We start from the raw sequence: 57,671 nt of genomic DNA, 5'->3' as shown, positions 1-57,671 counted from the left end.
TCGCCCTTGGAACATCCTTACCTGAACTGATAACCGCAGTATCAGCTACCCTTAAAGGACATCAGGATATATCCATAGGGAATATACTTGGAGCAAACACCATGGATATTGCACTAATTCTTGGTGCATCCTCACAGATAAGACCTCTTACAATACTCCCACAATCCCTGGAATATGATTTTCCATTCATGATCGCTTTGATGATAATTCTGATAATATTCGGAATTACCGGAAAGAAGCTTGAAAGATGGGAAGGAGGACTAATACTTGGAGTTTATGTAGGATATGTAGCTGGCCTGTTCACACTTTTCAACTGATAAAAAATGTAATGACAAATCGATACATTTAATAATGACACTTTGCTAAATTCTATGAAAAAAGTGGTATATTATGAAAATCAAATTTCTAGTATTCATTTCGTTGTTAGTACTGGCTCTGGCAGTATCAGGATGCAGTGAAAAAGAAGAAGCAATCACCGTTCAGGGTGATGATGGTGAAGAAGTAGACATCACCTACACAGAAGGAGCAGAAGATAAAGTCTGTCCGGTAGGTTCTACTATCACAATGACAGATCCTAACTCAGGCGAGAGCATGGTTATGGAAGTTATCGGTACAGAGGTTGTTGAAGGAGTAGAAATGTGCCATACAGTAGCTGAAATGAATGTAGCTGCTGATGATGAAGTGGCAAGAATGGAAATGTACACTCCAATTGATGAGAATGATGACAGTTTCATCATGACCTATTACGATAAGGATGGCAATGTTCTGTCTGAAATGAAACTCATGGACGGCAAAATGACCATGACAGACGAGAACGGTGAAACTTTCGAAATGAGTATGGGAATGGAAGAATAAGTTCCTTACCTCATTTATTCTATTTTCTAGCTTTTTTAGTCCCTATATTCGGAACTTTTCCTGAACTGGTTTTAAATAGGATAATTACCATCAGTAATAACCATGCAACTACCATCTCCAGATGAACTGAAGCAAAAAAGGAATGACCTGGGCCTTACTCAAAGTGATCTTGCCAAACGCGCAGGTGTCAGTCAGCCACTAATTGCAAGAATCGAAGCAGGGGATGTAGACCCCCGATTATCAACACTCAAGAAAATAATCGATGTATTCGATGATATTGAAAAGGAAGATATCTATCTACGGGATATCATGAACAGAGAACTTATTTCTGTTGACCCAAAAGAAAGTATTGATAAAGCAGTTAACATCATGGAAAAGTACAACATATCCCAGATACCAGTTATAAATGAAGGAATATCAGTTGGCAGCATATCTGAGAATATGATCGTCAGGTCCATGTCTAATAAAAAAGCTTCAGAAGTCTCACACATGAAGATTGGAGATGTAATGGGAGATTCTTTCCCAACTCTATCTCCAGGCACGGATATCAAAACAGCATCCTATATGCTTGAGAAACATCCTGCTGTTCTGGTGCTGGAAAAGGGACAGGTTGCAGGTGTTGTCACCAAATATGACATATTAAAATTACTGAGCGAATGATTTTGCTTAATAAAATTAGCAATTTTTAGATCAATTAGCTATTTTATCTTTATTTCAATTAAGGGAGTTACATACAGAAATTCAATAGTCACCTACTTATAAATGATTCTTGCATAAATACCACACATGCATGAGGGGATAAAAAAATGAACAACGCTTACAGGATAGGAACAATAATTGGCATACCCATAAAAGTAGATATTTCGTTTCTGATCGTACTACCTTTATTTGCGTGGTTCTTTTCCTCACAGGCAGAACCCTTTGGATTCGCAGGTACCCAGTCTGAAACAATGAAATATATTCTTTCATTGTTAACTGCAATCCTGCTCTTTGCATCTGTATTGATACACGAACTTGCCCATTCATATTTCACCCTGAGATATGGAGGAAGTATCAAAGAGATCAGGCTCCATCTGCTTGGAGGAGTCGCTGCTATGAAAGAGGAAGTACATGAACCGCTAAAAGTAATGACAATTGTAGCTGCAGGTCCCCTTTCAAGCATCATTATGGGTGTGTTACTTCTTATTTTTAATTACTCATTTAATCCGGTATCTGTAAGTGAAGGAAATGCTTTGTTCCTGATAGCGTTCATTCTTGGATATATCAATATCTTTCTGGGATTTTTCAACCTTGTTCCTGCATTTCCCATGGATGGAGGACGTATACTCCGTGCGTTTCTGTCAACACGTATGGATTTTGTAAAAGCGACCGAAAAAGCTGTTTTGGTTGGAAAGATATTTGCTGTTTTAATGGGAATTTTAGGTCTGTTCACTGATTTCTGGTTACTTCTGATAGCATTCTACATATACGGTAATGCAAGCAGAGAAGAACAGCTGGTTAAAAGTAGATATACCAGATATTAATAAGTGCAGATAATAAATATTATATTTATTGCATTAATACTAATAGATGTAAGTACCAGTTATTACTTCCAGGATAATCCTAATAAGTTTAAATATAAAGAAGTTAATAAGAAACAAGACTGATTTTATAAAAATGTGAAAATATTAGGCTGGATGGTATAATGAAATCAAAATTAGTAGCATTAGTAGCAATGCTCACAATATGCATTGTAGCACTTTCAGGATGTACTGATATAAGTGATTCCTACAAACCCGGAAGCTTTGGAGCAACCGAAGAAGAACAACAGATAGTAGATGCAGTTACCGAAAAATATGGAGATATGACAGCCAGTGGTGAACCAAGACTACTTGAAGTGATGATGACCTCATCAACAGAGAACTTCATACCTGTTGATAAAGTACTCAAATACTCAAAGGATTCTGAAAAACTGTATGCATGGTTCATATATGACAATTTTAACAACGATATAATTAGTGTAGAATGGATATACCTTGATAATGATTATTCCATCTATACCTTCGAATCTGAAACCGGAGAGGACTTTGGACGCGGAACATTCATACTCGAACAACCAGATGATGGCTGGCCGCTTGGAGAATACAGAGTAATAATAAGCGGTGCAGGTGTGGAAGAATCAGTTGACTTTGAAATAATAGACGGAGATACCGTTTCAGTACCGCTTGATCTGCTTGAAGGTACAACAATAGGCAGCCATACAGCGGATTTCGGAAACACAGAAACAACTGACGAAACACCAGTTCCACAAAGCGGATTCACAGCCGAGAGCACATCACACAGCTTCGTAGGTGAATGGTCCTCAAACTGGGGCGACATGACATTCCGGGAATCAGGCGGTAAACTATATGGTGAATACACACACGACCAGGGCAGAGTTGAAGGTGTTGTTAATGGTGACGTATTCATAGGAACCTGGTCTGAAAGCCCTTCATATGCACCACCTAACGATGCAGGGGATGTAGAACTTAAACTAAGCAGCGACGGAAATTCCTTTGAAGGAAACTGGAGATACGGATCAGACAGTTCGGCATGGAGCGGTGGCTGGACAGGAACAAGAATAGGACAAGCCACAACATCAACAAGTGCAGCTTCATCAGGTACAACACCTGGATGGTATCTCGTTAAAGTTGAAGACTACGGAGACAAGGTAGAAAGCACAAATGATTACTACACATACGATGTTGACTACGAAAGAGGCAATGTCTGGACAAGTAACACCGGAGATAAAGGAGAAACAGTACAGATCAGGACCATCAGTGAAGAACCAAAAGATTTCTACGCTGCTGAAGAAGAAATAGTGATCAATGTCAGAAAAGAAGGTGAAGTTATAGCACCAGATAATCTTGGACTTTATGATACAAGTGCTATTGGCATAGACTATGCTGATGTAGCTGTTGACAGAGGAACCTCAAGCTCATATTCCCTGGAAGATGAAACATACGGAGCATATTTTAAGATGGGGTGGGGCGATTCAACAGGCACCATTAAAGAAGGTACTTTCAAAGCAAATGCACCGGAAGCAAATTCGTTTGGCGGCTCATTCAGAATACTTTACTACTACTCCAATGGTGCATCCTACAGGACAAATTACATCTACGAATGGAGAGAGTAATTCTTCTCCATTCTCTTTTTTGTGTGAACCTTTACAACATTTAGTAATTCAATCTCTGAGTTTCTTCTTTTTTTCAGCCTCATTGCGATTGGTAGCAAAGCGAATGTTTCTTATAAATTCAAAGATTCTATGATGTTATTTGCTGAATGAAATTGACTGAATTTTGTACATCCATGATATGTCATAGAATAAAACCAGGCATTCATAATAGGTTTATATAATAGGCTTGCATATCAGGCAAAAGTTACCGCATGGACAACGTACCATGGACAAACAAATAATTACAACTTTCAATTGCACTAATAATAATCAGGAGATTAATATGGATCTTGAAGATACACTTCTTATGATGCCAGGGCCGGTTCCTGTTGCACCTCGCGTTCTCAGGGCAATGTCAAAGCCCATGATAAATCACAGGGGAGCAGAGTTCTCAGCAATGTTTGATGATTGCCGCGAAGTTCTTGCTGACGTTTTCCAGACAAAGAATGACATTTTCATTTTAAGCGGCTCAGGTACTGCTGCTATGGAAGCTGCTGTGGGATGCACAGTAGGAAAGGATGATGTCGTAGTTGCCCTTGAAAACGGTAAGTTCGGTGAAAGGTTCAAGGATATCGCTGCAAGATACGGAAAAGTAAACGCCCTTGAAAACGAGTGGGGACACTCTTTTAACCTTGAGGAAGTTGAAAAGAAACTTGAGGAAGGCGCAAAGGCAATCACTCTTGTCCATAACGAAACATCTTCAGGTATACAGAACCCTGCACAGGAAATCGGAAAACTTGCAAAGAAATACGATGCACTCTTCATAATGGATGGTGTCACAACCCTCGGCGGAGACACTGTTAAGACCGATGAATGGGGTGTTGATATTGCTGTTGTAGGTTCCCAGAAATGTCTTGCTGCACCCCCTGGACTGTCAATGATATCTGTCAGTGAAAAAGCACTCGATGCAATGAACGAGAAGGATGCACTTCCATATTACCTTGATCTTAAAGCACACAAGAAGAGTGGTGACAAATCACAGACACCTTATACACCAGCTGTTCCATTATTCTTCGGACTTCAGGAAGCACTTCACATTGTAAAGGAAGAAGGTATGGAAGCAAGGATCAACCGTCATGCAACCGGTGCAAAAGCAATACGTGCAGCTGCAGCTGCAATGGGACTTGAAATGTTCCCACAGCTTCATGATGATCACAGTCACTATTCCAACACAGTCTCAGCCATGAAAGCTCCTGAAGGAGTTAGCGGCAATGATATTAAGAAAGATCTGATGGCAAAGGGAATCACCATTGCAGGTGGTCAGGCACACCTCAGTGGCAAGATCTTCAGAATCGGAAGCATGGGTAATGTGCAGCCAAAGGACATCATGCTCACAATACAGGAACTTGAAATGACCCTGATGAAGAGAGGTGTTGTTTCTGAATTCGGAGCTGGTGTTGAAGCAGCATCTGAAGTATTGAACACACTTTAATTCTCAAAACAATATCCAAACAATCAGGTGATTACGGCAGGTTAATATGGCAACAATAGGGGTCGTTGACACAACTTTCGCACGCTTTAATATGGGAAAGGCAGCTATCGATGAGATTCAGAAGAACATTTCTGCAAAGATAATACGCAGGACTGTTCCGGGTGTAAAGGATCTTCCGGTTGCAGCCAAGAAACTCATAGATGAAGAAGGGTGCGAAATTGTCATGGCTCTGGGTATGCCGGGCAGCAAAGAACAGGATAAGATCTGTGCCCATGAAGCATCCACCGGGATAATTCAGGCACAGCTTATGACTAACACACATATAATAGAAGTCTTTGTTCATGAGGATGAAGCAAAGGATGAGAATGAACTTGCGTTCCTCATGGACAAAAGATCAAGAGAACACGCACTCAATGTTGTGAAAATGCTGTGCAGACCTGAGAAGATGATAAAAGAAGCAGGCACAGGTCAGAGACAGGGATTTGAAGACGTGGGTCCTGCACGAATATAGACCGGAATTGAATCATCAGAAGATTAATAATTTATCCAGATCAATTTAAACTTATAGTGATATTATGACCATAAAATTGGGATTTGTAATAGCTGAATTTAACAGGGATCTTACTTTCCAGATGGAAATGCTTGGTGAAGAGCATGCTAAGTTCCTCGGAGCAGAGGTTGTAGAAAAGATCCTGGTTCCAGGAGTATATGATATGCCACTGGCTATCAAGAAGCTCTGCGAACGAGAAGACATCGACGCTGTGATTACCATTGGAATTGTAATAGAAGGTGCAACCCAGCATGATGAGATTGTTGTACAGCATGCAGCAAGAAAGATCACAGATCTCTCACTTGAATATAACAAACCTGTAACACTGGGAATTGCAGGTCCTGGTATGACCAGAATGGAAGCCCACCAGCGTGTGGACTATGCAAAGCGTGCTGTTGAAGCAGCAGTAAAGCTGGTACAGCGCTTGTAATATTAAACATAATAAATTAAAATCAAGGATTTCAAAGTGCAAAACTGAAAAATGGTTGTGTTAATTGCATGGCATCATCAAGGTTAAAGAGGGTAGAAGAGTCAGCAACTATGAAAGCTGCTAATACTGCCAACAAAATGCGTGAGGATGGTATCGATATAATCGGTTTCACTTTAGGTGAACCGGACTTTGATACACCTAAACACATTTGTGATGCAGCAGCAGATGCGATGTACAGGGGGGAGACACACTATGCACCCGGAGCAGGGATATCAGAGCTCAAGAAAACTATTTCAAACAAGCTCTGCACAGAGAATAAACTTGATGCAAAGACTTCGGAAATAATTGTCACACCAGGTGCAAAGCAGGCCATCTTTGAAGTCATGATGTCAGTTCTTGACGATAATGATGAGGCAATACTATTTGATCCTGCGTGGGTTTCATATGACCCTGCCATTAAATTTGCAGGCGCAAATACAACCTGGGTTCCAACTGATCCTGAAAATGGTTTTAAACCTGTTGATATTGAAGAATATATCAATGAGAAGACAAAACTCATTGTTGTCAACAGCCCCGGAAATCCGACTGGTGCTGTTTACGATAAACATACCCTTGAAAATATAGCTGATATTGCCATTGATAATGATATCATGGTACTTTCAGATGAGATATATGAGAAAATAATCTATGACCAGGAACACATCAGTATTGGTTCATTCGAGGGAATGCAGGACAGAACCATCACTGTAAACGGTTTTTCAAAAGCCTATGCAATGACAGGCTGGAGACTTGGTTATGTCCATGCAAGGTCAAATGTCATTAAACCTATGCTTAAGATACAATCACACTCTGTCAGCAGTGCAACAAGTTTTGTGCAGTACGGTGGCATTGCGGCAATAGAAGGACCACAGGAACCTGTAGCTGAAATGGTTGAAAAGTTCAGAGCCAGAAGAGATGTTCTTGTTGACGGTTTGAATGCAATTGGAATCAAATGCCAGAAACCTGGCGGTGCTTTCTATGCATTTGCAGATGTCAGCGAGTATGGAGATGGAAATACGATTGCTGAAAAACTCCTGATGGATGCACACGTTGCAGTAACCCCTGGATCCGCTTTTGGAGAAAGTGGCAGGAACTTCATCAGAATTTCCTACGCAACATCAATTGATAGAATACAGGAAGGACTGGAAAGAATAAAGACAGCACTCTTCTGATCTTGTTCTTTTATTTTAATTTATTCAGGAATAGCAGATTATTCCTTATATCTTTCAAGCACTTTTTTTACTATTTTTCCACTACCACATAAGGAACAGTCAAGTGAACTATCTATTCTGACAACCTTGCAATCAAAACCTCTGAAATGCAGTTCTTTTTCAAGTTGAACTGCATCAAAGCCCTGATCATATCCAAGTGTAATAATATCAGGTTTTATCTGCATTATAGGGTCAAAAATATCAGATTCACTTCCAAGAAGAGCAGTATCTACTATTTTCAGAGAATTGACCATTTTAACTCTTTGCTCATCCGTTATTATTGGTTTTGGTTTGTGTCTTATCATGGATTCTCTGGCAACGATGACATAAAGTTCATCACCGAGTTTCTTTGCTTCGCTCAGATAGTGGATATGGCCCGGATGAAGCAGATCGAATGTTCCTGTTGCAAGTATTCTTACCAAAACATCACCTATGTGCTGCCACCTATAAAGCAGCATCTTTTATAAAGATAGCTCAAGCTTTACAGTTAAAAAAAGACATTTAACTAAAAATATAATGATAATTAAAATTAATATTATATGTAAATATATATAGTATATACACATAATTAAGTTGATTAAAAGTTACACACTCAATATCCTATGTACCATAAAATCTATAAGTTGAATGCTAAAGGCATTTTAGATCACTCTGGTTCCTCGTAATAGAATAAGATGGTGAATGCATGAGAATTTATAATAAAACAATAACAATTCTGGGAATTATTTTTATTTTCCTTTTTTTGCTCACTGCATCAGTCACCAACCATGTATTTTTAACGCATACAGAAGAAATCGAAAGTGAAGTTTTGCAGGACAATGCTCTAAGAGTCCAGCGAGCTTTTGAAAATGAAATAAAGCACATCGACAAGAATACTTATGATTGGGCTGCATGGGATGATACTTATGAATTTATACAGGATAGGAACACTGGATATATCAAATCCAACATTGATGATATCGAAACACTCTTAACACTCGATATAAATTTTATGCTTTTCTACAACAAAGATGGAGAATTTGTTTATGGACTGGTCTGCGATCTTGAGAATGAAGAGGAAATATCCCTGTCACCGGAAATTCTCAGAGAGATTGAAAATAATAGTGTACTTTTTGATCATAGTTCTACAGAATCATCGTATTCAGGAATTATCGATCTCTCAAATTCAACTCTAATAGTTGCATCAAGACCCATTATAAAGAGTACTTATGAAGGACCTATAGAAGGAACAGTCATCACTGGACGTTTCCTTGACGAATCATTTATAGAACCAATGGAAGAACAGACACTTCTACCAATAGAGTTTCAGAAACTTGACAAAAGGAACCTGCCTGCAGATTACGCAGCAATAAATGATCAGGTACTGGATAATGGATACGCAACACTGGTTGACGATGAGAGTGACTATTTAAATGCCTATTTCCTTATAAATGACATAAATGATGAACCTGCTCTCATATTCAAAACAGAAATGGAAAGAGTAATCTATAAAGAAGGTCTGGCAACAATATCTACCACATTTTATCTTTCACTCATTATATCAATAACATTTGCATTTTTACTGCTTGCACTTCTAAATAAAAACCTGATTTCACGAATAACATCCCTGAGAAATGGAATTAAGGAAATTGACTTCAATGCAGACATAAAATCTCGTCTGAAAAAGGAAGGAAATGATGAACTTTCCGAACTTGCAGACAATATTAATTCAATGCTGGATTCCCTGCAGGAAAAAGGTATAATATTCCAGTCAACAATTGAATCTGTATCCTACGGCCTTATTGCATTTGATAGAAATGCAAAGGTCCTTTTTATGAATCCTGAATATAAGCGCATGTTTAATCTCCCATCTGAGATAGGACCAGAAACTGACGGAGACACTATACTGAGTGAAATCCTGAAGTTGGCTGAAAATCCTGAAGATGTTGAAAAAGAAGTTAATAGAAGAAAATATTCAACAAATTCTAACAGATCATTATTGAAACTCAAAGATGGAAGAACAATTCAGACATATTCAATTCCACTTGTAATTAACAACGAAATATACGGCAGAATTTATGCCCATAATGACATTACGGAAATACTCCTTCATGAGAATAAACTTCTAAATGAAATTACCAGAAGAGAAGATGCTGAAGAAAAACTACGGCTAAGTGAGGAGAAATTTGCAAAAATAGCCACATCTGCCAATGATGCAATAATAATGCTCAATAATGAAGGAAAAACGATATTCTGGAATGAAGCAGCCACCAGAATGTTCGGATATTCTGAAAATGAGATTATTGATAAGGAAGTGCATAACTTCATCGCACCTGGAAAATATATCGATGGGTACAAAGCAGGTTTTAAAAATTTCACAGAAACCGGACATGGAGATGTCATCGGTAATACTATTGAACTTGAAGGAAAACGCAAGGATGGAACAGAGTTCCCTATTGAACTTTCCCTGTCTTCAATGCAGCTTTCGGATAGGTCGTGGAACGCAGTAGCCATTATCCGTGATGTTACTGAAAGAAAAAAAATTGATGAAATGGAACATGAGCTTCTTGAAAGGCTGACAACCATCATTAATAATATCAATAGCGGAATACTTCTTATTGACAAAGAGAACAAAACCATTGCAGATGTAAATCCTGTTGCTGCTAAAATGATAGGATTACCCAGAGAAAAAATAATTGGCAATGTCTGTCACAAATTCGTTTGTACTGCACTTGAAGATCAGTGTCCTATTATTGATCTGTACCAAAAGGTAGACAAATCAGAGAGAATCCTTCTGGACAAAGACGGAAATGAAATACCTGTCATAAAATCCGTGGTTTGTGTCAAACTCAAAGGAAAAGAATACCTTGTTGAGAGCTTCTACGACATTTCCGGAAGAAAGAAAGTTGAAGAAGCACTCATTGGGGCGAAACTTGCAGCAGAAGCATCTGACACAGCTAAAAGCGAGTTCCTGACAAATATGAGTCACGAACTTCGCACACCTTTAAACTCCATCATAGGTTTTTCAGATATGTTGATTTACAGCGAACAACATGAAATGGATGAAAAACAAATAAGATACCTGAACAATATATCCAACAGTGGTAAACATCTTCTTGAGGTAATTAATGATATTCTGGATATTTCAAAGATCGAAGCAGGCAGGATGGACCTGTCGATAGAAGAAACAAACGTTGTTGAGATCATGGAAGAAGTCATTAAAAATGTGTCTTCACTTGTTGATCAGAAAAGTCTCACCCTTGAATATGATATTGCAGATGAGGTTACCGTAATAGATACTGACAAACTGAAATTCAAACAGATATTGTATAATCTGATAGGCAATGCAATTAAGTTCACAATGGAAGGTGGAAGTATCACAGTTACAGCTAAAAGAGTACTTAATATGATAGAGATTGAGGTAAAAGATACAGGTATTGGTATATCAGAAAAAGATCAGAAAGACCTGTTTTATCCTTTCAGACAGGTTGAGTCTGCACTGAGCCGAAATTATCAGGGTTCAGGACTGGGACTTGCAATTGTAAAAAAATATGTTGAAATGCAAAATGGATCCATAAGGGTCGAAAGTGAACCTGAAATCGGTTCAGCATTCATATTTGAACTGCCCTTCTAGATCTTTATTAAAACAAATGAAATCTGGTTGAAAATCACTGTTTGATCTTTCCGACAACCGGGTAGTTCTCCAGAGCATCTACTTCATGAGGAGCTTCCATATCCAGAGCCTCGGTTAAATCAGTTCCTGCTTCATGCAAGCCCATATGTTCACCGTTGTCCCAGAAGTCGCTGTCAGTTACATCGTAGACCTGACCTGCATAAACAACATAAACTTTCTCATCGTCAGTGCCATTATACCTGGCTACTTCTTCAAGTGTAAATTCCTGCATATCCTCACCACTCTAGATTCATCTTTCAAATTTATAGACTTTTGGGTCCGGATTACATTTACAACGCTGGGGAATTAAAGTGGAATAAATAAAGAATCGTTACTTAAAAAAACAACCGCCATGTGTGCCTGTCTTTTCAAAATACTGCTGATGATATTCCTCTGCCCGATAAAAAGGACCTGCGGGTACTATCTGAGTTACAATAGGTTTATTGAACCTGCCTGTTTGCTCAAGTTGTCTTTTTGAAGCCGCAGCTTTATCCTCTTGTTCTTCACTATGATAAAATATAGCTGAACGATACTGACTTCCTATATCAGGACCCTGACGATCAGGAGTTGTAGGATCATGCATTTCCCAGAAAAGTTCCAGCAATTTCTCATAAGGAACTATAGATGGATTAAAGAAAAGCTCCACAGCTTCTGCATGTCCTGTGTCACCCATACAGACTTCTTTGTAAGTTGGGTTTTCTTTATCCCCGCCTGTATAACCGACCTGTGTGAAGTCAACACCCTTCACTTTCCTGAATACAGCCTCCACACCCCAGAAGCAGCCAGCAGCAAAAGTTGCCTTTTCATAACCCTTGCCAAGTAATTCTTCTTGTGATAACATTCCATCACCTATGGAAAAGTGAGCAGCAATGAGCCATAAATGTTTCTGTTATTGGGCTTTACCAAGAACCTCTTCTTTAATGTCAGAATAACATTTCTCAAAAAGGTTCTGTCCGCCTTCTATCTCAAGAACTTCAAAATCGAATAATTCTGCGAATTCATCAACTTTTTCATCGAAATTCTCAGTATATGTGAGTCCTGTCTGGACCTTTGCAACTCTCTTGTAGCCTGTGACCTCATTGACCTTCTTAAGCATCTTTATAGTCTTGTCAGGTTTCTCAGGATCAACCCTCATGATCTCACGCCATGCATGAGCGAACATTGGTGTGAAAAGGAATGTTCCATGTTCACTGAACTTTTTCAGAGCTGCCAGATATTCTTCACAACCTCCAAGGGTTGCACCTACACAATCATCAACTGTACGTATATCATCCCTCAATATTCTGACAGGGCATGTTCCTTCAAGATGTTTAAAATCAGATTCTATTTTATCAAAGACATTACCACAAAGGCCGTAGAACATCAGGATACCATTTGAACATTTACTTAACTCATCTATCAACTTATATATCTCAGTTCTTAGTATTTTTGGGAACTCGTGAAGTGCAAGCTCGACCATGTAGATCATTACTGTGTACTTTTCAGGATCATTTCTGTAACTCTCAGTATCAATGCGGAGTTTTGCAGGCGACAGTAAACGAAAGTCAAGATCTGCTTTTCTGAGCTTTGAGACAAAGTCATCCTCCTGACCGTTACCAACTATAAGAATCTCATCTACAGAACTATCATTTTCAAGTATATGCACGATCTCATCCTGAAGTATCTTGCAAGAAAGTATTGTCAGTAATGGCATATTATTCACTACATGTTATTGATTATTCACTCTTTTGCCTGTACATATATACAAAGCTCAGTACAAAAGCCACTATTCCGGATGGTATTCCTACAAACAGTGAGAAAAATATCCTGTCCTGTAATGCCTGAGTAATCAGCACTGTGACTAGCACAAAAATAACAAGACTGATTAGCACCATTTTTGCAACATTCATATTTATTCCTTGTCTCTGATATTTTCATGGCTTTTTACAATAAGATTGTGGCTTGACCGGTTTAGTAAAAATACTAGTAACCTGATAGAATGAGAAGTTAATGCTTCTCAATATCATAAAATTCTATGCCAGCAACACAATCAGAGGAAATATGAGTATGCAACCCGAAAAGAAGAATTCTATAAGCGTGAGAACAACAACAATAGATGATATACCTCTTATTATGGAACTTGTAAAAGCACTGGCTGAATTTGAAGGACTAGCAGACCATGTGCTTGCAGCTGAAGAAAGCCTCAAAGAAGGTCTGTTTGGAAGGAAGAAATATGCGGAAGCAATTGTTGCTGAGATCGATGAAGAAGCTGCTGGATTTATTGTTTTCTTCCATAATTTCTCCACATTTGTAGGAAAGCCAGGACTTTACATCGAAGACATATTCGTCTATCCAGAGCATCGTGGAAAAGGTGTAGGCAAGGCACTAATGTCCCATTGCGGAAAAATAGCAAGAGAAAGGAACTGCGGAAGAATAGAGTGGAGCGTGCTTGACTGGAATCCTGCCAGAAAATTCTATGAACATATGGGAGGAGAACATCAGAAAGAGTGGCTCATGTACAGATTGGATGAAAAAGGCATAGAAGAAATTGCCGGAAAAAAATAAAAATTGAAAAAAGACAAATGATGATTTAAAGATCATCAATTTAAATTTTTTAAAGTACTTTACTCAGGAAGGATTTGGTTCTTTCGTGCTGTGCATTTGAGAATATATCAGATGGAGTGCCCTGCTCCATTATGGTACCCTCGTCCATGAAAAGAACGCGGTCAGCAACTTCCCTTGCAAATCCCATTTCGTGGGTGACAACTATCATTGTCATGCCTGCCTGGGCAAGGTCTTTCATAACTCCAAGTACCTCACCTACCATTTCAGGATCAAGTGCAGATGTTGGTTCATCAAAAAGCATAACCTTCGGGCGCATTGCAAGAGCCCTTGCAATTGCAACCCTTTGTTTTTGTCCACCTGAAAGAGCTGATGGATAGACATTTGCCTTATCTGCAAGTCCCACCTTGTTCAGAAGGTCAAGAGCACGCTTTTCAGCTTCTTCTTTTGGAAGTTTGCGGACTTTTATTGGTGCCAGCGCAACATTCTCCATTGTGGTTTTGTGAGGAAAGAGATTGAAATGCTGAAAAACCATCCCTGCTTCCTCACGTATCCTGTTTATATTAATATCCTTATCAGTTATTTTCTGACCATCAATGATAATATCGCCTGAACTTGGCATTTCCAGAAGATTGATACATCTGAGGAAAGTACTTTTTCCTGAGCCAGAAGGACCTATGACGCAGACTACCTCGTTCTCTTTGATGTCAACAGATATACCTTTCAGTACTTCAAGGTCCCCGAATCTCTTGTAAAGACCTTTAATTTCTATCACTTACACCAAGCCTCCTTTCTGAATATGTCACAAGACGTGAGATAACTATTGTCAATAGCAGATACATCAGTGCAACTGCGATATATACCGGAAAAGCCGCAAATGTTCTGGAAATGTAGAGTTGTCCTGTTTTAAGAAGTTCATGAACTCCTATAACAGCAAGAAGTGAAGAGTCCTTTAGAAGAGCTATGAACTCATTACCAAGTGGCGGAATAATACGCCTGAATGCCTGCGGAAGAATAATCTCTTTCATTGCCATCTTTTCATTCATGCCAAGGGAACGTGCAGCTTCCATCTGCCCCTTATCGATAGATTGTATTCCCGCACGAACGATCTCTGCAATATATGCACCACTGTTTATACTGCAAACAATAACACCGGCAAGTATTGGATCAAAATTAAGTGAATTGCCAGTTGCATTGGAATATAGTCCCGGAATACCATAGTAGAAAAGTAATATCTGGACAAGAAGAGGAGTTCCCCGGATAAAGTCAACGTAAACGATAGTAGGATAACGGAATAATTTCTTTTTGGATAGTTTCCCAAGTCCGGCCAATGTTCCCAGTATCATTCCGAAGAAAAGTGCAAAGGATGTTATTTCTATTGTTATCAGTGACCCTGTTACCAGGTCAGGCAAGACTTTTACAATGTGTTCCAGATATGTAGATAAAAGGGACAAGAGGATTACCTCGTTTTATTGTGAAAATGAAATGATGTTTTTGTTAGAAATAGCCACACATGAACTGCATATAAATATATCGATTAATATCCTGTCTGCATTTAAGAAAAATGAAAATATTGAATATACGGTCTTTAGCCGTATATTCTGATATCAAATTCAGAAGTATTTTTCCATGATCTCGTCGTATGTACCATCAGCTTTTACATTCTCAAGACCTGCATTAAGCTTTTCAAGAAGCTCTGTGTTGCCAGTCTTAACAGCAAATCCGTATGATTCACTCTGCATCTGGTCATCGACTATCTTTATTACATCCGGGTTCTGTGAAATGAATGATTTTGTGACCGGAAGGTCATTGATCATGAAGTCGCCACGTCCGTTCTGAAGACTCATTACAATATCACTGACATGTGCAAGATAGACAACTTCCTCGATTAGTCCTTCTTCTTTAAGCTCATCAGCCTTTGCAGCACCGGTAGAACCCTGCTGGACAACAGCTACTTTGCCCTGAATATCATCGACATCCTGTATCTCATCGTTGTCTGCAGCAACTGCAAGAGCGAGGCCTGCATTGATGTATGGGTCACTGAAGTCAACGGATTCTTCCCTTTCTGCTGTGATTGTCATTCCGGAAACGATCATGTCAATCTGACCTGACTGTAGTGCAGGAATAAGTGCATCAAATTCAAGGTCTTTCCATTCGATATTAAAACCCTGGTCTTCTGCAATAGCATTAATAAGGTCTACATCAAAACCGATTATTTCATTGCTGTTGTTCTCATCAGCATACTCAAATGGTGGGAAATAAGGTTCTGTACCAACAATGTAGGTAGGTACTTCTTCCAATTCTTCTGCGCCTTCATCAGTTGCACCTTCTGTGCTATCAGCACATCCGGATACTGCTACGAGACCTACCATTAAGATTCCTATCAATAAAAGATTTAATATTTTTTTCATATTGGATCTTCCCTGAAATATACTCTATATAGACTATAGATTTATATTGATAATTTGACAATTGACTTAAGGTTTTCTATTCTTAAATTTAGAGATAGCAGCAAAAAACAAATTACTGCAAGGGTTTTAGAGAAAAAAGAATTATATCTATTAAGTGATAAAGAAAACAAAAATAATTATAATAAATTCAGCCAGAATGAGAACAAAAATCTCGGTTTGAAAGAGATCACATACTCTGGTATTTTAAGCTATTTAAAGTAATACCAGATGTGATCTAAATAAATGAAATTATTCAGTTGCTGTGTCGTTTGTAGCTTCTTCTGTTTCTTCAGTGACATTCTCTGCTACATCTTCAACTTCTTCAGTAACGTTCTCTGCTACCATTTCTACATCTTCTGTGACATTTTCTGCTACATCTTCAACTTCTTCAGTAACGTTCTCTGCTGCATGTTCTGTATCTTCAGCGACCTCTTCTGCGCCTTCTGCAGCTTCTTCTGTTGTGTCTGCACATCCTGACACGGCTACGAGTCCGATCATCAGGAAAACCATAAGTATGCTTAAAAATTTCTTCATGTTAAGTCTCCGATCACTAATAATCTATATATTATATAGACGTCTACGGATAAACCATATATTACTTAAGTTTTGCGATTAATTGTGTTTCCTGATATCATATTTTAGATAGAAAAAATATAGAGACATATATCTGACATGAAATAGACCCATATGCAGATCTAAATTGGAACAAATACGAAAAATGAATATGAAAATCAAGTTTTTGAAAGGGATAGAAAACTTTGAAGATGCGTATAGTGTGCGTAAAGCTGTCTTTGTAATAGAACAGGATATCGACGAAGAACTTGAGATCGACATAAATGACGAAAGATCAAATCATCTTGTGATCTATGATAATGAAATGCCCATAGCAACAGGAAGATTATTTTTAGACAAAGACGGGTTTCATATTGGAAGACTATGTGTTCTGAAAAAATATCGAAGTAGACAACTTGGTAAAAAAGTAATGGAAATCCTTATTGAAAAAGCAATTTTAGAAGGAGCAGAAAAAATATATCTTTCATCACAGTTATACGCAACTGGTTTTTACAGAAAATTCGGTTTCAGGGAATATGGAGACACATATAATGATGCAGGCATAGAGCATATTTCAATGGTACTCAGAACCTGCGATATTAAATAAACAGTAAAAAACAATAATAAATAAAAAATGAATCCTGTTACTCGATAAACACCATGGCAGCGATGACAGTTGTCCACTTTCCATCTTTATCACCATATGCAGTCTGACAATAATGGGTGGTATCTATTATATGGCCACTTGCTTTATAGACCCTTTCTCTTTCATACCACGCACAGTCAGAATCAAATTCAATTCCAAGAGTTGTTGCGAGCATTGTTGCTGCAATATCTTCAGCATATTCACCAGCTACTTCTTCATCTTCCCCAAAGGAATGATGTTCTGATATGTATCCATAATTATTCTCATTAACAGGAACAGCGGTTCCAACTGCTGCTGCTACAAGTCTTTGGGGCTCATTTGTTGCATTACGTGCAAGAACACAATGTACAATCTCACCGGCAGGTAGTCCTTTTATTCCTTCTTCCCTGGACACCAGTTTGCAATTCGGAGGAAGTATACTGGAAACGGTAACGAGATTATATTTCTCAATAAGCGCATCGCGCAGTGCTAATTCAAAAGATGCTAATTTATCTTTGTGAACACCAACACCTTTAGTCAAAAAGCATTTTTTTGGAACCATTTCAATCATCACTTTATACATAACGTTAAATCTGAACCTACAATAAATTTATCATTTCAATGTTGCAGGAATAAATCCGAAACCAACATTAAATCCAAAATCATCTGTTGACGGTTATATCTGAAATATAATCCTAGTATAAGAAGATTATGAGTATCCTAAATCTGAATAAAATAAGATATTTAAATGTATTTTCAACTGCAACACATACTTTAAAGGATTAATAACTTAATAAACCCCGGAGCAGGCTAAAAATGGAAATTTCCCGGTTAATAGATAAATTGAAATCTTCGAGAAGATACGAAGGACAGATCACGCATATCGAAGATGTTCCCAAAAGAGAAGCATCTTATAAAGACCTGGAAATGAATCCACTTATAAGATACGCCTTAGATAAAAACGGAGTAAAGAAGTTATACACACATCAGGCTGAAGCGGTTGAAAGAACAAGAAACAGAGAGAATATAGTTCTTTCCACGAGCACATCCAGCGGAAAATCATTATGTTATATGCTTCCTGTTTTTGAAAGTCTCCTGCAGGAACCGCATGCAACCGCATTATATATCTCACCTTTGAACGCACTTGTAAACGATCAGCTTGATACGTTCAGGAAATTAAGCAAGACCATGGGACTGAATGTGAGAATTGATCGTTTTGTAGGTTCCATGACCAAAGCCGAAAAAGATGCTGTCAAATACGGAAATACAAAGATCATATTCACAAATCCTGAAATGCTCCATTTGAGTTTTCTGCAATGGAAACATCAATGGAAACAGTTCCTTTCCAATGTGAACTATATCATTCTCGATGAAAGTCATTCATACAGCGGCGTCATGGGAAGCCATATGGCAAATCTCCTGAGAAGGCTGAACCGTATTTGTGAGAACTATGGCGCGAGTCCTCAGTACATCTGCTGTACTGCCACAATCGGAAATCCGGTTGAACACAGTTCAGCCCTGACCGGAAAGAAAATGACACTTATAGACAATGACAGCTCAGGTCAGGGAGCCCGTAAATTTGTATTCTGGAATCCGCCCCTGTATTCAAATTCACGTAATTTTACCCGGAGAAAATCCAGTTTTGGAGAAACGGTTAACCTTTTTACAAACTTTGTGCAAAGCGATCTCCAGACCATCGTCTTTGCAAGGTCCAGACAGAAAGTTGAAAGAATGTATGTACAGGCCAAAAACAACCTTGCTGACCGAGGAGTAAATAAAACTATCAGTCCCTATCGAGGAGGTTATCATGGTGATGAGCGTGAAGAGATCGAAAAAGGTCTTGCTTCCGGTGAAATTGAAGGTGTGATATCCACCAACGCCCTTGAACTTGGAATTGATATCGGAGGACTGGATGCCTGCATAATGGACGGTTTTCCCGGAACTATTATGAGTGCAAGGCAGCAGGCAGGAAGAGCAGGACGAGGAAACAAGGAAAGCATTGTCACACTTGTTGCAGATTCCAATGCACTTGACCAGTATTACATGAGAAATCCGGAAGATTTCTTCAGGCGTGATTGTGAGGAAGCTGTTATAAATGTCTCAAATAGATACATTCAGGCGGGTCACCTTCTCTGTGCTGCAAGGGAACTGCCACTTAAGCCCGAAGATAAAGAATATTTCGGGCCTGAATTTGACACTATAGTGCAGGTCCTTGAAGAGGAAGGGTTATTGGAAGGAGATTACCAGAAAAGATCAACCGACCCTGCACCGCACATGAAGATATCCATCAGGAACATTGAAAATGACAGTTACACCATAATTGATAAGACTAACAGAAGAGCCCTGGAAAAAGATATCGAAAGACTGAGGGCTTACAGGGAAGCATTTGAAGGTGCTGTTTACATCAATAAGGGCAAACCATATTGCGTTACAAAACTGGATCATGACGGAAAAGAGATACATGTAGAGGAAGCAAATGATGGTTACTATACCAGAGCCATTGTCGATTCAGATATTGTAGTCAGAGAAGTAGTAGACACAAAAGCTCTGTCTACATGTCCTGAAATTAAAGTTGGTTTTGGTGATGTTGATGTCACACAGCAAGTTAAAGGATACAGAAAGATACAGCAGCGTTCAGAAACTGAACTCGGACAGAGAGCACTGAACATGCCGGAATTTCGGCTTGAGACCGAAGCTCTGTGGCTTGAATTACCTTATTCCTTTACTGAACTTGTAAATGAGCATGAACGTGACCTTGCTGGCGGAATACATGCAATCGAACATGCCATGATCGCAATGTACCCGTTACATCTGTTAGCTGACAGGAATGACGTTGGCGGAGTTTCGACACCATCACACCCGGATATTTCAGGAAACAGCGGTATTTTTATTTATGACGGACATCCCGGAGGTGTAGGCTATGCCGAAAGCGGCTACGGAAGAATCTCGGAAATGCTTGAGGTTACGCTGAGATCCATAGAAAGCTGTCCATGCAATGACGGATGTCCTTCCTGTATCCAGTCACCGAAGTGCGGTAACAACAATAATCCGCTGGATAAGGATGCTGCAATAATGATCCTGAGGAAGATGCTTGGAAAACAAGCATATATCCCTTTGAAGAAAAAAGTGATAAAAAAGGTTGAAAGACCCGCAAAGAACGAAACCTACGTACCTGTGCAAAGAGATCCGAAGGACAAACCATTCGATCATAATTCAGCACTAAAAAGAGCAAGGAGAAAACTCAGACAACGTGACCGTAAAAGCGCTGATGAGTGGATAAAGGAAGGGATCAAAGCAGGCAGGGAAAAGGATCATGAACTGGCCTTTGAGTGTTTTTCCGCTGCACTTCAACTTCAGCCATCTAACGCCACAGCACTTATGAACAAAGGTATGACATGCCTGCGTCTTGGTCAGAACCAGATGGCTTTGACCATTTTTAATAAACTTATAAGCAGGGGTTATGGAAAAAGCGTTGTATGGAAGCACAAAGGAATAGCTCTGCATAGACTTGGTGATTTTACAGGTGCTGTTGAGATGTTCGATGAAGCACTCAAGGAAAAACCTGATGATATGAAACTGAAGAATTTGAGAGACAGATCAGCCAGCAAAATTACGAAATAATATTAAGAAGAAAAAGAAGAATTATAGTAAAATCAAATTAAAAAAGAAGTTGAACCCAGAGATGAGTTCAATTTTCAGAAAAATCGAATTAAACTTATGCTTCAACAACTTTAATGTTGAAGGTAAGAGCCTTTCCTGCAAGAGGATGGTTCATGTCGAGTGTAAGTGACTCATCTGTCACTTCAGTTATTTTTGCAGGCATCTGCTGACCATCAGCAGTACTTACCATTATCATCATACCTTCTGTGATCTCGGTGTCACACTGAAGCATGTTTTTTGGAACTGTCTGTGTCATAGCAGGATTTGGTTCACCGTATGCATCTGCAGCTTCGATCCTGAATTTCTTTTCTTCCCCAACTTCCATTCCCTTTACAGCCTCATCAAATCCTGAAATAACCTGACCTGCTCCTACTGTGAACTCAAGAGGTGCGTCATGATTTTCAGAACTATCGAATACAGTACCGTCATCGAGTGTGCCGGTATAATCTATTTTAATTGTATCTCCGTCTTTTATTGCCAAAAATATCAACTCAGTTTAAACAAAACAAGTTCTCACTTATTTAAGTCCAAGGAGGTGGGGACTTTACTTAGGTGTTTTGGTGAAAAAATGAATGCAGTTGTCATTGTCAATTCCAAGTTTTAAAGTAGGATTGATAACAATACTATGCAAACAACGGACTCAAAGTCCGAAATTTATCCTGACACCCGGGGAACAAAAATATGACAGATAATACTCTGACAAAAACATTAGAAGAAACTGCTTTTGAAATGAATGCTGACATCATTGGGTTTGCAGATCCGGCATGTTTTTTGGATCCAGAATACACAGGAAATAAACCACAGGATGTTATGGCTGATGTCAGATCAGTTATTGTTCTTGGAGTCAGTGTTCCACGAGGTTCTTTTGAAACATTACCGTCAGGAAGAGCAGAATACACAAATACGCTCATGGCAGGCACTGCAACGCTGAGAGTAATAGCATTCCAGCTTGCAAAGCTCATTGATAAGAAAGGGTTCAAAGCAACCATACTGCCATCCGAGGGAAGCGAGTTCGGATACTGGTATGCCAATAAAGAGACACTGAAAGCCAACATGTCAATCAAATATGCTGCATACCATGCAGGTATCAGTAATTTCGGCATGAACCATTTGCTCATAAGCAAAGAATTCGGTCCAAAGGTCCGCATGACTGCAATATTAACAGATGCCGAACTTGATAATGAGACTGAAATAACATTGCCATTTGTCCATGAACATTGCAGCAGTTGTCTGAAATGCATCGAAATATGTCCTGTCGGAGCACTGTCAGAAGACGGAACAATTGACAGACATAAATGTGCTGATTACATGTTCAACACACTTGGAGGACTCAGGTGCGGAATGTGCATAAAGGTCTGTCCGTTGTGATAAGCAATGTAGCATATTTCCAGTAGCTTTTTATTAACTATTTTTAAAACATCAACTGAAATTAAAGATTACTTTATAAATTTAGAACATCAATGGATTAGCATAAAAGAGGGAATTTGATGAAAAGAATATACAAATATTATCCTGAGGATTTTGGCGAACTGAATGTAAAAGTCGTTCATATGGACCTTGTTTTTGATGTATTTGATGATCACACAAAAGTTACATCCGACCTGAACTTACAAAGCATCGGTAAACCCATTGATGAACTTGAACTGAACTGCAAAAAACTGGAGATATTATCAGTAAGCTGTAAAGAATTTGATATCGATCACGAATACAAAAATAAAGACGATATCCTTCTGATCAAATTCAAGCAAACAGTACCTCAAGACACTGAAATTATCCTTCACACTGAAACTATCTGCAGACCAACAGACAATATATTGGAAGGTCTCTATTACGATGAAACACCCACAGGTGCTCCACCACAGCAGATAACCCAGTGTCAGCAGTGGGGATTCCAGAGAATAGTGCCATGTATCGATGACATGACCGCAAAGTGCACATATACCACCACCATCATCGCAGATGAAAGATACACAAACCTCATTACCAACGGCGATATTATGGAGGAAAGACATTCTGTTGGAAATGGCAGGGACAAGATTGTTTATGACAATTCTGTAACCCCGATGGCAACCTATCTTTTCTTCCTTGGCGTGGGCACTTATGATACGTTTAAAAAGGAGTTTGAATACCCTGATGGCTATAAATTTGATCTGGAATTACTGGTTCCACCAGAATCTGATTCTACAATTGCCGAGAAATCTCTTGATATTCTTTACGATTCAATAATGTGGATATACCTGTTTACTGGTCCTGAACAATATAACCAGATTGAAAAGCGCACCAATATAATGAATATGGTTAAAGAAAGAGACCTTCTCAAAAATGAAGAACGGGGTGCAAGCGAGAAACTGGAGAAGATCAGGGAAGAACTGAAAAAAACTATAACATCAATCAAACCTGGATACAAATACACAGGTACTGTTTACAGGGAGATAGGAATGCAAAATTCCAATTTCGGTGGAATGGAGAATGTCGGAAATACTACCATCAGCACCAACCGTATTATGCCATTCCCTGAGATGACAGATAATGCTTTTGAGTACCTGATGCGAGTGAAGGTACATGAGTTCTACCACAACCTGAACGGTTCAGAGGTAACAGGATGGAGTCCTTTTGAAATATGGCTTAACGAAGCTGTTACCGTTCATATCGAAAGGATGTATCATGCATATCATTTTGGAGAGGAATACAGTCGTCTCGGAGAGGTACTTACTCTTCTTGCACCTGGAGCAGGAACATTTGCCCTCGACAGGGGAGCAGCCTCTATGCCGATCATCCCTGACGGATTCAATGACCCTGACGACCTCATTAGTGCAGTGACCTATGTCAAAGCTCCTGAATTTGTGAATATGCTAGAAACAATGATGGGAAAAGAGACTTTTGTAAAAGCTCTGGATGCCTATCATAGTAAATATAAGCATTCTAACGCTTCAAGCTGGGAATGGATAGAAGTTATGGAAGAAGTTTCAGGCCTGGATTATAAAGACATGGCAAATATATGGCTGAAACAAACACAATTCCCGGTGATCCATGTTGAATCGTCATACAATGAAAATGAAAGGAAATGCACTTTGTCTTTCAAGCAGGAAGTTCCTGAAGGAAAATCATTATGGGAATTGCCACTTCGTGCAGCTTTAGTTGATGAAAACGGAAACGACCTTGCTGAAGTCATGGAACGCATGACAGCCAGAGAGCAAGAAATAGTGATTGACAATGTGGATAAGCCTGCATTTTTATCCCTGAACAGAAATAATTCATTCTTTGGAAAAGTGATTCATGATACAGCTATCGATAAACTGATCCTGCAGGCTAAAACAGACTCAGACCTGATCAACAGATTCCTTGCATTCTACAGGATACTGGATTCCGAGAAGATGAAACTGATTCAGGATAACGAAGCAGTACCATCAGATGAATTCATTGAACTTTTCCATGAACTCATAATGGATTTAGATCTGATGGAACAGGCAGGTGCACAGTTTTTAACTCTCTTTGAATCAGTAGAAGATGAGAAGTTTGCACATAGTTACCAGCTATTGTACGAAGTAAAACAAAAACTGCTCAAAGCAATAGCAAGCAGACATGAAGAAAGTCTCATATCAATTTATGAGGCTTGCAATGCAAAGATCATTGATAGTTCAGATTACCTTGAAGAGCAGGTCCATGAGATCAAGTGCAGACAGGTGAAGAACAAATGTCTGTCTGTTCTCTCAACCCTTGATACTCCGGTAGTCCATGATATTATCAAAAAACAATTTGAAACTGCAGACAATGCTACGGATAAGTTGGCTGCGTTCAGCCTTTATCTTGACAGTTCCGCATCTGATAAGATTGAACTCATGCAGAACTATCAGAAGGAAGCGGAAAAGAATCCGGTTAGCTGGGAAACATTTCTGAGAGTGATTGGAAGCAGCAGCGGGGATGATGTGACTGATCTGGTAAGACAGGTTGAAAAATCACAAGCTTTCAGGATAGAGCAGGCAAATGACCAGAGAGCACTCTTCGGAGGTTTTGCATTCAACAGGAAGATGTCACTGCAAACTGAAAAGGGTAGAGAGCTTCTAAGTGAGATTGTTCCAAAACTGGCTACGGTGAATGAATACAATACTGTGAGTATTCTCAACGTACTTGGTAACATCGACAGGATGGAAAAGGAATATCATGTGCCACTTGTAGAAATGATGCTTGGTTTCCTGAACAAACTTGATCCTGAGAATAATCCGAGTGTGTACAACAGAATAAGGAAGATACTTCTCAATACTCCGAATGCTGTGGAAAAGTATGAGGAGATCAATGGGAAGATTGACCTCAATTAAAAGAGATATTCATAAAGAATCATCTCTATTTCCTTTTTAAAAGAGCTTCAGATACCCGAATCAGAAGTAGATTTATTATTTCATATCTTGATGCAATATCAGAATGACATTCAAACTTTACTCTTGGATTTTATATTGATAGTGATTATTATATTTTAGCGGTTCACATTGTTAATACATAAGTATAAATTACATGCCGTTTAGTGCTACGAATAAATACAAAAATAGCATGAAAATAGGAATTTTATTGTTTTCGTAATAAACATGTGCTAACTCTAGCTCGCTGTAAAAATAATCCAAAGAAGGAATTCAAAATGGAACACGGAAAAATAGACTGGAATGAAATATGGAAAGAACGGATGGCTGCCCAACACTCAGCAAACAAAGAAGTTGAGAACAACCTGTGGGATCAAAAGAATAATGCTGAAAGGTTCTGGAAACGAACTCAGCAATTCTCTGACAGAACAAAACTTACTCTTGAAGAACTTCCGCTAACACCGCAGTCCAGGGTACTTGATATTGGTGCAGGACCCGGAAGACTCTCAATACCTATTGCAGAAAGGGTTGCACACGTAACGGCTGTTGAACCAGCAGAAGGTATGAGAAATCTGCTTCTTGATAATGTTGCAGAAAAAGGAATAACTAACCTTGACTGCGTCAGCAAACGCTGGGAAGACCTTGAAGTTGAGAAAGACCTTGAAGGGCCTTATGATATTGTAATTGCATCATTCTCTCTTGGTATGCCGGATATAAAGGATGCCATTCAAAAAATGGAGCAGGCTTCTTCAAAACACATTTATCTCTACTGGTTTGCAGGAACAACACCATGGGAAGAACATTCCGTAAACCTCTGGCCATATCTGTACGGAAAAAATTATACAGGCGGTCCGAAATGCGACGTATTATACAACGTTCTCTATGACATGGGAATCTATCCTGATATGCATGTGTTTCCAATGGAATACACCAACAATTTTGCATCCATGGATGAAGCCATGGATTTCTTCAGATCACGATATACGATCGAGACACCTGAGCAGGAATCTATTCTTTACAATTACCTCAGGGACGAGCTCTCATGGGAAAATGGCAGCATTTTTGAAAAAGCCGATTCAACACGTGTCAGAATCTGCTGGGAAAAGAAACAGAACAATTAGGAGCTGAGAATTTGAAAATACTGATATGTGGAAAAGGCGGGTGTGGAAAAAGCACATTAACAGCACTGCTGGCTCAGGCAATGTCCAGAGATGGATTTAATGTACTTGTGGTTGACAATGACGAATCCAATTTCGGGCTTCACAGGCAGTTGGGAGTGGAACTTCCGGAGGATTTCCTGAATTTCTTTGGCGGAAAAAAAGATCTTGTTGAAAGAATGAAAGCTTCATTTTCAACCGGTGAAGAAGTAAAGTTCTTTGATAACAGATGGGAAATCGCAGACATACCCGGCGAATATGTCTCAAAAACAGACAACATTTCACTGATGGCTGTTGGAAAGATACACGATTTCGGGGAAGGTTGTGCCTGCCCTATGGGAGTTCTTTCAAAGCATCTGATAAAGAATATTGATGCAGGAACCAATGATATTGTTTTAGTTGACACTGAGGCTGGAATAGAACATTTCGGCAGAGGAGTGGAGGAAGGATGCGATGCACTTCTAATGGTAATTGATCCGTCCTATGAGTCCATCTGCCTTTCTGAAAAGATCAGCAATCTGGCAGAAGCTGCAGGAAAGGACCTCTACTATGTACTTAACAGAGTGGAAGGTAAAACCAAAACTGTCCTTTATGAGAAAGTCCCCGAAGACCGAATTATTGCAACTCTTCCTGTGATGGTTTCTGTTTTTAAGGCGGGGCTAATGGGTGAAAAATTCCAGGTGGATGTGCCTGAGGTTGAAGATATTTGTGGTTTTTTGAAGAATATAAGTACCACTTAAAATTTCACATAAATTTCATATAAATGACATTTAAATTTCACTTCACTTGTGAAATAATTAAACTGTAATTCTTGAAATAAAGAGGATAATATGTATATAAAGCAATTTGTTGTTGGTATAAGCCTGCTGGTTTTTTTAGTTGCCAGTATCGGTTTTGCTTCCTGCTCGGAACTTATTGACGTTGAAAGGCATGTGCCTTCTGATTTTTCAGAGAGCGAAATGGCAGAGATTACACTGGAAATAACAGGAGAGAGCCCGTTTATGCTGGGCATAGTGGAAACTATTCCACAAGGTTTCACTTTCCCGGAAACTGATTCCGAAATCTCTGATGCTGAATATTTTAAGGTAGACAGAGATAACGGAAAAATCTCTTTTTCAGTAACTGACGTCACTGAAGTAACGTATAATGTAATTCCTTCTGATGATTCTGAAAACTCATTTGAAGGATATTGGGTTGACATGCTTTACCAGACACAGGAATTAAATGAAGGAAAAGAAAGATGGGTGGCAGTAATTGATCCGAATTCTGCTTCAAATGGACAGAGTTCCACTGGAGGTTCATCAGAAGATAGTGACTCTGGTGTGGAATCCAGTGTACCAGGTTTTAGTTTATTTTTATCTGCAGCCTCACTTTTTGCTTGTGTTCTTTTTACAAGGAAAAGTAGTTCAGGGGGGATGAAGAATGATCAGGAATAGAACTCTTTTGATTGGAATGATAGTACTTGCCTGCTCATTTTTGTCTATAATTAATGCTGCAGCAATGTATTCTACTCTTCCATGCGATGATGGTGACGGAGTACTCATCCAAAGCGAGGTTTCAGATGCAATATGTGATTACATGCTCGAAGACAGCACTTACAGTCTGGATGATGTTGGAGATGCTGCATATGTACTTACATTCTGGAACGGAAAACCAAAAACTATTACAGACGGACATGACAGAGAAGTTGTCTTTTACAGACCGGTTGAGAGAATAATCACCACAAATCCTGATAATTCCAGGATTGTTATTTCACTTGGTGACCTGAATAAGATTATAGCAACAGACGAGTGTACACGCGGAGGTTGTGTGCTTCCAAGGGACTCAAATGATGAAAAACTTGTTGTAGATGCATGGGAAGCTCTCCAGACATATGATGATGGTCAGTTGGATGAACTCCCGGAAACAAACACACGTAGAGAGATTGACTATGAGACAATGGCAATACTTCAGCCTGATGTTGTTTTAGATACTCTCTGGTATAACCGTGGAGATCTTATCGAAGAAAAAGTTGGATGTCCTTGTGTCGATATTGGTTCTGGATTTACATTTGAAGAAAACTATAATCAAATAGAGTTGCTGGGAGATGTGCTGGATGAAGAAGAACGAGCAAATGAACTTGTCTCATTCATCGAGTCCAAAGTTGAAATGATCGAATCTGTGACCTCACAGATTGATGAAAGTGAAAAGCCAACTGTGTACTTTGCACCAAGAGGAGCTAAAAAGGGTTTCTATGACGCTGTTGAAGGAAGAGATTTCACCCGTACTGAAGCGGTGTATGAACCCTTAACCATCGCTGGTGGAATCAATCTTGCAGAAGAATGCACAGGCGAGGAGATAAATGTTGCACCTGAACAGATCGTAGTATGGAAACCTGATGTAATCTTTGTTGCTAAAAGTACATGGGATGGTGAAAGCGGAGTTGATTTTGTCATGGAAACTCCTGAACTTTCAGAGATCCCTGCTGTGAAGAATGATCAGATCTACGATTGTTTCTATCCTTACTGCAGAGGCAGACCAATTGACAGAACCTTGTTTAATATGATATACATGGCCAAGCGTTTGCATCCAGAAGAATTCAGCGATATTGACCTGGAAGCTGAAGGAAATGAAATTTACAAGGAACTGCTTGGAGTTGATGGAGTATTCACTGAGCTTGCCGAATACCAGACATTTGCAAAAGAAGTGTATTGAACAAAACTGCAAAATGTAATTTTTACAGGGAAAGAAAACGGTGCATTTGATTTGCACATGTTTTCCCTGCAATTTTTGGTGAAAATATGCTAAATCTATTTGAAAAAAAGAAAAATCTGAACACAACTAATTCAGGTGGTTCTGATAAAAAGCAACATTCTGCTGTAAGAGAGGATTACCAGCGTTTTGTTGGAAGAAAGATCATTCTTCTAATCAGCATGTTTGCTCTTATTATTTTACTGGGAGCTTTTTTTGTAACAATCGGTCCTCTTGAAGTTTCGGTAATTGAAGTCTACAAAATTCTTTTTTCCAGATATTTCCCTGACCTGTTTACAAGCTCCGGCCTTCCATCACAGGTTGTATGGAACATTCGCTTACCACGTATTGTTGCAGGCATAATGGCAGGTTTTGGTCTGGGAATATGCGGATGTGTCATGCAATCCGTCTTGAAAAATCCCCTGGCAAGTCCTTTTACACTTGGTATTTCCTCAGGAGCAAGTTTTGGAGTTGCGGTTGCTGCCGTATTGGGAGTAGGAGTAATAAGTGGCCCTTATCTGCTTGTGGGTAATGCCTTCATGTTTGCCATGTTGTGCTCCCTGTTCATCATTGCTCTTGCAAGCTTTAAAGGAGCAACATCAGAAACCCTTATCCTTGCGGGAATTGCTATTAATTACCTGTTCAGTTCTCTCACAGACCTTTTCCAGTATTTCGCTACTGATGAACAACTTCGCCTGATGGTGAGCTGGGGAATGGGAGACCTGTCTGCTTTTTCATGGAGCAATTTCCTGCTTCTGCTATGTGTCTTTGTGATTTGCACACCACTTTTGTACATGAAAGCAAACGACCTGAATATCATGGTAATCGGAGATGAGAATGCAAAAAGTCTCGGAATTGATGCAAACAAGGTCAGAATGTTCTGTATGCTGCTTGCAAGTCTTTTAATTGCAACTATTGTCTGCTTTACAGGAACTATCGCATTTATCGGATTAGTTGCACCGCATATGGCACGCATGGTAATTGGTTCGGATCACAAATACCTCTTCCCTGCATCAGGTCTTTTGGGTGCACTTGTGCTGATATGCGCTGATGTTACAGGTATGAACTTAATTAGACCGACAATCATTCCTACCGGCATCATGACCTCACTGCTTGGAGTGCCGTTCTTCATGTACCTCATTCTCAAAAGGAAACGGAAGGAGTTCTGGTAAAATGGTTACAGTGAATGTAAACAATGTCACTTTTGGCTACAACAGCACAAAAATACTTCAGGATGTATCGGTGGATATTGACAGATCAAGCTTTGTCAGTATTGTGGGACCAAACGGAGCAGGCAAATCAACGCTACTTAAATGTGTTAACAAGATTCTCAAACCTGAATCAGGAGATATTCTTGTTGATAAGAACAACATTCATGAAATGAAACGAATGGAAGTTGCAAGAAACGTTGCCTATGTCCCTCAAAGTTCAAACAGGGTCTTCCCTACAACTGTTTTTGAAACCGTTATGATGGGAAGACGACCTCATCTTGGATGGTTCAGTAACGAAGATGACAAGGAAAAAGTATGGAAGGTTCTTGAAGAAATGGGACTTGATGACCTTGCCTTACGCAATTTTGACGAACTTAGTGGAGGACAGCAGCAAAAGATCCTGATTGCAAGAGCCCTGGCACAGGAAACGGGAGTTATTCTCCTTGACGAACCCACTAGCAATCTTGACATCTGGCATCAGCTTGATGTGATGGAAAATGTGAGGGCACTTGTGAATACCAGAAATGTGACAGCTGTGATGGTTGTCCACGACCTCAATATGGCTTCCAAATATTCAGACTGGATTCTAATGATGAAAAATGGAGAGATCGTGTCTGCGGGAAATCCGGCTTCAGTACTCACCTGTGATAATATAGAGCAGGTCTATGGTGTTGAAGCACATGTCCATACACATGCAGGAATTCCATATGTTATGCCTCTCAAGCAGGTGGGACTGGCAGCTGATTCCTGCATGATACAGGCTACAGAAGGGTTCGAAGCTTAAGAGGGATGGAAATGTTTGAAATTTTCAGGAAAGGCATCCTTTCAAAAACAGAATGTCTAACATGTTCCTGATTTTCAGTGTATGATTGAAATAGCATAGATCTTTTTCAGTTTTTGAAAAAATAAAGTATTCAATACACGATCATGGCATAAACCACGATTGTGTATTTTCTTTTTTGTAATGATCCTATTGTTAAGATTAAAAGCATATACCAATGATTAGTAGAACTTATTTTAGAATTACATTTAAGTCATCATAAAAAATTCGAATTATTGAATAATTAGTAATACTTTTATAACATTATGTATTATCAATAACGGCGCATGTAATCGATATGAATTACAATCAAACATATAAAATTTACAAATATAAGGTGGAATATAATGAATAAAAACAGGTTATTGGTACTATTTTCAACATTCCTGATATCTCTGATTTTAATGACAGCAGGTTGTGTTGATCAGGAAAGTACTCAGAACAGTATTACAGCCTCAGATATGGATGCAGGATCTGAGAAAGTTGATGTGGTTCGTCTGAGTGGTGGAGATTATGGTTATCCACAGCCATTCTCAATATATCCAAGGGGTCCGGGATCATCAAAGGTTGGAATGATCTTCGACTGTCTGGTAGAAAGAAGCGATACAGGTATAGTCCCCTGGCTGGCTGAAAGCTGGGAAACCAGTTCAGATGGAATGGAATATACATTCCACCTCCGTGAAGGTGTAAGTTGGAGTGACGGAGAGCCACTTACAGCAAGTGATGTAAAATTCACTTTTGATTATGAGCAGGAAAATATACCAGTATCCGGTGGAATTGAGGATGGAGTTGTTGATAGTGTTCAGGTATTAGATGACACTACTGTCAAATTCATACTCACTCAACCAGTGTCAACATTTCTCTATGAGATGACCGGTTTTAAGGTCATACCCAAACATATATATGAAGCCATCGATGACCCTACAAGTTTCCTCGATCCAGAAGCAGTAACCGGAACAGGTCCTTTCCTTCTTGAAGAATATAATAAAGAACATGGAACATACAGGTTTGTAACAAACGAAAACTTCTGGGGCTCTGAAACTGCCGTTGAAGCTGTCGAATTCGTTCCTGTCAGTGACGAATTAATATCTTTTGAACAGGGAGAAATCGATTTCACAAGAATATCACCTGACACTCTTGAACGCTTTACTTCAGACCCTGATGTACGTGTTGCACAGCAGCCTGCTTTCTGGGGCTACCAGTTCTATTTCAACATGAACAAATGCACTGAACTTAGTGATAAGAAGATAAGACAGGCTTTTGTTTATGCCATCGATCGTGAAGAACTTGTGGAAAAGATCGGCAGAGGTGCAGGAAAAACCGGTGAAATGGGAATACTTCCTGTAGACCACATATGGTATAATTCTGACCAACCGGAATATGCATACAATCCGGACAAAGCCGGAGAATTACTGGATGAAGCCGGATGGACTGATACGGACGGTGACGGAATACGCGATAAAGATGGAGAAAAACTGTCATACATATTGTCACTTGGAAGTAGTGAAGTTCGTATTGGAGAACTCATAAAAGAGAGACTCGACGAAGTTGGAATCGACGTTCAGGTCAAAGCCCTTGAAAGTAAGTCCCGTGATGCAAACCTGAATACCGGAGATTTTGAACTTGCAATAAGCGGCTTTGGGGGCTGGGGAAGAGATGCAGACTATCTCCGTACAAGGTACTGTGATACAAATTCAGGAGCAGGTAGTGTAGCATCCGGTGCAGCAATATTTGGTTATCACAATGACACCCTGAATGCCCTTGGAACAAAGGAATTACAGGAACTTGATGATGAGAAACGCAAAGAGATAGTATATGAAATGCAGACCGTGCTTGCAGAAGATATACCCACAATACCCCTCTATTATACTACAAAATATGATGCATGGCGTATTTCAACTTATGATGGCTGGGTAAGCGCTTATGACCATCATGCAAAAACACATTGCATATTCTCATATCTTGAGAGGGATTAAATTGCAGCAAAAAGATAATATTAGCACTCTGGCCGATTGCTGGAACAAAGCATCCAGAAATGGATTAAATATTCTGGAGGAAGGAAGGATGGCAGAAGTCTGGAACAAACGTTCTGCAACCTATGCCAGAAATCAGGAAAAGAATAGAAGACAGAAGAAAACCGAGCAAATAATTTCATTCCTTGATGAATGCGGTTTTAAGCCACAAGGAGCAAAGGTTCTTGATATCGGGTGCGGACCTGGAACCCTCTCCCTTCCTCTTTCAAGGATGGGAGCGGATGTAACCTCACTTGACATCTCTTCCGGAATGCTTGAAAGATTGAAAGATTCAGTAAAGCAGGAATCACTTCCAATAGACATTATTGAATGTTCATGGTGGACAGCAGATATAGATGAGCTTGGATTCAGGAATGAATTCGATCTCGTAATTGCTTCCATGACACCGGGAATCAGGGATGTTGAGAACTTTGAGAGAATGATGGCATGTTCAAAGAAGTTCTGTTATTACAGTAACTTCCTGAGAAGAGAGGAAGATAAAGCGTATCGCGATATCCGAAGCTCAATACTCGGTGAAAAGTCTGAGAACAATATGAACGGACTGAACTTCCCGTTCATGTATCTCTACCTTGCAGGCTACATGCCATCTGTCAAAATCAACCATGCAGAATGGAAAGAAGAAGCAAGCTGGCAGGAAACTGCTGACCGCGCAATAGATTTCATAGGACGGGGCCGGGATTTTGACGATGGAACAAAACAAAAGATAATGGATTATTATCAAAATGTCGCTGTCGATGGAATGTACCTTTCTGAGTCAGATGTGTACACTGGAATGATGGTTTGGGAAGTTTAACGGCGAGACGATATTATGAGAAATGACAGGAATTCATTTATTTTCAGGCTATTGTTAACCCTTTTTGTAATTCTTGTCATTAATTTCTTCCTTCCGCGGATGATGCCGGGTGACCCATTCTCCACAACTTCTGATGACGATTCCGGAGATGAGGTTATTATAATGACAGAAGAACAGCGGCAGTATTACATGAACTATTATGGACTTGACAAACCAGTACACGAACAGTTTCTGGTATATCTGAAGAATCTGCTTAAGGCTGACCTTGGCAGAAGCATATACTATAAAATGCCGGTTAGTGATGTGATAATGCTGCATCTTCCATGGACCATGTTTATCGTCCTTGCATCAACAGTGATCAGTACGATTGCCGGAGTTATCCTTGGAACATTTTCGGCAAAGAACCGGAAAAAGGGAAGCGACAGGATAATGATGACTGGCCTGATAGCTTTTGCCGAGATACCATCATTTTTGCTTGGACTGATTATGCTGCTCATCTTTAGCGTACATCTCAGACTTTTTCCTCTGGCAGGTGCTATCACACCCTTCGCACATTATAGTGGTTTAGGGGAACAGCTATGGGACATATTGTATCATGCCTGCCTACCTGTTATGACTCTTTCACTTGCACAGCTCACAGGTGTCTATTTACTTACCAGAAATACCTTGATCACAGTTACCACTAAAGATTATATCAGGACTGCAAGAGCAAAAGGACTGGGTGAAAAGACCGTGTGGACCAGACATGCACTTCGCAATGCACTTCTTCCGGTAGTAACCAGAGCAGGTTTTATGATAGGTATCATGATGGGAGGTGTTGTGCTGGTAGAAAGTGTCTTTTCTTATCCGGGAATAGGAATGACACTTCGAAGTGCTGTTGTTGGTCGTGATTATCCGCTCATTCAGGGAATTTTGCTTGTAATTGCAGTTTCCATACTTATCTGCAACCTGCTGGTTGACAAAATATACAGTAAACTTGACCCAAGGGTTACGATATGACAGATAGCATCAATACCTCCGGCTATGATAGAATGATAGCTTATATTCAGGCATTGAATATTTACAGGATCAGTCTTAACCTGAACAATACATTCTCAAAATTCAGTATGGAAGGTAAGATCGGTGTCATTGGAATTCTTGCAATAATCCTGATGGCTGTTTTTGCCCCAATGATAACACTTTACCCGCCCCAGAAAATTACAGGTGATTCACTGGAAGCACCTGGATCAGTTCATATTCTAGGTACCGATGAACTTGGAATGGATATCTGGTCACAGATATGTTACGGTGCAAGAATGAGCCTTACAATAGGCCTTGCAGTTGCATTTGTTTCAGGTTTTGGAGGTGGAGCTCTCGGTGTGCTGGCCGGATATATCGGAGGACACATCGATCAGGCACTAATGAGAATAATTGATGTGACAATGGCACTTCCAAGTTTCCCACTGCTTATCGTAATATCTGCATTTCTCGGGCCAAGTGTTCTTAATGTGATTCTTATACTTGTGCTGTTCAGCTGGGCAAAACCCGCACGTATTGCTCGTTCCCAGACACTGGCTATCAAGAAGAACAGCTATATCATTGCTGCCCGTAACTACGGTGCAAGTCCATTTTACATTCTCCGAAAACACATTTTTCCAGAGGTAATGCCGGTTTTGTTCGTTCTTATCATCGGCATATCATCACATGCCATAATAGCCGAAACAGGACTTGCATTTCTGGGACTCGGAGACCCCACATCCAAAAGCTGGGGTATGATGCTTAATAGTGCAACCAGTTTTAGCTCGATATATTTTACACCTTACTGGCAATGGTGGCTATTGCCTCCGTTGTTCATGCTTATTCTCCTTCTGCTGTGTCTTGCATTCATAAGCAGGGATATGGAGAGAATACTGGATCCTAAATTAAAGATTAAGAAAGGGATTTGATTATGAGTCTGCTTAAAATCAATGATCTGAAATGTCATTATCAGACAGATACTCACACTGTAAAGGCAGTTGATAGTGTTTCTTTTGAAATAAAAGAAGGAGAGATTCTTGGAATCGTGGGAGAATCAGGAAGTGGAAAAACAACTGCTGCACTAAGTATCATGGGACTTCTTCCGGAAAACACGGCTATCAAAGGAGAGATTATCTACAATGAAAAGGTGATCTCCTCTTTATCAGAAGCTGAAATGGACAGGTTCCGATGGAAAGATATAGCAATCGTTTTTCAGAATGGAATTGAAGTACTTAACCCTGTTATGAAAGTTGGTATTCAGGTGATGGAACCAATGAACAGGCACCTTGATATCAGTCAAGATGAAACACGGGGCAAATGTGCTGATCTTTTCAGGGCTGTCCATCTTGATCCAAAATGGATGGATTCATACCCTCATCAGCTTTCCGGAGGCATGAGGCAGAGAGTACTTCTTGCAATGGCACTTTCATGCGATCCTAAATTACTGATATTAGACGAGGTTACTTCCGCACTTGATGCTTTTACCAGGAAAGAGATAAGAGATCTTCTTGTTGAGCTTCAGAAAAAAAATGGTTATACAATGTTGATGATATCACACGACATCACTTTTGTGTCTTCTGTGGCATCAAGGGTTGCTGTCATGTATTCAGGAAGAGTTGTTGAAACCGGACCTGTAAAAGATATTCTTGTATCACCCAGACATCCATATACAAGGGGACTTGTTCATTCAACACCTGATATTTTCGTATACAAGGATCTCTGGGGAATTCCCGGTGATATCCACACAAACAGCGATTTTACAGGCTGTCCTTTCTTCTCAAGATGTAATCAAAAGATCAAGAAATGCAATGAATCAGCTCCTGAACTTGTACCTGTCGGAGATGAAAGAGAAATTGCATGCCATAGAGGAGGTGTGGCAGAGCTCCTAAAAGCTAACGACCTGAATTACAGTTATCAGCTTCCTGATGGACATTACCTAAAAGCAGTTAATGATGTTGATCTGGAAATAATGGAAGGGGAAGTCCTGGCAATTGTCGGACAGACAGGCTCAGGCAAGTCTACCCTTGCACACATCCTTGCAAACGTGATTAAGCCGGAAAATGGAAAAGTAACTTTCATGAATGAGAGCAGCAACAAGGCAAATTATGGAAACAAACTCAACGGAATCCAGATAGTGTTCCAGGATCCTTTCAATTCAACCAGCAACAGGTTCACTGTACTTGATGCTATCAAAGAACCTCTTGACATTAACAAAATCTGGTCTAAGGAAGAACGTGTAGAAATGGCGAAAAATGCCCTTGAACTCGTCCACCTTCCATGTACAGATGCTTTTCTCAATAAATATTGTGGTGAACTCAGTGGCGGGCAGAGACAAAGAGTAGCACTTGCCAGAGCCATGGTTATGCAGCCAAAACTCCTTATTGCAGATGAAGTTACCTCAGCACTGGATGTTTCGACTTCTGCAAATGTAATGCGCCTTTTAAAAGGACTCCAGAACAGGCGAGGATTTGCAATGATCTATATTTCACATGATCTTTCCATGACATTGAAAATTGCTGACAGAATAGCAGTGATGAATCATGGGAGGATCGTTGAAATGGGCAATTCCCACGAAGTTATGCTTTCACCTTCTGATGAGTATACTAAAAGACTTATTGATTCAAAGATCTCTGTTTGAAGGTTTTGCATACTATGAATTCAATAACAATTAACAGCCTGACTAAAAAGTATGGAGATTTTACGGCTGTGGATGATGTTTCATTTTACATTGATGATGGTGAAATTTTTGGTCTTCTGGGACCAAATGGTGCGAGAAAATGATGAAGACTGAAAATATAAAATGGGAAATAAAGTGAAATTGGGTTTTCACTCAATTTTAGCCTTACCAGCCTCTGCCATATTCCTCGTAGCATGGGATACAGATATATTCACCATTCTGCACTCTGGCTCTGGATTCAGCCATCATTTCTCCGCATTTAGCACACTGGAGAGAATTGAATATTCTTGCTTTTCCGGGAATCTCCGCATCAACGAATTTGACCTCAAACATCTCATCAACAGGAGTGTTCCTCATTGTTACGGAGATGCCATCCATTCTTTCCCTGAACTCCTTTTCCTCTTCATCAGTTGCAGAGCCTGACATAACCTTAGAACGAAGTTCACTTACCTTCGGGTCGATGTTGTCGATATTGAAACTGGCTTTAAGAGCTACTCTTACAGCTTTTTTGCTGTCACGGCAGATGAAAGTGAATACCTGTTTTGCATGGTCCTTGTAAATAAGATTGCCTTTGCCTATTGTGCAGCCTGTAAGTACCTGCACTGCATCAACTCCGCAGGCATCGTTTTCCACGATGGTGACAAGTTCCTCGTCAATATCCCTTTCTGTGTCCAGTTTTTCGATACCTGCTTTTGCTGCGATGTAACCAATTGTAAGACCAGGACAGACATGTCCATGGAACTTTGCAGCATCTTCAAATGAAGCAATTTCTCTAGTTTTGTTTTCGGTAGAACAATCTGATGACATGATAATCACGAAGGGTAAAAGTAAGTAATACATATAATAGTTTTCGTGTTATTAGATTTTACTTAAATTCTTTTCTTTATACAAAATCTCAAGAGAAATTTACTTTTAGTTAATATTAAACTAAATAATGATTTAATCCTACATTTTCAATTTTGAACATAGACAATGTAGTAGCACTTAGAGATAAATAAAAATTATTAGTTGCTACTTTTTACAACAATAGTAATATTGATATACAAAGAATTCATATTAGGAAATAACAGGTCAAACACTAATACAACAATAACTAGAAAGTTCTCCGAAATATATTCTGTATAACAAATAGTGGTTCACGCATAACTGCTGTGTTTGGCCTGTTAATATTGGCCAATTGATGTACCAGGACCTTCCATTGAAATTGGCCAATCCTCCTATTCAGGATAGGATTATGTTTCAGTAAATAAAATAAAAATTCAGATTGTTATTTACACCTGATATCATTGAAAAATAACTCTATAATATTTACTAGGAACTTTCATATTTCAGAACTTTTTTACAGCATACTTATCCCTTGCCTCCACCATGGCAAGAAGATTTCTCAAAGGTGTCTCAGGAGCCAGACCACATCCGGGAGCAAGTATATCGATATTTGCATCCAGACATTTGAAAGCCTCTTTTCTGACATCTTCCGGTGCTTTTCTGTACAGAGTATCTGCAGTTGAAACATTCCCGATTACCGCTGTATTATTCCTGTGAGCACTATTTATTATATATTCCAGGTCCTTAACATTCTCTTCCACGCTTATAGCATTAAAACCACATTCAAGCATATCCGGAATTATACTATCAACTTCACCGCATATATGGAGAATACTATGATCATTTATTTTTTCATTGAATCTGATCAATGCAGGTTTAACAATATTCCTGAATGCATCAGGTCCAATCATCTCCGGAGAAGATAGTGAATCTGCAACCACCACTGCATCTGCACCTGAATGAAGATAGGTATTGGCACAGACTATGCAGGCATCGACGCATTTTTCCACGATTTCCCTTGCAATTTCAGGTTTCTTTACAGTCAACTTCAAAAAGGATTTGATGCCACAAAGATAGGATGCAAGGTCAGCAGGTCCTTCAACACCTGCAACGAGAGGTGCCTCTAATCCCTGATCATTTTTCAGAATGGATATTGCTTCCATCACAACAGGTATTCTTCCCCTTTCCAGCAGATCGGCTGGTACATTGAACTCTGAGGGATCTTTGTCAAAAGGATGAGTTATTATTGATGGTGTCCTTGCCTTCGTGCCAATATCTACCTGACATCCAAGTGCCTCACCGACAACTGTCACATCGAATGGAATGCGAATTACCTCAAACCTGGCAACTGTATGGAAGGAAGAAGCAAGTTTTACCATTTTTTCCGGATCCCTGTCAGCTTCTGGTCTGCTTGCTCCGGAAATATCCATCAACTCAAGTATTGCTGATGTGGTGGCCGTACCGACAAGAGGAGTGTCTACCTTTTTTCCGTCAAGTATATCCTGGAATTTATTTGAGAGATTTGATCTTGTTTCGCTAATATACATCCTTTAAAACCACATTTATTTAATGCATTTGACAATTGAACTGAAATATTGATAGCATACCAATTAAAGAAATCGAGTCACAAAAACTCGATACTAAGGCTTCCTGATTCTTTGGCAAGGGTACTCGACATGAAATCTGCTTCTATACAACATATATGCATTACTGCACAGGGCACAAGGCATGTAGCAGTACATCTGGCTTCTTTAGCCTTTTCCATTACAATATTATCTTTAATATCAAAAAGATCCATCGTGTCGACCTCTAGATGAGACATTTTCTTTATCTTCTCACATGGAGTGTCAATGTCAACAATTATCTTTTGACCATCCTTTTTACCTCTTACGACATGAGTGAAACCGCAAATATTGGAATTTACCTTTACTTCTGTCATTATATATTCTCCTTGTTCATCTATAAATAAATGAATTTTTCAGTTTTCCATGATCTTTATCTCTTTGTAGTCAATTGCATGTACCGGGCACACATTCACACATCTTTTGCATGCCGTTCCCAGACATTTCAAGCTGTTGTATTCTGCAAAGAGATTATCATCAGCTTTTATGAATATCGCATGCTCCGGACATTCATTTTCACATTTGTGGCACATTATGCATCCCACTGCCAGTTCTTCAAGAGTGACACCGATGTCCTCTATTACTTCTACCCGCCTGTTACCAGTCTCACTAATATCTTTAGTAACCCTCTTCTCAAACACAGGATATTCTACAGGAACTGGCAGTTCTGGCAATTTTGACATCTTCAAAAGTTTTCGGTACATCTCTATGGACATACCTTCTGTCCAGTATCCAAGTTCACAGGCGTAGAGTTTCTTGAAGGTTTCACTGGTTGCCATCATTAGATGATCAGCTTTAATGTTTCCTGCCAATTCTATCAAAGAATCAAGTTTAACCTTTTCAAGAATTATATCTCTTGCAAGAGACAGAGATGTATTACCGAACTGCACTGATCTCTTAGTAAAATCAGGACACGCGCCTATTTTTCTTGCTTTCCCAGGATCTACATAGGTACCGGAAGCACCGCTCATGTACATGGTTTCGAGTTCTTTATAAGCGATACCGGATTCATGTATCAGGGTTAACTGAGCAGCCCTTATAGCGCCTATGGCCTTACCAGCCTCTTTGATATCCTCTTCTGATACCTCGATACCATCACCAAGTTCGATCTTTCCATACTTTAGTTTAGGTGGACTTACCACGATCCCTGTTTCTATCGCAAGAGACAATATTGAAATAAGCCCTGTCCCCGTAATACCGGTAGGTACCACATCCGACCCTTCAAGTATTGTTCCGCTTATAGGATCTATAAGATGACCTTTTACAACATCCATATTCTCATTTAGTACTGATATTCTCCAGAACCCACCTTCCAGATCAACATTAGTAATAGCTCCCGGAGCTGCAAGCATACCACAACTTATGCCCTGTCCTTCTATAGCAGGTCCTGCGGCAGCACTTGCTGTAATTATCCTGTTGCCGACCTTTATGGCCATCTCAGCGTTAGTTCCGTAATCCGTTACAAGGGTTGGTTCTTCCTGTTCAAGAAAATCTGTCTCCACAATCATAGCAAGCGCATCAGCACCAATCTCATGCTCAATGGCAGGCGGAATAATTATCAAACAATTATCAAGATTCAGGATCCCATGGAATATATCAGTAGCTTTGAATATCCGGGCATCACGTTGCACATTATCTATACCCAGTCTTTTCCGCATATTTTTCCCTACATAAGCCAGATCGCGTATCTCCGAGTTCTGGAAAAGGGAGAGCTGGATAGGGTTACCACAAACAGCCATCCTGGATATCTGCAATGGATCAACATCGAATCCCTCTATCATTTTTCCGACAGCATCTATGATTATATTATGTGCCACATCTTCACCAATTGATATGGCAAAGTCAAGATGGTCAGTTACATTGCCACCTGGCAACGGATGCTTCATTGTCATTGAAGTCTTGATTACTTCTTTTGTTTCAAGGTCGATCAATTGGGCTCTAAAGCCACTGGTTCCCACATCTAATGCAATTCCGTACATTTTATTACCCCTATTTAAAACATGATCTCATTGATTCCCATAGAATCATCATCTCTTCCGGAGGCGTATTTAATGGAAGTTCACATCCGGTACTTAGTATGAAACCTTTATCAGGCGCAGCATCCATACAACTCTTTACTTCAGTACCGATATTTTTTCCTCCCCCGAAACTGAATGCATATGGATTGATATTCCCCATCAGGCATATGTCCTGATCACTGAACTCTCTGAAATCCCTGAAACAATATCTTTTGCTGCAACCAGTGTGGTTATGATTATGAAGTTTCAGACAATCAACACCATATTTCTTATCAAGTGTTTCAACATTCCCAAAGAAGAAATTCAAAGCGTCCGGTTCAAGAGCCATTTCCAGTTCATGAAAAGCATGGTTTGCACAGTTATGTGAAATCACATAACCACCTCTATCCTGTATGTGTGAATATAACTTCTTAGAATAATCAAAGCCAAACTCTTTTGCCATTTCCAGACTGAAAAGATCAGAAGTGCTCCCGCCATTCTCAATGAATGCACCATCTGCTCCTGCATCAAGTAACATATCTGCAAAGGTGATGCAACTGTCAGTGAGAACATCAAGCAGTGAATGGAAATTATCGGTATCCTTCATCATTTCAATGAACATTCTGCTCCCATCCATTAACTGGGAAGCAAGCATGAGAGGAGTAAGGAGCGCACAGCTAATAAAAACCTCATCTCCAAGCTGTTCTTTGAGCAGGGATATGGATCTTTCAATTGTCCTGCTCCTTTCTGAACGTTCCATGACAATCGGGTCTATATTTTCGTATTCCTTTGCAGACTTAAGAGGAAATTCAGCAATTGAGGGATAGCCATCTTTCTTGATGTTTATTTTTGCCCCCATTGCCTCCGCTTCCACAAGCAAGCATCCCCATGGAGACATTACATTGTCATGGTGATACATTTCCCTTGCTAATATTTGTGCTCTTGCGATTCCTTTTGCGGAATAATAAACATCCTCCATGCTCGCATTCATACGGTCAAGTACCGCATTACCAGCTCCAAACCACAAATATCCCAGTGGTACCCTATCCACTTCTTTAAATTCAAGAGCGTTGACAAAACGTTCCTTTGAAGTCATTTCTTCAGGCATTCAAACTCCCCCTCAAGATTACTTTTTAAGTACAATCTTATCAATCCTCAGCATATTGCTTACAGCCTCTGTTGCCGCGATAACAGCCATTTGTTTGATACTGGAGGAATCATAAACTGGAGGATAGTTTTGAACGACATTTCTTGTAAGGTCGATCCTGGAATCGATTCCTTCGTTATAAGATGTTAGCATCTTCGTTATCGCATCCACTTCATTAAGACCTACGTTTTTTGCAAGCGTTCTGGGAATCTCTTCAAGAGCGTTTGCATATTCGATAACTGCAAGTTGCTCCTTACCTTCAATAGTTGAGGAATACTTTCTGAGCATCTGTGAAAGAACAAACTCAATATCTCCACCCCCTTTGACAACGAGAGGATTCTTCAATATGAATGCTGCATTATTGATGGCATCATCCACTGACTCCTCAAGTTTTTCAAGACCATATCTGAAAGGCTCCCATATCATAATCGTGGATATAGGCTGTTCATTGACAGACATAAAAAGGAAATATTCATCGTTCCTCTTTTCGACCTTCACCTCATTGACAAGACCAAGATCATAAGGAACGATGTCATCCCGGATGGAAATGATACTTGCACCGGTTGCTTTTCCGACCATTTCCATGTCCCGTATCTTCAGTTTTTTGAAAAGTAGAATACCCTTTTTTGCAAGGGACTCCTCTACGAATTCATCCACATCTCCTTCACAGAGAATGATGTTTGCTCCGGAATCAATCAGCTTCCGGGACATGACTTTTAAATTACTCTTTTGACCCTGCAGGAGAAGTCCGGAATTGTCAAAACAATCTATTCTCAAATTACGCTGGGAATTTATGATCTTACTTTCGAATTTGACATTACCGTTCACCATTAGTACACGTGCATCTTCCAGATGGTCCGGCATATCAGGTCTTGCAGGTGTCTCATCAAGAATTATTCCATTGACAGATTCGATAGAAGGGCCGCCTACCTTTTTTATAACCTTGATATATTCATTCAGATCTATATGGTTACCAACATGAAGCTCCCTGATATCTGAAAGTGTTCTTAGAACAATATCTGCGATCATCCCGGCCTGATGAGGTTCAACACCTTTACTCAAACTTGCATTTTCTATTACAGAATAGAGCTCATCATCAGAAACTATCTGTGTACTTTCATAGTTCAGGATATCATACACTTTATTCAAAGCAAGCTGGTATCCTTTTATGATAGTGGTCGGATGCAGTCCGTAATCCATAAGTTTAGCAGCATTCTCGATAAGTGTTGCAGCAAGGATTACTGAGGTCTTTGTACCATCACCACATACCCTGTCCATGGATATAGCAAGTTCTTTGAGGGAAGTGACCACAGGATGCAATACATCGATCTGTTCAATTATTGTCTTACCATCACTTGTAAGATAAATATCATCCGTAGGACTGATTATTATCTTACTCTGGCCACGGGGACCGAAAGATGTTGAAAATAGGTCTTTGATGTCATTGGACGCCTGTAGCATCTGGTATATCAGTTCATCCTCTTCTACATCATCTTTGATCCCTATACGATTACGTACACTCTGACGCAGGGCATCCATATTGTCCAGTGAATGTATATTTTGTACATTCTCTAATGAAGTGCTCATGTTATAACCTCCTTGGAGAACCAACAGCTACTCCAACGATCTTTGTCTCAAGAGGAACTGTTCCAATACTTCCGATGTTATTGGATTCAAGATCGAAAGTGACGTTATCCATACTTAATCCGTAACCTGACATATACTCTGAAACTGTATTATTGACAAGGGAATTTGCCATATCAAGAGCATCCTGATAATTGTCGAACATGTATCTTCCTTTTTCAGAGAATAGTAGATACTCCGAGCTACCGGGTGCTTTGGGTCTTATCAATACTTCTTCCCTGTAGACCACATTACCTACAAGAGCACCCACAGCATTACCCACTTCATGATACTCCGGGACCCTTATATCCGCATCAATAACATTTTCCATGTCTTTCACATATGCAGCCACAGGAGCTCCTACCATTACCACAGGGTCCTTTATTGTGAATTTCATTAGTTCTGTGCCATTCAATATTTTTTCCAGGCCAGCCTTCTCCACATTATCTGCGCAGTGTGCAATTAGATTGAGTACAATTCCTCTGGATACATCTTCTTTGAGTTTGGCACAGAGATCAAATAGATCCATTGAGGTGTATTCAGAAATTATCGCAGCTCCCAACATCGATGCAGTGGGATTCCATCTGGTATAGTCACCGGTCACATGCAGAACGTCGGTCGGAGTGAAACCCACCTGTCTTACATATCTTTTCTGTATGAGCCTTTTCAGAGTACTTTCGAATATCAGAGGATGCTTATTTGTCCTTGAAGCAATATCTGATATTGAAGAAGGCTCTTCTGTGATGGCGTCAAATATTTCCATTTCTTCGATCTCCAGCTCTGAGGCATGAAGCGAATGGGATTTTGCTCCATTGGACATGAAGAATGATGTTGGTTGGATAATGTCGTTCATTATGCGCCTGGAGCTTTTTTCAGCATTCTGCAGTTTGCTTATTATAGAAGGGAATTCAGAAGCACAAAGACACAGAGGTATGACCCTGTTAGGTCCTATATACGTTCTTTCTTTCATCCAGACATGACTGTCTCCCCCAATGGCAGATGTATTCATTTTAATTGCCTTGACCATTGTATCCCAGCCACCGACCACAGCACCGGAACCGCTGATAGCAGGCATGCCATTCTGGATCATAGAAATATCCGTACTCGTGCCTCCCACATCAATTGTCAGGCAGTCCCTGAGGCCTGTCAGGTGTGCAGCGCCAAGCAGACTTGCTGCAGGTCCGGAAAAAATAGATTCCACTGGTTTTTTCAATGCCTCTTCTATCTTAACCAGTGATCCGTCACATCTCATCATCATCAGGACGGAATTGATATTCTTATCCCGCATTACAGACCGTACAGATCTTATGAACTCATCAATTACCGGGATCAACTGAGCATTAAGGAGTGCTGTCAAAGCTCTTTCATAAGCACCAAGGTCCATGGAAAGTTCATGTCCGCAGACCACCGGAAGATCTGTAAGGTCCTGAATCATCTCCTTGATAGTAAGTTCATGTTCAGGGTTGCGTACTCCAAAATATGAAGATAAGGCAAATGAGGAGACTTTATGCTGATTCGCTTTTACAAATTCCTTTACATCCTCCAGATCGCTCAGGGGTTCCACTTCATTCCCATCGGCATCATGCCTGCCTTCAATGGAAAGAATATGATCCGTAGGAATTTTACGGGATATATTATAGCCAATGAGTATTAGACCCGCCGGATATCCCTTGCCCTCCAGAGTGGTGTTAGTGGCGAGCGTGGTGGATACCGAAGTGAACCTCACATCAGCAAGATATTCAGGTTTTAGACCTTCAATAGAATTAATTATGCCCTTGATGAGATCAGGGTAAGTAGTAAGAGATTTGTTGGAATCGATTATCGATCCATCTTCAAAATCCATGATCACGGCATCTGTATATGTGCCGCCAGTGTCTATGCCAAGCCCAAGATTCATTGTTATCACCTTTTATGTGGAGGGTTAATGTGTGGAGGTTGAGGTGGTTGCCCCCTTTTTGTGGAGAATAGGGGGGTTTCCCTACCTGATGGATGTAGACCTCATGAAGTGACTTTCAAATCACGTATGAGTAAAAAAGGAAAAGTAGGGGGAAGTGATCACTCCTGCTTATCCGAGTATTTGTTTCTGAAGGTCCGGACCCATTTCTTTGACAACGTCTACCATTGCCTTCACGGTTGTAAGAGGACCTCCGGGCGGGATTTCACATCCAGATGCCATGACGTACTTGGATTGTAGTCCATTCTCCTTGAGCACAGGAAGCACGCCTTCAAGCAGATCCTTGGTGTCGTCCTTTACCTTCTGAACACCTGCAGGAGTATTATCCATGAACTCTACAGGATTAATCTCTCCCATCATACAGCATTCATTACCATACTTTGGAATAAGGTCTGCATAGTTCTGTGAGCCCTTGCCCCTTAGTTTTGGATAGTATGCGTAGCTGTACAGCTGTGTTCCGAATTTTGATATCTGTGTATCAAAGTGTACTGCATCTGCACAGTTGTGTATTATGTAAGGCTGATCGTATTGCTTGAATATAGGCAGGTGCTGGTCATACACGAACTTACCATCGAACTTCCAGTAGTCCTCCTCGCTCATGATCACATTGTTAGACCAGAGATTATCGATACACAGCGCATTACAGGCACTTTCTTCAAAGAACAGTTCAGATACCTGGCAGATGTAATCCGTACATTTCTGGACTGCTTCAAGCACCACATCAGGATGTGTCTTCATATCCATCAGGACACGATCCGCACCCATAAGCTGGGTAAGGGTAAGCAGAGGACCTTCATGGAATCCCACAAATGGTGTGTCGAGTTCCTTATTAAGTTTCTCAGTGGCTGCTTTGGAAGCCATTATAAGCTCATAGGCACGGGTACCTTCTTTGACCTCAGGAACTTCAATCTGTTCATATGCCTCAAGGTGTCCTTCAGATGAAGGTGTGTCATCTTCCGGGTACTTTATCTTACATCCGAAATCAGCTGATGTTGCAGAAAGATCGATGAGACCTACGAACATGTCAGTATCCAGATATTTGGATCCAAGGTAAGCACTCTCAACGAATGCATTGATATCAGTAGCATACTCCTTGTAGTTTACATCAGCGAATTTCCTCAATACACCACATGCCAGAGGATAAACAGGCAATCTGTCGACCTTCTTGTCAGCCATTGATGCCAGTGTCCTGTCCATGTGGGTCATTTCTTCTTTTGTCTTGACAGATACACTTTCAAAATCAGAAACTATCTGCTTTGCAGTTTCCAGACCTATGTCTGTCTTTCCTTTAACCTGCTTTTTAGCAAGGATCTCTCTGTATTTGACCTTGCCAAGTGAGATCTTCTCCTCACTCCATCTTTGTTCAGCTGGAGCAAGTTTGCTTACAGCATCCTTTGCCCACTCAGTAGCTTCCATGGAATCAGGATGTGTGGAATCTGCACCGATCTTCTCTGCAAATTCAGGGGAAACAGGTGCTCCTCCGATCATAACTATAAGAGAATCTCTGGTACCTTCCTCTTGCAGCATCTCAATTACCTTCTCCATGTTGGTCATGGTAGTGGTCATCAAGGCACTCATGGAGATCAGGTCTGCCTGCTTTTCTTTGGCTACCTCTACGAATTTCTCTACCGGCACGTCATGTCCCAGATCAACCATATCAAAGCCGGATGCAGAGAGCATTGTTTTTACAAGGTTCTTTCCGATGTCGTGGACATCTCCTTCTATTGTTCCTATTACACCAATGGAACGTTTTCCATTGCCCTCTATTTTCATATGAGGAGTAAGCAGATCCATACCTGCATACATAGCACTGGACGCGATGAGCAGGTGTGGCACAAAGGCTTCACCCTTTTCATACTTGTCACTTACAATTATCATTCCTTTTGCGAGTCCATCTACAATTGCCTCGTAAGGATCAACTCCTTCATCAAGAGCCTTTTGTGCAAGTTCTTCAGCCAGGTCGTCATCACCTTCGACCACAGCTTCCGCTAATTGGTTTAAGATTGCTGTTTTCATTAATAGCCTCCAAAATTTAGATTTTTTCCACAGTGAACCTTCATTTCTCACTGTTAACAAATACCAGTATTTCACTTGGGCTATATATCATAACCGTCGGTAATTTATTAATGATATTAATATTATGAAATGACCTTATTTTAGGTGAGAGCGTAATTCGATGAATGTACGCTTTCGAATTAACGCCGTTAACACAGAGAAAGAACTCCAATTTGATTAATGACCTAAATCAAATTAATGGCTTTAATCTGATGAACACAAAAATAAAAAGTATTCAAATAACATACTTTTAGACCAAAACAAGCAAAATCAAAAAAGAAGAATCAGATTGGGAGCAACTATCTCTTGTATCATCGGTAGATATCAGATATTCTCTACTTCTTGTGATGTTTTCCTGAAAAACTTATGCATGTCTTCTCCCCATATCAATGCATTCATTTCAAAACTCATCATAGCATGATTGTGCAACATGCCGTTCTTATAGAACAATGTCAGTGAAAGAAATCTGTCTGTTACCACACTGGACGCAAAACCTATTTCGTCTTTGAACACAAAAAGTTCCGTATTTTCCATCCCAAGGTAATCCTTTAATTGTTCAAAATACTCCGTTTCAAGTCTTTCAAATACAGGTTCAGTTATTATAAGTGATATTCGAACCCCTTTTCTGGCAAGTTCAACGTATTTATAAGGATATGCAGGACTGAATGAAGAAGAAATTTCCATGATGTATTTTGACTGTAAAAGATTGTCAGTAAGTTTTTTAGGTAATTCATACATACGATTGAGTTCCGGCTCAACAAGCTCACAGGAGCCCAGTTCTTCTATTCTCTCAAGAAGATTTGCAGGAATGCCTTGCACTTTATGATTTTCCCAATATTGTTTATTATTTTCGAACACCATTAACGTGTTTAAAAGAGGAACCATCTTCTTTACGATCACCTCACCAAAACTGGAGAGCCGATACTGGTCATCCTCATAAAGTATTATGCCCTGGTCAACGAGGATCTTTATCTGCGTCATCATAGCACTGGATGTGACATTAAGTGTGCTTTTGATCTCATCGATATTCATAGGTTTTTCTATCAGGAGGAGGAGGAGATCTTTTCTTTTATCCGATAGAAAAAGAGTACCTAACAGAGCCAATTTCATTTTACCATCTCACGTTTTTATTAGTTGTAAGGAATCATTATCCACAGCCCCTATTGGAAGCCTTATGTGGAATGTTGTTCCTTTACCCTTTTCACTTTCGATCCATATTTCGCCTTTATGTTCAAGAATTATATCCTTACAGATGTACAAACCGGATTCAAGTCCCTGGTACATTCGACTTCTTGCATCTTCCATCTGGTAGAATTTTTGGAAGATATGTGGTATAAGATCCTTATGTATACCAGCTCCCGTATCAGCTATCCTCAAGTGCAGATAATCACTTTCCTCAACTACATCTATGTTTATCCTTCCACCTTCAGGAGTGAATTTAACCGCATTATCTATAAGAATTGTCAATGTTTGCGTCAGTTTGTTCTTATCAGACCTTATTGCAGGCATCCTGTCAGGAACATCCACTTCTAAAGTAATTCCTTTCTCATCGATTAGTAATATGAGATTCATCAAAGCTTCTGATATCAGTTTGTCTACATGAGTCAGAGAAAAGGTATATTCTATCTTTCCTGCCTGCTCCTGACTCATATACAGAAGTGAATTTACCATGCGTTTTAATCTTTCAGAGTTGAGCAAAACGGAATTAATAGCTTTTGCCTGCTGGTCATCAATGGCTCTGATCATCTCATCATCGAGTATACTGGACTCTGAGTTCTCAGGCCTGTATATAAATTCCAGTCTTTCTGCAATGAATTCTGTTTTGATCCTGCTGATGGACCTTAGTTCCTCATTTGCCATTTTCAGCTCATCGGAATATTGCTTCAGGGCATCCTCTATTTGCTTTCTTTGAATAAGGCTCCACATGCCCTGCATCAATAAAGTGAGCTGACGTACATCTGATTCATTGTACTCCTCTTCTTTGTTTCCAACACCTGCAACTGCTACTATGTGGTCGCCATCAAATATCGGAATATTCATATGCCGTGTCAGTTCCACATGATTTCCAGGATATCCTTTTTTCATAGGACTTGGAAGAGAATAATCATTTGTTATTATGGGTCTGCGCTGTTTTACTGCTTCACCCCACAAACCGGTGGTTTCGATGGGATATACGAAGTTTTTGTCTTTGATACCACATTCCTTCATAGCACTTTCCGACCAGGAATGCATGATAAGTGCAGTTTCGTCAGCATTCATAAATGCAAGATATCCAAGTGAACTTTCAGTAAGCCTTACAGCTTCTTCCCTTGCAAAATCTGTGATCTCATTCAATGATGCACCGGTCATACTATTTAGTTTAACAAGAGCTTCAAGTCTTTCCTCTTCAAGAAGGCGTTTGCTTTCAGCCTTTTTGCGTTCAGTGATATCTCTGGCAACGGAAAGGATAGTTTTCTTCCCATCATAGATAACAAATCGTGCACTTACTTCAAGAGGGATCTGTTTACCATCCTTGCTTATTGCCTCGGTTTCATATATCGCCCTTCCGTCAGTTTCGATCCCCTTCATGAGTTTTGATACACGGCGTACATCTTTTGCTGGAACTATATCTGAAGGATATGTACTTAGCATCTCTTTCTTACTGTAACCCAATGTATCTACTACAGCCTGATTCACAGCGACATTTTTCCCGTCAAGTTCACTGATATATATCTGATCGTTTACATTATTGAGAATAATCCTGAGTTTTTGTTCAGATTCAAGTGCATTATCCAGAGTCTTCTTGTTGTTTATTGCTATAGCTGCAAGATTGGCATTTGCCTTCAGTATATCGATCTCTTCCTGCGTAGGCGTATGTGGTTCTCGGAAGTACATTCCGAAAGTTCCAAAGACCTCATTATTCGAACTTATTATAGGTTCACAACAACTGGCTCTAAGACCTGCCTTAAGTGCAACTTCCCTGAGATCTTCCCAGTATGGATGCTCCATTATATCTTCTACAACAACCCTTTTGCCAGTGTAAACAGCAGTTGAACAGGAGCCAATACCTTCACCTATGGGAAGTCCTTCGATAGCTTTTTTATAAAAATCCGGAAGATGAGTAGAAATAGCATGAACCAGATGTTCCTTTTCCTCGTCCAGTAACATGACGATACTGATTGCTTCGGGTATAATCCTTTTAGTAGATCTAACCAAACGCGTAAGAATCTCATTCAGAGTTTCACCTGAAGCCAGAGCTTCAAGAACCTGATTGCGACAATCAATAATTGCTTCAGAGAGTTTTCGCTGGCTTATATCCAGGATGACACCTTCATAATACTGAATATTACCATTGTCATCTCTTCGGATGATGGTCCTGTCGTCAATACAACGTGTTTCACCAGATGCCGTTAATATCCTGTATTCCTGTACGAAATTATCAATATGTGTTCCTGAGTATTCGGTAACCTCTTTGTATACACGCTCAATATCATCTGGATGGATGATATCTTCATAATTTAGTTTGCCCGAAAGAAAATCATCAGGTGAGTATCCGAACTGCCTGACATTCTCAGAAACAAATTCTACTGGCCACCCTTCTTCAGCTTTCCATATGAAAATTGTCACAGGACTGTCATTAACGACTTTTGCAATTTCTGAATTTACATCGAGCTGCGTCATTTTACCATCATATAATTGAATCAACCAATGCCTGAGCACTTATCAAGGAAGTGATTACTTAATGTATAATATATTAATGGTCAATGGAGACCGTAGAATCAAAGTTAACATATCTTAATCTAAAATTTATTCATATGAAGAAGATAACTTCCTTTAATGTATTTTATGATTCTATGACTCAAAAAACGGAGCCATAAGATGAATATATAATGTTACTAAGTAGACCTGACCAGACTATCTAACAAAATAAAATATAGTTTTTCAATAGAAGGTATTTTAAAAATCAAACAGTGAATCCACCAAGTGTATAAAACAGATGTATTCTAATATATTTTAACAAAAAATCTGGTATATTCTTAGTTATTCAACGGGATTATAAAAGTGAATTTACTTCCTTTTCCCATCTCGCTTTGTAGGGAGACACTTCCTCCATGAAGGTCTACAAACTTTTTGATTAGAGTCAATCCTAATCCTGTTCCTTTGTATTCACTGCTTGATGAAGTATTGACTTGCCGGAATGGTTCAAATAAATGCTTTTGTTCATCAAGAGAAATTCCAATACCATTATCCATTACTGATACTGATAAAAGTTCATCAATAATTTCTGCTTTTAAACATACAGTTCCTCCAGAAGGAGTGAATTTTATGGCATTACTGAGAAGATTGTACAATATTTGTTTAAACTTAGACCTATCAGCATGAACTGATGTTACTTCTTTGTTAATTATAACTTCAAAGTTAATGTTCTTTTTAATATATAAGGGTGAAATTATTTCCAATACTTCAGAAATAGTCTCAGGAACTTCAAAATATTCCAAATACATTTCCATTTTTCCCGCTTCGACCTTTGAAAGATCAAGAATGTTATTGATCAGATCAAGTAAATGTTTTCCACTGGATTTTACATTTTGAACATATCTGGTTTGTTTATCGTTCAATTTCCCAAAAGATTCAGTGAGTAATAAATCAGAAAAACCAATTACAGAATTTAAAGGTGTCCTAAGTTCATGACTCATTTTTGCAAGAAACTCACTTTTACTTTTATTTGCATTCTCAGCTTGATTCTTTGCAAGGATGAGTTCTTGTTCACTTTCTTTTAACAGGTGCTCGGTCTTCTTTTGTTCAGTTACGTCATCCACTGTTAACAATACTTTAGGCATATTGTTGGGATCTATAAAAGTTGTAGAGACCACTAAGAATCTTCTCAATTCCTGATCATTGGTTTTAATTGTAAGCTCACCTTCTCTTTTATACGTGTTCTTTGATGTCTGAAAAGTATCCATTACAGTATTCCTTACAAGGCAGTTCGAACAATTGGGATTCTTTCCACACCCTCCACCTTCTAAAGAATTTATACAAGAAAATAGCTCCCCACCAAGTAACCCTAAAGCATGTTCTTTTTGTATACCAAGAGCTTGGGAAGTTGTGTGGTTTATATTTTCAATCTTTCCTTCCATATTTACGATTATCATTATAAAGGGAGCATTTTCAAAAACAGAATAAAACAAAGATTCATCATTGAATGTGCTACTTTGAATTGAAGTTTCAAAATCATTAAGCCCCATAATTGACTTTTCTGTATTTTCCATTTCAACACCAAAAAAATCTAACAATATCTAAATAAATAGCACATACAACATATATTTGTGAAATAACAGGGAACAAATAGTTAATATTCCCCACTTACTTTTATTATAATCGATTTAAGCTTTTCGGCATATATTCAGATAGCTAAAATGAATATAAAATATGGATTATGCAGGAATTGCACCTGCATTTTCAAAATCACTTATCATCTCTTTCTGCTCATCCGTGAATATACGTTCAATATCCAAAAGTATAAGCAACCTTTCGTTTATTTTTCCAACGCCCTGTATGTATCTCTCACTTACTCCTTTTGTAATGATATCAGGTGCCTTATCAATATCATCATTAGATATACTAAGAACCTCACTGACCGAATCAACGATCATCCCGGCTGTTAGGTCATCCAGTTCTACAACAACGATACGCGAATCCTCGTCTGTTAAATTACGTGTAATACCGAATCTTTCAGCAAGGTCGATCACAGGGACTAAAGATCCCCGCAGATTAATCACACCTTCTACATAACTAAGTAACTGAGGAATCTTAGTAATCTCTGGAACACGAATTATCTCTTTCACTCTGGATATCTCGATACCAAACTCTTCACTGGTAAGCTGGCATATTACGAGTTGAAGCAGCTCTTCAGAAGAGCTGCTTTCCTTTATTCTCAATTCATCCATTAAAATTCCTCAGTGTATCAAACAAATGCATTCTCGATATAATCCACAGAACCATCATACTCATCCACTGAGGAAGGCTCCTGATCAACATCGTATGATGATGTTTTTGCTGTGTCCAGCTTAAACTTGGAAACTACCAGTTGCATATTGGCTGCAACATCTGACAGTTCCTGAGCAGATCTTGAAAGTTCCTGCATGGAAGCGGTTTGTTCCTGTACAGATGCAGAAGCTTGTTCTGAACCTGCAGCGGACTGTTCAGAGATAGCAGACACTTCCTCAACAGATGATGTAACCTCTTCAATTGAAGCCGCTTGTTCTTCTGCAGCAGCAGCTATATCCTGTACCATGTTAACTATCGTATTTCCAGCCTCTACGACCTCTCCAATCGCAACAACAGAGTTCTCAAGGGAAGCTGCACCTGTATCTACTTCCTCAGCACCTCTCTTCATAGAGGAAACTGCATTCATTGTTCCACTCTGCATTTGAGTTATCAGTTCTGCGATCTGCTTGGCTGCATTACCTGAATCCTCGGCCAGTTTTCTAACTTCATCAGCTACCACTGCAAATCCACGACCATGTTCGCCTGCTCTTGCAGCTTCAATTGCAGCATTAAGGGCAAGCAGGTTAGTCTGATCTGCAATGTTAGTTATGAGATTCACGATCTGTCCGATCTGATTGGATTTCTCATCAAGATCATTGATCACATCTGAAGATTCACCCACAGCAGATTTTATGCTATTCATCTTTAACATGAGATCTTTTGACATGTCTCCAAGGTTCTGTATGAGCTTGTTGGACTCTACAGAGGTTTGTGCAGCATTATCTGAATTAGTGGCTACTTCCTGAACAGTGCGACTCATGTCACTCATTGCTCTTGAAACTTCTTCTGCTTTCCCAGACTGTTCCTGAGTACCTTTTGATATCTCAGCCACAGTGCTTGTGATTTGTTCCGCAGTAGCTGATAATTCTTCACTTGATGCAGACATTTCTTGAGCAGTGGATGCAATATTTTCAGCATTCTCTGTTACAAGACCAACAATATCATTAAGTGATGATCTGCAATTTTCTACACCTTCTGTGAGTTGTACGAAATCACCAACTCCGTAAATATTTACTCTTCTTGTGAGATCATTGGATGAGATTGCATCAAGAACTGCACTTGAGTCATTGACAATACCCTGTAATGTATCACCAAAGCCATCAAGTGTATCTCCGAGAACTTTGAAGTCACCTTTTGCATCTATTGTCACTCTTGTGTCCAGATCACCCTCGGCATATGCAGTTATCACTCGGGCAGCCTCATTCACAGGACCTACAACAGCATCTAAGCAATTGTTGACACCTTCAACGATCATGAGATAATCACCCTGATGTTTAGAAGCATCAGCACGAGTAGCCAGTTCACCATTGACACCAGCCTGAGCCAGTATATTTGCATCAGCAACAAGCTCGTTTATAGCATCGATGCACTGATTGAGGTTGTTCTTGACCAGGTTGAAATCACCATTGTAATTATCAGTGATCTTCTCAGGGATATCTCCCTTAGAGATACGATCAACATAATCAGCCGTAACATTAAGTGGACCAATGACAGCATCAAGAGTGTCATTAACACCTTCAACGATGGCTCTATAGTCACCATAATGCTTCGATGCATCAGCGCGAGTTTCAAGTTTACCTTCTACTGCTGCTCTGGAAAGCATGTTAGCATCAGAGACAAGCTCATTTATGGCATCAATACACTGATTGAGGTTGTTCTTGATCGTATTGAAGTCACCATTATAATCATCTGTGATCTTCTCAGGAACATCTCCTTTTGATATCTTGTCGACATAATCAGCTGCAACGTTGAGAGGATCTATGACAGCATCAAGAGTATCATTGACACCTTCAACGATGGCTCTGTAATCACCAAAGTGTTTGGAGGCATCTGCACGTGTATCGAGTCTACCTTCAACTGCTGCTCTGGATAGCATGTTAGCATCAGAGACAAGCTCGTTTATGGCATCAATACACTGGTTGAGATTGTCTTTGATCTCATTGAAATCACCATAATATTCATCAGTGATCTTTTCAGGAATATCTCCTTTGGAGATACGGTCGATATATTCAGCTGAAACGTTGAGAGGTCCAATGACAGCATCAAGAGTATCATTGACACCCTGGACTATAGCAAGGTAGTCACCCTGGTGTCTTGAAGCATCGGCACGGGTATCAAGCTGGCCTTTAACAGCAGCAACAGATAACATGTTAGCATCAGAGACAAGCGCATTGATAGAATCGATGCACATATTCAGATTGTCTTTTATCTCGTTGAAATCACCATAATATTCATCAGTGATCTTCTCAGGAATATCTCCTTTGGATATCCTGTCGATGTATTCAGCAGAAACATTTAGAGGGCCAATGACAGCATCAAGTGTATCATTAACACCTTCAACGATGGCTCTGTAATCACCGAAGTGTTTGGAAGCATTGGCACGGGTATCGAGCTGACCTGCAACTGCAGCTCTTGAGAGCATATTGGCATCAGCCACAAGTGCATTTATCGCATCGATACAC

Annotated in this window: 52 protein-coding genes (1 of these 52 running past the window's edge); 28 read left to right on the top strand and 24 right to left on the bottom strand. The window is 39.7% G+C overall.

The window, feature by feature from the left end:
* From J2746_RS05930 to J2746_RS05890, 9 genes are all read left to right on the top strand, one after another.
* Window positions 1-317, top strand: the end of a protein-coding gene (locus tag J2746_RS05930) for a calcium/sodium antiporter (protein WP_209617717.1). 628 nt of this gene lie to the left of the window's left edge; the window shows 317 of its 945 coding nt (coding positions 629-945); the start codon falls outside the window, past its left edge; it ends in the stop codon at window positions 315-317.
* Window positions 318-390: 73 nt separating this feature from the next.
* Window positions 391-855 carry a hypothetical protein gene (locus J2746_RS05925; RefSeq protein WP_209617714.1) on the top strand — a complete coding sequence of 155 codons (465 nt, stop codon included), beginning with the start codon at window positions 391-393 and terminating at the stop codon, window positions 853-855.
* Window positions 856-957: 102 nt separating this feature from the next.
* On the top strand, window positions 958-1,515 hold the full coding sequence (locus J2746_RS05920; protein WP_209617711.1) for a CBS domain-containing protein: 558 nt from the start codon (window positions 958-960) through the stop codon (window positions 1,513-1,515).
* A gap of 146 nt (window positions 1,516-1,661) precedes the next feature.
* On the top strand, window positions 1,662-2,378 hold the full coding sequence (locus tag J2746_RS05915) for a site-2 protease family protein (protein WP_209617709.1): 717 nt from the start codon (window positions 1,662-1,664) through the stop codon (window positions 2,376-2,378).
* Between the two features lie 161 nt (window positions 2,379-2,539).
* On the top strand, window positions 2,540-4,009 hold the full coding sequence (locus J2746_RS05910) for a hypothetical protein (protein ID WP_209617708.1): 1,470 nt from the start codon (window positions 2,540-2,542) through the stop codon (window positions 4,007-4,009).
* Between the two features lie 322 nt (window positions 4,010-4,331).
* A complete protein-coding gene (locus tag J2746_RS05905) occupies window positions 4,332-5,480 on the top strand; it encodes a pyridoxal-phosphate-dependent aminotransferase family protein (RefSeq protein WP_209617706.1) in 1,149 nt (382 codons plus the stop codon).
* 46 nt (window positions 5,481-5,526) lie between these two features.
* Window positions 5,527-5,991, top strand: coding sequence for a riboflavin synthase (ribC, locus tag J2746_RS05900; protein ID WP_209617704.1), 465 nt, complete (start codon window positions 5,527-5,529; stop codon window positions 5,989-5,991).
* A 64-nt stretch (window positions 5,992-6,055) separates the two neighbouring features.
* Window positions 6,056-6,460, top strand: coding sequence for a 6,7-dimethyl-8-ribityllumazine synthase (gene ribH / locus J2746_RS05895; protein WP_209617702.1), 405 nt, complete (start codon window positions 6,056-6,058; stop codon window positions 6,458-6,460).
* 68 nt (window positions 6,461-6,528) lie between these two features.
* The gene (locus tag J2746_RS05890) at window positions 6,529-7,671 is read left to right on the top strand and encodes a pyridoxal phosphate-dependent aminotransferase (RefSeq protein WP_209617700.1); all 1,143 of its coding nucleotides are present in this window, start codon (window positions 6,529-6,531) and stop codon (window positions 7,669-7,671) included.
* Between the two features lie 38 nt (window positions 7,672-7,709).
* Here J2746_RS05890 and J2746_RS05885 read toward each other — a convergent pair whose 3' ends face one another.
* On the bottom strand, window positions 7,710-8,168 hold the full coding sequence (locus tag J2746_RS05885) for an FAD synthase family protein (protein WP_209617698.1): 459 nt from the start codon (window positions 8,166-8,168) through the stop codon (window positions 7,710-7,712).
* A 227-nt stretch (window positions 8,169-8,395) separates the two neighbouring features.
* Here J2746_RS05885 and J2746_RS05880 point away from each other — a divergent pair, with 227 nt between their 5' ends.
* Window positions 8,396-11,323 (top strand): CHASE4 domain-containing protein, encoded by a 2,928-nt coding sequence (locus J2746_RS05880; RefSeq protein ID WP_209617696.1) that lies wholly within the window; start codon window positions 8,396-8,398, stop codon window positions 11,321-11,323.
* Window positions 11,324-11,357: 34 nt separating this feature from the next.
* On the opposite strand, the gene J2746_RS05875 is transcribed toward J2746_RS05880, so the two are convergent.
* From J2746_RS05875 to J2746_RS15045, 4 genes are all read right to left on the bottom strand, one after another.
* Window positions 11,358-11,594 carry a cytochrome b5 domain-containing protein gene (locus tag J2746_RS05875; protein ID WP_209617694.1) on the bottom strand — a complete coding sequence of 79 codons (237 nt, stop codon included), beginning with the start codon at window positions 11,592-11,594 and terminating at the stop codon, window positions 11,358-11,360.
* Between the two features lie 99 nt (window positions 11,595-11,693).
* Window positions 11,694-12,203 carry a peptide-methionine (S)-S-oxide reductase MsrA gene (gene msrA / locus J2746_RS05870; RefSeq protein ID WP_209617691.1) on the bottom strand — a complete coding sequence of 170 codons (510 nt, stop codon included), beginning with the start codon at window positions 12,201-12,203 and terminating at the stop codon, window positions 11,694-11,696.
* A gap of 48 nt (window positions 12,204-12,251) precedes the next feature.
* Window positions 12,252-13,055, bottom strand: a complete 804-nt coding sequence (locus J2746_RS05865; protein ID WP_209617688.1) for a DUF1638 domain-containing protein — start codon at window positions 13,053-13,055, stop codon at window positions 12,252-12,254.
* Between the two features lie 22 nt (window positions 13,056-13,077).
* Complete coding sequence (locus J2746_RS15045) at window positions 13,078-13,236, bottom strand: DUF8147 domain-containing protein (protein WP_483414100.1); 159 nt, start codon at window positions 13,234-13,236, stop codon at window positions 13,078-13,080.
* 166 nt (window positions 13,237-13,402) lie between these two features.
* On the opposite strand from J2746_RS15045, the gene J2746_RS05860 reads away from it, so the two are divergent.
* Window positions 13,403-13,906 carry a GNAT family N-acetyltransferase gene (locus J2746_RS05860; RefSeq protein ID WP_245250011.1) on the top strand — a complete coding sequence of 168 codons (504 nt, stop codon included), beginning with the start codon at window positions 13,403-13,405 and terminating at the stop codon, window positions 13,904-13,906.
* Window positions 13,907-13,955: 49 nt separating this feature from the next.
* On the opposite strand, the gene J2746_RS05855 is transcribed toward J2746_RS05860, so the two are convergent.
* The 3 genes from J2746_RS05855 to J2746_RS05845 form a co-directional block, all read right to left on the bottom strand.
* Complete coding sequence (locus J2746_RS05855) at window positions 13,956-14,678, bottom strand: amino acid ABC transporter ATP-binding protein (protein ID WP_209617685.1); 723 nt, start codon at window positions 14,676-14,678, stop codon at window positions 13,956-13,958.
* On the bottom strand, window positions 14,665-15,357 hold the full coding sequence (locus J2746_RS05850; protein WP_209617682.1) for an amino acid ABC transporter permease: 693 nt from the start codon (window positions 15,355-15,357) through the stop codon (window positions 14,665-14,667). Before J2746_RS05850 ends, J2746_RS05855 begins: the two co-directional genes overlap by 14 nt.
* A gap of 159 nt (window positions 15,358-15,516) precedes the next feature.
* A complete protein-coding gene (locus tag J2746_RS05845) occupies window positions 15,517-16,314 on the bottom strand; it encodes a basic amino acid ABC transporter substrate-binding protein (protein WP_209617679.1) in 798 nt (265 codons plus the stop codon).
* Between the two features lie 54 nt (window positions 16,315-16,368).
* On the opposite strand from J2746_RS05845, the gene J2746_RS05840 reads away from it, so the two are divergent.
* Complete coding sequence (locus tag J2746_RS05840; protein ID WP_209617676.1) at window positions 16,369-16,575, top strand: hypothetical protein; 207 nt, start codon at window positions 16,369-16,371, stop codon at window positions 16,573-16,575.
* A 27-nt stretch (window positions 16,576-16,602) separates the two neighbouring features.
* Here the strand turns inward: J2746_RS05840 and J2746_RS05835 are convergent, their stop codons facing one another.
* Window positions 16,603-16,887 carry a hypothetical protein gene (locus tag J2746_RS05835; RefSeq protein WP_209617674.1) on the bottom strand — a complete coding sequence of 95 codons (285 nt, stop codon included), beginning with the start codon at window positions 16,885-16,887 and terminating at the stop codon, window positions 16,603-16,605.
* 205 nt (window positions 16,888-17,092) lie between these two features.
* Between J2746_RS05835 and J2746_RS05830 the strand changes: the two genes are divergently transcribed.
* Window positions 17,093-17,512 carry a GNAT family N-acetyltransferase gene (locus J2746_RS05830; RefSeq protein WP_209617672.1) on the top strand — a complete coding sequence of 140 codons (420 nt, stop codon included), beginning with the start codon at window positions 17,093-17,095 and terminating at the stop codon, window positions 17,510-17,512.
* A 37-nt stretch (window positions 17,513-17,549) separates the two neighbouring features.
* Here the strand turns inward: J2746_RS05830 and J2746_RS05825 are convergent, their stop codons facing one another.
* Window positions 17,550-18,092, bottom strand: a complete 543-nt coding sequence (locus J2746_RS05825; RefSeq protein WP_209618329.1) for a pyruvoyl-dependent arginine decarboxylase — start codon at window positions 18,090-18,092, stop codon at window positions 17,550-17,552.
* A 254-nt stretch (window positions 18,093-18,346) separates the two neighbouring features.
* On the opposite strand from J2746_RS05825, the gene J2746_RS05820 reads away from it, so the two are divergent.
* Window positions 18,347-21,151: a DEAD/DEAH box helicase gene (locus J2746_RS05820; RefSeq protein ID WP_209617670.1), complete on the top strand. Its 2,805-nt coding sequence runs from the start codon at window positions 18,347-18,349 to the stop codon at window positions 21,149-21,151.
* Window positions 21,152-21,245: 94 nt separating this feature from the next.
* Here the strand turns inward: J2746_RS05820 and J2746_RS05815 are convergent, their stop codons facing one another.
* A complete protein-coding gene (locus tag J2746_RS05815) occupies window positions 21,246-21,671 on the bottom strand; it encodes an FKBP-type peptidyl-prolyl cis-trans isomerase (protein ID WP_209617668.1) in 426 nt (141 codons plus the stop codon).
* Window positions 21,672-21,871: 200 nt separating this feature from the next.
* Between J2746_RS05815 and J2746_RS05810 the strand changes: the two genes are divergently transcribed.
* The 14 genes from J2746_RS05810 to J2746_RS14870 all read left to right on the top strand — a co-directional run bounded on the left by J2746_RS05810 (window position 21,872) and on the right by J2746_RS14870 (window position 38,063).
* Window positions 21,872-22,558 carry a 4Fe-4S binding protein gene (locus J2746_RS05810; RefSeq protein ID WP_209617666.1) on the top strand — a complete coding sequence of 229 codons (687 nt, stop codon included), beginning with the start codon at window positions 21,872-21,874 and terminating at the stop codon, window positions 22,556-22,558.
* Between the two features lie 119 nt (window positions 22,559-22,677).
* A complete protein-coding gene (locus J2746_RS05805) occupies window positions 22,678-25,506 on the top strand; it encodes a M1 family metallopeptidase (RefSeq protein WP_209617663.1) in 2,829 nt (942 codons plus the stop codon).
* Window positions 25,507-25,820: 314 nt separating this feature from the next.
* Window positions 25,821-26,663, top strand: coding sequence for a class I SAM-dependent methyltransferase (locus J2746_RS05800; protein ID WP_209617661.1), 843 nt, complete (start codon window positions 25,821-25,823; stop codon window positions 26,661-26,663).
* Between the two features lie 11 nt (window positions 26,664-26,674).
* The gene (locus tag J2746_RS05795; protein WP_209617659.1) at window positions 26,675-27,439 is read left to right on the top strand and encodes an ATP-binding protein; all 765 of its coding nucleotides are present in this window, start codon (window positions 26,675-26,677) and stop codon (window positions 27,437-27,439) included.
* 90 nt (window positions 27,440-27,529) lie between these two features.
* Window positions 27,530-28,135, top strand: coding sequence for a hypothetical protein (locus J2746_RS05790; protein ID WP_209617657.1), 606 nt, complete (start codon window positions 27,530-27,532; stop codon window positions 28,133-28,135).
* The gene (locus J2746_RS05785; protein WP_209617655.1) at window positions 28,122-29,393 is read left to right on the top strand and encodes an ABC transporter substrate-binding protein; all 1,272 of its coding nucleotides are present in this window, start codon (window positions 28,122-28,124) and stop codon (window positions 29,391-29,393) included. Before J2746_RS05790 ends, J2746_RS05785 begins: the two co-directional genes overlap by 14 nt.
* A gap of 86 nt (window positions 29,394-29,479) precedes the next feature.
* The gene (locus J2746_RS05780) at window positions 29,480-30,601 is read left to right on the top strand and encodes a FecCD family ABC transporter permease (protein WP_209617653.1); all 1,122 of its coding nucleotides are present in this window, start codon (window positions 29,480-29,482) and stop codon (window positions 30,599-30,601) included.
* 1 nt (window position 30,602) lies between these two features.
* Window positions 30,603-31,424 carry an ABC transporter ATP-binding protein gene (locus J2746_RS05775; RefSeq protein ID WP_209617651.1) on the top strand — a complete coding sequence of 274 codons (822 nt, stop codon included), beginning with the start codon at window positions 30,603-30,605 and terminating at the stop codon, window positions 31,422-31,424.
* 383 nt (window positions 31,425-31,807) lie between these two features.
* The gene (locus tag J2746_RS05770; protein WP_209617648.1) at window positions 31,808-33,436 is read left to right on the top strand and encodes an ABC transporter substrate-binding protein; all 1,629 of its coding nucleotides are present in this window, start codon (window positions 31,808-31,810) and stop codon (window positions 33,434-33,436) included.
* Window position 33,437: 1 nt separating this feature from the next.
* The gene (locus tag J2746_RS05765) at window positions 33,438-34,286 is read left to right on the top strand and encodes a class I SAM-dependent methyltransferase (protein WP_245250010.1); all 849 of its coding nucleotides are present in this window, start codon (window positions 33,438-33,440) and stop codon (window positions 34,284-34,286) included.
* 15 nt (window positions 34,287-34,301) lie between these two features.
* A complete protein-coding gene (locus J2746_RS05760) occupies window positions 34,302-35,285 on the top strand; it encodes an ABC transporter permease (protein WP_209617640.1) in 984 nt (327 codons plus the stop codon).
* Window positions 35,282-36,211: an ABC transporter permease gene (locus tag J2746_RS05755; protein WP_209617637.1), complete on the top strand. Its 930-nt coding sequence runs from the start codon at window positions 35,282-35,284 to the stop codon at window positions 36,209-36,211. The genes J2746_RS05760 and J2746_RS05755 overlap by 4 nt, the downstream gene beginning before the upstream one ends.
* A gap of 2 nt (window positions 36,212-36,213) precedes the next feature.
* Window positions 36,214-37,920 carry an ABC transporter ATP-binding protein gene (locus J2746_RS05750; RefSeq protein ID WP_209617635.1) on the top strand — a complete coding sequence of 569 codons (1,707 nt, stop codon included), beginning with the start codon at window positions 36,214-36,216 and terminating at the stop codon, window positions 37,918-37,920.
* Window positions 37,921-37,934: 14 nt separating this feature from the next.
* A complete protein-coding gene (locus J2746_RS14870; RefSeq protein WP_280921222.1) occupies window positions 37,935-38,063 on the top strand; it encodes a hypothetical protein in 129 nt (42 codons plus the stop codon).
* A gap of 61 nt (window positions 38,064-38,124) precedes the next feature.
* Here J2746_RS14870 and J2746_RS05745 read toward each other — a convergent pair whose 3' ends face one another.
* From J2746_RS05745 to J2746_RS05685, 13 genes are all read right to left on the bottom strand, one after another.
* Complete coding sequence (locus J2746_RS05745) at window positions 38,125-38,766, bottom strand: FmdE family protein (protein WP_209617617.1); 642 nt, start codon at window positions 38,764-38,766, stop codon at window positions 38,125-38,127.
* A gap of 521 nt (window positions 38,767-39,287) precedes the next feature.
* Window positions 39,288-40,331 carry a methylcobamide:CoM methyltransferase MtaA gene (mtaA, locus tag J2746_RS05740; RefSeq protein WP_209617614.1) on the bottom strand — a complete coding sequence of 348 codons (1,044 nt, stop codon included), beginning with the start codon at window positions 40,329-40,331 and terminating at the stop codon, window positions 39,288-39,290.
* Between the two features lie 77 nt (window positions 40,332-40,408).
* Complete coding sequence (locus J2746_RS05735) at window positions 40,409-40,723, bottom strand: DUF6951 family protein (protein WP_209617611.1); 315 nt, start codon at window positions 40,721-40,723, stop codon at window positions 40,409-40,411.
* A 39-nt stretch (window positions 40,724-40,762) separates the two neighbouring features.
* Window positions 40,763-42,385, bottom strand: coding sequence for a methylamine methyltransferase corrinoid protein reductive activase (locus tag J2746_RS05730; RefSeq protein ID WP_209617609.1), 1,623 nt, complete (start codon window positions 42,383-42,385; stop codon window positions 40,763-40,765).
* Between the two features lie 10 nt (window positions 42,386-42,395).
* The gene (locus tag J2746_RS05725) at window positions 42,396-43,511 is read right to left on the bottom strand and encodes a uroporphyrinogen decarboxylase family protein (RefSeq protein ID WP_209617607.1); all 1,116 of its coding nucleotides are present in this window, start codon (window positions 43,509-43,511) and stop codon (window positions 42,396-42,398) included.
* 18 nt (window positions 43,512-43,529) lie between these two features.
* On the bottom strand, window positions 43,530-45,137 hold the full coding sequence (locus tag J2746_RS05720; RefSeq protein WP_209617604.1) for a TCP-1/cpn60 chaperonin family protein: 1,608 nt from the start codon (window positions 45,135-45,137) through the stop codon (window positions 43,530-43,532).
* 1 nt (window position 45,138) lies between these two features.
* Entirely contained in the window at window positions 45,139-47,070 is a 1,932-nt protein-coding gene (locus J2746_RS05715) for a hydantoinase/oxoprolinase family protein (RefSeq protein WP_209617602.1), read from the bottom strand.
* Between the two features lie 168 nt (window positions 47,071-47,238).
* The gene (locus J2746_RS05710; protein ID WP_209617599.1) at window positions 47,239-49,143 is read right to left on the bottom strand and encodes a methyltransferase cognate corrinoid protein; all 1,905 of its coding nucleotides are present in this window, start codon (window positions 49,141-49,143) and stop codon (window positions 47,239-47,241) included.
* Window positions 49,144-49,506: 363 nt separating this feature from the next.
* Window positions 49,507-50,292 (bottom strand): helix-turn-helix transcriptional regulator, encoded by a 786-nt coding sequence (locus J2746_RS05705; RefSeq protein ID WP_209617596.1) that lies wholly within the window; start codon window positions 50,290-50,292, stop codon window positions 49,507-49,509.
* A 9-nt stretch (window positions 50,293-50,301) separates the two neighbouring features.
* On the bottom strand, window positions 50,302-52,842 hold the full coding sequence (locus J2746_RS05700) for a sensor histidine kinase (RefSeq protein ID WP_209617593.1): 2,541 nt from the start codon (window positions 52,840-52,842) through the stop codon (window positions 50,302-50,304).
* Window positions 52,843-53,198: 356 nt separating this feature from the next.
* Window positions 53,199-54,431: a PAS domain-containing sensor histidine kinase gene (locus tag J2746_RS05695; RefSeq protein WP_209617590.1), complete on the bottom strand. Its 1,233-nt coding sequence runs from the start codon at window positions 54,429-54,431 to the stop codon at window positions 53,199-53,201.
* A 165-nt stretch (window positions 54,432-54,596) separates the two neighbouring features.
* Entirely contained in the window at window positions 54,597-55,109 is a 513-nt protein-coding gene (locus J2746_RS05690) for a chemotaxis protein CheW (RefSeq protein WP_209617587.1), read from the bottom strand.
* 17 nt (window positions 55,110-55,126) lie between these two features.
* A partial coding sequence (locus tag J2746_RS05685; protein ID WP_209617584.1) for a methyl-accepting chemotaxis protein occupies window positions 55,127-57,671 on the bottom strand: 2,545 nt, incomplete at its 5' end.

It is taken from the genome of Methanolobus bombayensis (assembly GCF_017873415.1).
In the GTDB taxonomy this organism is placed as follows: Archaea; Halobacteriota; Methanosarcinia; order Methanosarcinales; family Methanosarcinaceae; genus Methanolobus; species Methanolobus bombayensis.
Note: the sequence above shows the minus strand (reverse complement) of the source record. Positions and strands in the feature narration are given on the sequence as shown.

Bases quoted from the DNA above. Each gene is read 5' to 3' on its own strand.
- J2746_RS05690 (WP_209617587.1), bottom strand. From the start codon at position 55,109: ATGGATGAATTGAGAATAAAGGAAAGCAGCTCTTCTGAAGAGCTGCTT.
- J2746_RS05695 (WP_209617590.1), bottom strand. From the start codon at position 54,431: ATGGAAAATACAGAAAAGTCAATTATGGGGCTTAATGATTTTGAAACT.
- J2746_RS05915 (WP_209617709.1), top strand. From the start codon at position 1,662: ATGAACAACGCTTACAGGATAGGAACAATAATTGGCATACCCATAAAA.
- J2746_RS05860 (WP_245250011.1), top strand. From the start codon at position 13,403: ATGAGTATGCAACCCGAAAAGAAGAATTCTATAAGCGTGAGAACAACA.
- J2746_RS14870 (WP_280921222.1), top strand. From the start codon at position 37,935: ATGAATTCAATAACAATTAACAGCCTGACTAAAAAGTATGGAGATTTT.
- J2746_RS05725 (WP_209617607.1), bottom strand. From the start codon at position 43,511: ATGCCTGAAGAAATGACTTCAAAGGAACGTTTTGTCAACGCTCTTGAA.
- J2746_RS05925 (WP_209617714.1), top strand. From the start codon at position 391: ATGAAAATCAAATTTCTAGTATTCATTTCGTTGTTAGTACTGGCTCTG.
- J2746_RS05920 (WP_209617711.1), top strand. From the start codon at position 958: ATGCAACTACCATCTCCAGATGAACTGAAGCAAAAAAGGAATGACCTG.
- J2746_RS05745 (WP_209617617.1), bottom strand. From the start codon at position 38,766: ATGTCATCAGATTGTTCTACCGAAAACAAAACTAGAGAAATTGCTTCA.
- J2746_RS05820 (WP_209617670.1), top strand. From the start codon at position 18,347: ATGGAAATTTCCCGGTTAATAGATAAATTGAAATCTTCGAGAAGATAC.
- J2746_RS05700 (WP_209617593.1), bottom strand. From the start codon at position 52,842: ATGACGCAGCTCGATGTAAATTCAGAAATTGCAAAAGTCGTTAATGAC.
- J2746_RS05715 (WP_209617602.1), bottom strand. From the start codon at position 47,070: ATGAATCTTGGGCTTGGCATAGACACTGGCGGCACATATACAGATGCC.
- J2746_RS05705 (WP_209617596.1), bottom strand. From the start codon at position 50,292: ATGAAATTGGCTCTGTTAGGTACTCTTTTTCTATCGGATAAAAGAAAA.
- J2746_RS05710 (WP_209617599.1), bottom strand. From the start codon at position 49,143: ATGAAAACAGCAATCTTAAACCAATTAGCGGAAGCTGTGGTCGAAGGT.
- J2746_RS05865 (WP_209617688.1), bottom strand. From the start codon at position 13,055: ATGCCATTACTGACAATACTTTCTTGCAAGATACTTCAGGATGAGATC.
- J2746_RS05890 (WP_209617700.1), top strand. From the start codon at position 6,529: ATGGCATCATCAAGGTTAAAGAGGGTAGAAGAGTCAGCAACTATGAAA.
- J2746_RS05755 (WP_209617637.1), top strand. From the start codon at position 35,282: ATGACAGATAGCATCAATACCTCCGGCTATGATAGAATGATAGCTTAT.
- J2746_RS05780 (WP_209617653.1), top strand. From the start codon at position 29,480: ATGCTAAATCTATTTGAAAAAAAGAAAAATCTGAACACAACTAATTCA.
- J2746_RS05905 (WP_209617706.1), top strand. From the start codon at position 4,332: ATGGATCTTGAAGATACACTTCTTATGATGCCAGGGCCGGTTCCTGTT.
- J2746_RS05760 (WP_209617640.1), top strand. From the start codon at position 34,302: ATGAGAAATGACAGGAATTCATTTATTTTCAGGCTATTGTTAACCCTT.
- J2746_RS05885 (WP_209617698.1), bottom strand. From the start codon at position 8,168: ATGCTGCTTTATAGGTGGCAGCACATAGGTGATGTTTTGGTAAGAATA.
- J2746_RS05875 (WP_209617694.1), bottom strand. From the start codon at position 11,594: ATGCAGGAATTTACACTTGAAGAAGTAGCCAGGTATAATGGCACTGAC.
- J2746_RS05775 (WP_209617651.1), top strand. From the start codon at position 30,603: ATGGTTACAGTGAATGTAAACAATGTCACTTTTGGCTACAACAGCACA.
- J2746_RS05845 (WP_209617679.1), bottom strand. From the start codon at position 16,314: ATGAAAAAAATATTAAATCTTTTATTGATAGGAATCTTAATGGTAGGT.
- J2746_RS05835 (WP_209617674.1), bottom strand. From the start codon at position 16,887: ATGAAGAAATTTTTAAGCATACTTATGGTTTTCCTGATGATCGGACTC.
- J2746_RS05810 (WP_209617666.1), top strand. From the start codon at position 21,872: ATGACAGATAATACTCTGACAAAAACATTAGAAGAAACTGCTTTTGAA.
- J2746_RS05735 (WP_209617611.1), bottom strand. From the start codon at position 40,723: ATGACAGAAGTAAAGGTAAATTCCAATATTTGCGGTTTCACTCATGTC.
- J2746_RS05770 (WP_209617648.1), top strand. From the start codon at position 31,808: ATGAATAAAAACAGGTTATTGGTACTATTTTCAACATTCCTGATATCT.
- J2746_RS15045 (WP_483414100.1), bottom strand. From the start codon at position 13,236: ATGGTGCTAATCAGTCTTGTTATTTTTGTGCTAGTCACAGTGCTGATT.
- J2746_RS05910 (WP_209617708.1), top strand. From the start codon at position 2,540: ATGAAATCAAAATTAGTAGCATTAGTAGCAATGCTCACAATATGCATT.
- J2746_RS05720 (WP_209617604.1), bottom strand. From the start codon at position 45,137: ATGAGCACTTCATTAGAGAATGTACAAAATATACATTCACTGGACAAT.
- ribH (WP_209617702.1), top strand. From the start codon at position 6,056: ATGACCATAAAATTGGGATTTGTAATAGCTGAATTTAACAGGGATCTT.
- msrA (WP_209617691.1), bottom strand. From the start codon at position 12,203: ATGTTATCACAAGAAGAATTACTTGGCAAGGGTTATGAAAAGGCAACT.
- ribC (WP_209617704.1), top strand. From the start codon at position 5,527: ATGGCAACAATAGGGGTCGTTGACACAACTTTCGCACGCTTTAATATG.
- J2746_RS05825 (WP_209618329.1), bottom strand. From the start codon at position 18,092: ATGGTTCCAAAAAAATGCTTTTTGACTAAAGGTGTTGGTGTTCACAAA.
- J2746_RS05805 (WP_209617663.1), top strand. From the start codon at position 22,678: ATGAAAAGAATATACAAATATTATCCTGAGGATTTTGGCGAACTGAAT.
- J2746_RS05730 (WP_209617609.1), bottom strand. From the start codon at position 42,385: ATGTACGGAATTGCATTAGATGTGGGAACCAGTGGCTTTAGAGCCCAA.
- J2746_RS05880 (WP_209617696.1), top strand. From the start codon at position 8,396: ATGAGAATTTATAATAAAACAATAACAATTCTGGGAATTATTTTTATT.
- mtaA (WP_209617614.1), bottom strand. From the start codon at position 40,331: ATGTATATTAGCGAAACAAGATCAAATCTCTCAAATAAATTCCAGGAT.
- J2746_RS05790 (WP_209617657.1), top strand. From the start codon at position 27,530: ATGTATATAAAGCAATTTGTTGTTGGTATAAGCCTGCTGGTTTTTTTA.
- J2746_RS05750 (WP_209617635.1), top strand. From the start codon at position 36,214: ATGAGTCTGCTTAAAATCAATGATCTGAAATGTCATTATCAGACAGAT.
- J2746_RS05785 (WP_209617655.1), top strand. From the start codon at position 28,122: ATGATCAGGAATAGAACTCTTTTGATTGGAATGATAGTACTTGCCTGC.
- J2746_RS05800 (WP_209617661.1), top strand. From the start codon at position 25,821: ATGGAACACGGAAAAATAGACTGGAATGAAATATGGAAAGAACGGATG.